General features: G+C 72.6%; 50 protein-coding genes, 2 pseudogenes and 1 riboswitch (1 of these 53 cut by a window edge). Of the genes and pseudogenes, 19 read left to right on the top strand and 33 right to left on the bottom strand.

All coding sequences use genetic code 11. The features are described 5' to 3' along the window. The 3 genes in view from ACI2L3_RS06505 to ACI2L3_RS06495 are tightly spaced (at most 2 nt apart) and all read left to right on the top strand, a layout consistent with a single transcriptional unit that may run on beyond the window. Positions 1 to 1,674, top strand: partial view of a putative baseplate assembly protein gene (locus tag ACI2L3_RS06505; RefSeq protein WP_404751165.1) — the 3' portion only. It extends 288 nt beyond the left edge of the window; only the last 1,674 of its 1,962 coding nucleotides appear in the window; the start codon falls outside the window, past its left edge; its stop codon occupies positions 1,672 to 1,674. Further along, the gene (locus ACI2L3_RS06500) at positions 1,671 to 2,267 is read left to right on the top strand and encodes a phage tail protein (RefSeq protein ID WP_404751164.1); all 597 of its coding nucleotides are present in this window, start codon (positions 1,671 to 1,673) and stop codon (positions 2,265 to 2,267) included. The genes ACI2L3_RS06505 and ACI2L3_RS06500 overlap by 4 nt, the downstream gene beginning before the upstream one ends. Before the next feature lie 2 nt (positions 2,268 to 2,269). Beyond that, complete coding sequence (locus tag ACI2L3_RS06495) at positions 2,270 to 3,475, top strand: NADase-type glycan-binding domain-containing protein (protein ID WP_404751163.1); 1,206 nt, start codon at positions 2,270 to 2,272, stop codon at positions 3,473 to 3,475. A 64-nt stretch (positions 3,476 to 3,539) separates the two neighbouring features. On the opposite strand, the gene ACI2L3_RS06490 is transcribed toward ACI2L3_RS06495, so the two are convergent. The 4 genes and pseudogenes from ACI2L3_RS06490 to ACI2L3_RS06475 form a co-directional block, all read right to left on the bottom strand. Further along, positions 3,540 to 4,418, bottom strand: coding sequence for a geranyl diphosphate 2-C-methyltransferase (locus ACI2L3_RS06490; RefSeq protein ID WP_404751162.1), 879 nt, complete (start codon positions 4,416 to 4,418; stop codon positions 3,540 to 3,542). A 16-nt stretch (positions 4,419 to 4,434) separates the two neighbouring features. Beyond that, positions 4,435 to 5,562: pseudogene (locus ACI2L3_RS06485) on the bottom strand (family 2 encapsulin nanocompartment cargo protein terpene cyclase); the annotation flags it as partial. A gap of 54 nt (positions 5,563 to 5,616) precedes the next feature. Beyond that, entirely contained in the window at positions 5,617 to 7,026 is a 1,410-nt protein-coding gene (locus ACI2L3_RS06480; protein WP_404751161.1) for a family 2B encapsulin nanocompartment shell protein, read from the bottom strand. Between the two features lie 238 nt (positions 7,027 to 7,264). Continuing rightward, positions 7,265 to 8,188 (bottom strand): LLM class F420-dependent oxidoreductase, encoded by a 924-nt coding sequence (locus ACI2L3_RS06475; RefSeq protein ID WP_404751160.1) that lies wholly within the window; start codon positions 8,186 to 8,188, stop codon positions 7,265 to 7,267. 247 nt (positions 8,189 to 8,435) lie between these two features. On the opposite strand from ACI2L3_RS06475, the gene ACI2L3_RS06470 reads away from it, so the two are divergent. Further along, the gene (locus ACI2L3_RS06470) at positions 8,436 to 8,696 is read left to right on the top strand and encodes a hypothetical protein (RefSeq protein WP_404751159.1); all 261 of its coding nucleotides are present in this window, start codon (positions 8,436 to 8,438) and stop codon (positions 8,694 to 8,696) included. Between the two features lie 74 nt (positions 8,697 to 8,770). Here the strand turns inward: ACI2L3_RS06470 and ACI2L3_RS06465 are convergent, their stop codons facing one another. From ACI2L3_RS06465 to ACI2L3_RS06445, 5 genes are all read right to left on the bottom strand, one after another. After that, positions 8,771 to 9,271, bottom strand: a complete 501-nt coding sequence (locus ACI2L3_RS06465; protein WP_404751158.1) for a DUF6099 family protein — start codon at positions 9,269 to 9,271, stop codon at positions 8,771 to 8,773. Between the two features lie 161 nt (positions 9,272 to 9,432). Beyond that, complete coding sequence (locus tag ACI2L3_RS06460; RefSeq protein WP_404751157.1) at positions 9,433 to 9,798, bottom strand: nucleotide pyrophosphohydrolase; 366 nt, start codon at positions 9,796 to 9,798, stop codon at positions 9,433 to 9,435. Positions 9,799 to 9,828: 30 nt separating this feature from the next. Further along, on the bottom strand, positions 9,829 to 10,995 hold the full coding sequence (locus tag ACI2L3_RS06455) for an AAA family ATPase (RefSeq protein ID WP_404751156.1): 1,167 nt from the start codon (positions 10,993 to 10,995) through the stop codon (positions 9,829 to 9,831). A gap of 106 nt (positions 10,996 to 11,101) precedes the next feature. After that, complete coding sequence (locus tag ACI2L3_RS06450; protein ID WP_404751155.1) at positions 11,102 to 11,494, bottom strand: cell division protein SepF; 393 nt, start codon at positions 11,492 to 11,494, stop codon at positions 11,102 to 11,104. Between the two features lie 129 nt (positions 11,495 to 11,623). Further along, on the bottom strand, positions 11,624 to 12,238 hold the full coding sequence (locus ACI2L3_RS06445) for a GNAT family N-acetyltransferase (protein WP_404751154.1): 615 nt from the start codon (positions 12,236 to 12,238) through the stop codon (positions 11,624 to 11,626). A 265-nt stretch (positions 12,239 to 12,503) separates the two neighbouring features. On the opposite strand from ACI2L3_RS06445, the gene cbiE reads away from it, so the two are divergent. Next, entirely contained in the window at positions 12,504 to 13,760 is a 1,257-nt protein-coding gene (gene cbiE, locus ACI2L3_RS06440) for a precorrin-6y C5,15-methyltransferase (decarboxylating) subunit CbiE (RefSeq protein WP_404751153.1), read from the top strand. Continuing rightward, on the top strand, positions 13,757 to 14,506 hold the full coding sequence (gene cobM / locus ACI2L3_RS06435; protein WP_404751152.1) for a precorrin-4 C(11)-methyltransferase: 750 nt from the start codon (positions 13,757 to 13,759) through the stop codon (positions 14,504 to 14,506). Before cbiE ends, cobM begins: the two co-directional genes overlap by 4 nt. Before the next feature lie 28 nt (positions 14,507 to 14,534). On the opposite strand, the gene ACI2L3_RS06430 is transcribed toward cobM, so the two are convergent. Then, positions 14,535 to 15,668, bottom strand: a complete 1,134-nt coding sequence (locus ACI2L3_RS06430) for a cobalt-precorrin-5B (C(1))-methyltransferase (protein ID WP_404751151.1) — start codon at positions 15,666 to 15,668, stop codon at positions 14,535 to 14,537. A gap of 78 nt (positions 15,669 to 15,746) precedes the next feature. Between ACI2L3_RS06430 and ACI2L3_RS06425 the strand changes: the two genes are divergently transcribed. Continuing rightward, positions 15,747 to 16,505, top strand: a complete 759-nt coding sequence (locus ACI2L3_RS06425) for a cobalt-precorrin-6A reductase (protein ID WP_404751150.1) — start codon at positions 15,747 to 15,749, stop codon at positions 16,503 to 16,505. A gap of 121 nt (positions 16,506 to 16,626) precedes the next feature. On the opposite strand, the gene cobJ is transcribed toward ACI2L3_RS06425, so the two are convergent. The 3 genes from cobJ to ACI2L3_RS06410 all read right to left on the bottom strand — a co-directional run bounded on the left by cobJ (position 16,627) and on the right by ACI2L3_RS06410 (position 20,074). Continuing rightward, a complete protein-coding gene (gene cobJ / locus ACI2L3_RS06420; RefSeq protein WP_404751343.1) occupies positions 16,627 to 18,090 on the bottom strand; it encodes a precorrin-3B C(17)-methyltransferase in 1,464 nt (487 codons plus the stop codon). Positions 18,091 to 18,155: 65 nt separating this feature from the next. Continuing rightward, positions 18,156 to 18,797 carry a precorrin-8X methylmutase gene (locus ACI2L3_RS06415; RefSeq protein WP_404751149.1) on the bottom strand — a complete coding sequence of 214 codons (642 nt, stop codon included), beginning with the start codon at positions 18,795 to 18,797 and terminating at the stop codon, positions 18,156 to 18,158. Next, on the bottom strand, positions 18,794 to 20,074 hold the full coding sequence (locus ACI2L3_RS06410) for a cobalamin biosynthesis protein CobG (RefSeq protein ID WP_404751342.1): 1,281 nt from the start codon (positions 20,072 to 20,074) through the stop codon (positions 18,794 to 18,796). The genes ACI2L3_RS06415 and ACI2L3_RS06410 overlap by 4 nt, the downstream gene beginning before the upstream one ends. Positions 20,075 to 20,222: 148 nt before the next feature. Then, a riboswitch (cobalamin riboswitch) is annotated at positions 20,223 to 20,295 on the top strand. Between the two features lie 56 nt (positions 20,296 to 20,351). Here ACI2L3_RS06410 and cobN point away from each other — a divergent pair. Continuing rightward, positions 20,352 to 23,972: a cobaltochelatase subunit CobN gene (cobN, locus tag ACI2L3_RS06405; RefSeq protein ID WP_404751148.1), complete on the top strand. Its 3,621-nt coding sequence runs from the start codon at positions 20,352 to 20,354 to the stop codon at positions 23,970 to 23,972. 36 nt (positions 23,973 to 24,008) lie between these two features. On the opposite strand, the gene ACI2L3_RS06400 is transcribed toward cobN, so the two are convergent. Beyond that, entirely contained in the window at positions 24,009 to 25,274 is a 1,266-nt protein-coding gene (locus tag ACI2L3_RS06400; protein WP_404751147.1) for an amidohydrolase, read from the bottom strand. A gap of 111 nt (positions 25,275 to 25,385) precedes the next feature. Between ACI2L3_RS06400 and ACI2L3_RS06395 the strand changes: the two genes are divergently transcribed. Beyond that, entirely contained in the window at positions 25,386 to 26,027 is a 642-nt protein-coding gene (locus tag ACI2L3_RS06395; RefSeq protein WP_404751146.1) for a histidine phosphatase family protein, read from the top strand. Positions 26,028 to 26,034: 7 nt separating this feature from the next. Here ACI2L3_RS06395 and ACI2L3_RS06390 read toward each other — a convergent pair whose 3' ends face one another. Then, positions 26,035 to 26,229 (bottom strand): hypothetical protein, encoded by a 195-nt coding sequence (locus ACI2L3_RS06390; protein WP_404751145.1) that lies wholly within the window; start codon positions 26,227 to 26,229, stop codon positions 26,035 to 26,037. Positions 26,230 to 26,409: 180 nt separating this feature from the next. Between ACI2L3_RS06390 and ACI2L3_RS06385 the strand changes: the two genes are divergently transcribed. Continuing rightward, the gene (locus ACI2L3_RS06385) at positions 26,410 to 26,610 is read left to right on the top strand and encodes a hypothetical protein (RefSeq protein ID WP_404751341.1); all 201 of its coding nucleotides are present in this window, start codon (positions 26,410 to 26,412) and stop codon (positions 26,608 to 26,610) included. Between the two features lie 80 nt (positions 26,611 to 26,690). Here the strand turns inward: ACI2L3_RS06385 and ACI2L3_RS06380 are convergent, their stop codons facing one another. The 3 genes from ACI2L3_RS06380 to ACI2L3_RS06370 all read right to left on the bottom strand — a co-directional run bounded on the left by ACI2L3_RS06380 (position 26,691) and on the right by ACI2L3_RS06370 (position 28,531). Further along, complete coding sequence (locus ACI2L3_RS06380) at positions 26,691 to 26,888, bottom strand: hypothetical protein (RefSeq protein WP_404751144.1); 198 nt, start codon at positions 26,886 to 26,888, stop codon at positions 26,691 to 26,693. Between the two features lie 133 nt (positions 26,889 to 27,021). Continuing rightward, the gene (locus ACI2L3_RS06375; protein ID WP_404751143.1) at positions 27,022 to 27,480 is read right to left on the bottom strand and encodes a DUF5994 family protein; all 459 of its coding nucleotides are present in this window, start codon (positions 27,478 to 27,480) and stop codon (positions 27,022 to 27,024) included. Between the two features lie 43 nt (positions 27,481 to 27,523). After that, entirely contained in the window at positions 27,524 to 28,531 is a 1,008-nt protein-coding gene (locus tag ACI2L3_RS06370) for an acyl-CoA desaturase (RefSeq protein WP_404751142.1), read from the bottom strand. Positions 28,532 to 28,853: 322 nt separating this feature from the next. Here ACI2L3_RS06370 and ACI2L3_RS06365 point away from each other — a divergent pair, with 322 nt between their 5' ends. Beyond that, the gene (locus tag ACI2L3_RS06365) at positions 28,854 to 29,201 is read left to right on the top strand and encodes a hypothetical protein (protein WP_404751141.1); all 348 of its coding nucleotides are present in this window, start codon (positions 28,854 to 28,856) and stop codon (positions 29,199 to 29,201) included. On the opposite strand, the gene ACI2L3_RS06360 is transcribed toward ACI2L3_RS06365, so the two are convergent. Together ACI2L3_RS06360 and ACI2L3_RS06355 are read right to left on the bottom strand one after the other, a co-directional pair. Further along, a complete protein-coding gene (locus ACI2L3_RS06360; RefSeq protein WP_404751140.1) occupies positions 29,198 to 29,569 on the bottom strand; it encodes an STAS domain-containing protein in 372 nt (123 codons plus the stop codon). The two genes, ACI2L3_RS06365 and ACI2L3_RS06360, sit on opposite strands and share 4 nt — an antisense overlap. A gap of 158 nt (positions 29,570 to 29,727) precedes the next feature. Continuing rightward, positions 29,728 to 30,468 (bottom strand): ANTAR domain-containing protein, encoded by a 741-nt coding sequence (locus ACI2L3_RS06355; protein ID WP_404751139.1) that lies wholly within the window; start codon positions 30,466 to 30,468, stop codon positions 29,728 to 29,730. 290 nt (positions 30,469 to 30,758) lie between these two features. On the opposite strand from ACI2L3_RS06355, the gene ACI2L3_RS06350 reads away from it, so the two are divergent. The 6 genes from ACI2L3_RS06350 (at position 30,759) to ACI2L3_RS06325 (ending at position 35,908) form a co-directional block, all read left to right on the top strand. Then, positions 30,759 to 31,499 (top strand): ANTAR domain-containing protein, encoded by a 741-nt coding sequence (locus tag ACI2L3_RS06350; protein WP_404751138.1) that lies wholly within the window; start codon positions 30,759 to 30,761, stop codon positions 31,497 to 31,499. After that, positions 31,496 to 32,224 (top strand): ANTAR domain-containing protein, encoded by a 729-nt coding sequence (locus ACI2L3_RS06345; protein WP_404751137.1) that lies wholly within the window; start codon positions 31,496 to 31,498, stop codon positions 32,222 to 32,224. Before ACI2L3_RS06350 ends, ACI2L3_RS06345 begins: the two co-directional genes overlap by 4 nt. 61 nt (positions 32,225 to 32,285) lie before the next feature. Continuing rightward, the gene (locus ACI2L3_RS06340; RefSeq protein WP_404751136.1) at positions 32,286 to 32,975 is read left to right on the top strand and encodes a GAF and ANTAR domain-containing protein; all 690 of its coding nucleotides are present in this window, start codon (positions 32,286 to 32,288) and stop codon (positions 32,973 to 32,975) included. 162 nt (positions 32,976 to 33,137) lie between these two features. Continuing rightward, positions 33,138 to 34,982 (top strand): thiamine pyrophosphate-requiring protein, encoded by a 1,845-nt coding sequence (locus ACI2L3_RS06335; RefSeq protein WP_404751135.1) that lies wholly within the window; start codon positions 33,138 to 33,140, stop codon positions 34,980 to 34,982. A gap of 171 nt (positions 34,983 to 35,153) precedes the next feature. Continuing rightward, positions 35,154 to 35,480, top strand: a complete 327-nt coding sequence (locus tag ACI2L3_RS06330; RefSeq protein WP_404751134.1) for a plasmid stabilization protein — start codon at positions 35,154 to 35,156, stop codon at positions 35,478 to 35,480. A gap of 14 nt (positions 35,481 to 35,494) precedes the next feature. Next, positions 35,495 to 35,908 carry an SRPBCC family protein gene (locus ACI2L3_RS06325; protein WP_404751133.1) on the top strand — a complete coding sequence of 138 codons (414 nt, stop codon included), beginning with the start codon at positions 35,495 to 35,497 and terminating at the stop codon, positions 35,906 to 35,908. An 80-nt stretch (positions 35,909 to 35,988) separates the two neighbouring features. Here the strand turns inward: ACI2L3_RS06325 and ACI2L3_RS06320 are convergent, their stop codons facing one another. The 5 genes from ACI2L3_RS06320 to ACI2L3_RS06300 all read right to left on the bottom strand — a co-directional run bounded on the left by ACI2L3_RS06320 (position 35,989) and on the right by ACI2L3_RS06300 (position 41,698). Further along, the gene (locus ACI2L3_RS06320) at positions 35,989 to 36,969 is read right to left on the bottom strand and encodes a TIGR03557 family F420-dependent LLM class oxidoreductase (protein ID WP_404751132.1); all 981 of its coding nucleotides are present in this window, start codon (positions 36,967 to 36,969) and stop codon (positions 35,989 to 35,991) included. A gap of 129 nt (positions 36,970 to 37,098) precedes the next feature. Further along, positions 37,099 to 38,739, bottom strand: a complete 1,641-nt coding sequence (locus ACI2L3_RS06315; protein ID WP_404751131.1) for a class I adenylate-forming enzyme family protein — start codon at positions 38,737 to 38,739, stop codon at positions 37,099 to 37,101. Then, entirely contained in the window at positions 38,736 to 39,341 is a 606-nt protein-coding gene (locus ACI2L3_RS06310; RefSeq protein WP_404751130.1) for a DoxX family protein, read from the bottom strand. Before ACI2L3_RS06310 ends, ACI2L3_RS06315 begins: the two co-directional genes overlap by 4 nt. 114 nt (positions 39,342 to 39,455) lie before the next feature. Beyond that, positions 39,456 to 40,985, bottom strand: coding sequence for a vanadium-dependent haloperoxidase (locus ACI2L3_RS06305; protein WP_404751129.1), 1,530 nt, complete (start codon positions 40,983 to 40,985; stop codon positions 39,456 to 39,458). 80 nt (positions 40,986 to 41,065) lie between these two features. Beyond that, entirely contained in the window at positions 41,066 to 41,698 is a 633-nt protein-coding gene (locus tag ACI2L3_RS06300) for an HD domain-containing protein (RefSeq protein ID WP_404751128.1), read from the bottom strand. A gap of 279 nt (positions 41,699 to 41,977) precedes the next feature. Here ACI2L3_RS06300 and ACI2L3_RS06295 point away from each other — a divergent pair, with 279 nt between their 5' ends. Further along, complete coding sequence (locus tag ACI2L3_RS06295) at positions 41,978 to 42,901, top strand: transaldolase family protein (RefSeq protein ID WP_404751127.1); 924 nt, start codon at positions 41,978 to 41,980, stop codon at positions 42,899 to 42,901. Positions 42,902 to 42,985: 84 nt separating this feature from the next. Here ACI2L3_RS06295 and pabB read toward each other — a convergent pair whose 3' ends face one another. Further along, on the bottom strand, positions 42,986 to 45,334 hold the full coding sequence (gene pabB, locus ACI2L3_RS06290) for an aminodeoxychorismate synthase component I (protein WP_404751126.1): 2,349 nt from the start codon (positions 45,332 to 45,334) through the stop codon (positions 42,986 to 42,988). A gap of 21 nt (positions 45,335 to 45,355) precedes the next feature. Continuing rightward, on the bottom strand, positions 45,356 to 46,165 hold the full coding sequence (locus ACI2L3_RS06285) for a methyltransferase domain-containing protein (RefSeq protein WP_404751125.1): 810 nt from the start codon (positions 46,163 to 46,165) through the stop codon (positions 45,356 to 45,358). A gap of 276 nt (positions 46,166 to 46,441) precedes the next feature. On the opposite strand from ACI2L3_RS06285, the pseudogene ACI2L3_RS06280 reads away from it, so the two are divergent. Further along, a pseudogene (locus ACI2L3_RS06280) lies at positions 46,442 to 48,202 on the top strand (helix-turn-helix domain-containing protein); the annotation flags it as partial. Here the strand turns inward: ACI2L3_RS06280 and ACI2L3_RS06275 are convergent. From ACI2L3_RS06275 to ACI2L3_RS06250, 6 genes are all read right to left on the bottom strand, one after another. After that, positions 48,192 to 49,463 (bottom strand): IS701 family transposase, encoded by a 1,272-nt coding sequence (locus ACI2L3_RS06275; RefSeq protein ID WP_404751124.1) that lies wholly within the window; start codon positions 49,461 to 49,463, stop codon positions 48,192 to 48,194. The pseudogene ACI2L3_RS06280 and the gene ACI2L3_RS06275 overlap by 11 nt on opposite strands. A gap of 331 nt (positions 49,464 to 49,794) precedes the next feature. Continuing rightward, a complete protein-coding gene (locus ACI2L3_RS06270; protein WP_404751123.1) occupies positions 49,795 to 51,486 on the bottom strand; it encodes an AMP-binding protein in 1,692 nt (563 codons plus the stop codon). Beyond that, the gene (locus ACI2L3_RS06265) at positions 51,483 to 53,360 is read right to left on the bottom strand and encodes an FAD/NAD(P)-binding protein (RefSeq protein ID WP_404751122.1); all 1,878 of its coding nucleotides are present in this window, start codon (positions 53,358 to 53,360) and stop codon (positions 51,483 to 51,485) included. The genes ACI2L3_RS06270 and ACI2L3_RS06265 overlap by 4 nt, the downstream gene beginning before the upstream one ends. A 7-nt stretch (positions 53,361 to 53,367) precedes the next feature. Next, positions 53,368 to 54,735, bottom strand: coding sequence for a methylaspartate mutase (locus ACI2L3_RS06260; protein ID WP_404751121.1), 1,368 nt, complete (start codon positions 54,733 to 54,735; stop codon positions 53,368 to 53,370). Next, on the bottom strand, positions 54,732 to 55,247 hold the full coding sequence (locus tag ACI2L3_RS06255; protein WP_404751120.1) for a cobalamin B12-binding domain-containing protein: 516 nt from the start codon (positions 55,245 to 55,247) through the stop codon (positions 54,732 to 54,734). Before ACI2L3_RS06255 ends, ACI2L3_RS06260 begins: the two co-directional genes overlap by 4 nt. Positions 55,248 to 55,311: 64 nt before the next feature. Then, complete coding sequence (locus tag ACI2L3_RS06250; RefSeq protein ID WP_404751119.1) at positions 55,312 to 55,719, bottom strand: cupin domain-containing protein; 408 nt, start codon at positions 55,717 to 55,719, stop codon at positions 55,312 to 55,314. Positions 55,720 to 55,885: the final 166 nt, after the last annotated feature.

Here is a 55,885-nt window from a genome sequence, read left to right as displayed (position 1 = left end):
GAGCCGGTGGTGCTGCCCGCCGGCACGGAGGTGGCGACCGGCCGCACCGAGACCGAGGAGGCGGTGGCCTTCGCGACCGAGGCGGATCTGACCGTGGTGCCCTGCGAACTGTCGGCCGTACTGCGGCAGGAGGACGGCGGCACGCCGCAGGACGTCGGGCAGGACGTCTTCGGCGGCCGTGACGTGGCGGCCTTCGCGGCCGCGCCGCGCCCCGGCGACACGCTGCTCTTCGGGCTGAGCGCCGCGGTGCCGCGCTGCGCGGCCGTGCTCCAGCTGGACAGCCGCGTGGACGGCGTCGGCGTCGACCCGCGCCAGCCCCCGCTGGTGTGGGAGGCGTGGACGGCGGACGGCTGGACGGAGTGTGAGGTGGACGAAGACTCCACCGGCGGCCTCAACAAGCCCGGCGAGGTCGTCCTGCACGTCCCCGCCGGTCACATCGTGTCCCGCGTGGGGCGGCTCGACGCGGGCTGGGTGCGCTGCCGGGTGGTCGAGGCCGCCAAGGGTCAGCCGTTCTACAGCGCGTCTCCGACCGTGCGGTCCGCGTCCGCGTTCACCATCGGCGGCACGACCGTCGTCGCCCACGCGGACGTCGTGCGCGACGAACTCCTCGGCGACTCCACGGGCGTCCCCGGACAGCGCGTCCGGCTCGCCCAGGCGCCGGTGGTCGCCGACCGGCCGCCGCTCGTCCTGGAGATCTCGGACGGCGAGGGCGCGGGCTGGGCCGAGTGGCAGGTCGTGGACGACTTCGCCGCCTCGGGACCGTACGACCCCCACGTCACGCTGGACGCGACGACCGGCGAGGTCGCCTTCGGCCCCGCGGTCCGCGAACCGGACGGCACGCTGCGGCAGTTCGGCGCGGTGCCCGCGAAGGGCGCGGCGATCCGCGCCACCCGCTACCGCACGGGCGGCGGCCGCACCGGCAACGTGGCCCGCGGCGCCATCCAGGTCCTGCGCAGCTCCATTCCGTACGTCGCCCGGGTGGAGAACCGGGAGGCGGCGCGCGGCGGCGTGGACGGCGAGACCGTGCAGGAGGCGAAGGTCCGCGCGCCGATCGCGCTGCGCGCCCAGGAGCGGGCGGTGACGGCGCGCGACTACGAGGAACTCGCGCGGCGGGCCGCCCCCGAGACGGCCCGCATCCACTGCCTGGCCGCGGACTCCGCGGACGTCGGGGAGAACGCCGTCCGGGTCCTCGTCGTCCCCCAGGCCGTGCCCGACCGGGGCGGCCGGCTCCGCTTCGAGCAGCTGGTGCCCGGCGAGGAGCTCCTCTCCCGCGTCACCCACTTCCTCGACGACCGCCGCCCGCTCGGCACCCGCCTCTCCGTCGGTCCGCCCTTCTACCAGGGCGTCACGGTCGTCGCCACGCTGCACTCCTTCCGCGCCGCGCAGGCCGAGCGGGTGCGGACCGAGGCGCTCGACGCGCTGTACGCCTACCTCGACCCGCTGACCGGCGGCGCGCACGGCGAGGGCTGGCCGTTCGGCCGCCCGCTGCGCGCCGGCGAGATCTTCGCCGCGCTCCAGCGGGTGCCGGGTGTGGAGCTGGTCGACGAGGTCCTGCTGCACCCCGCCGACCCCCTCACCGGCCGCCGCGGCGACGCCACGGACCGCATCGACCTGGCGCCCTCCGCGCTCCTCTTCCCCTTCGACCACCGCGTCCGCGTGATCGAGGCCCGATGACGAGCCTGGAGAAGGGCGCCGCGTCGGCGCCGGGCTTCCGGGGCGCGCTGCCGCAGGTGCGGTCCGCGCATCCCATCGGGGAGCAGCTGCCCGCCGTGTTCGCCGACGACGACTTCGCGCTGCGGTTCGTCTCCGGCCTCGACGTCGTGCTCGCGCCCGTCTTCACCGTCCTCGACTCCCTGGAGGCGTACTTCACGCCGTCGCTGGCGCCCGAGGACTTCCTCGGCTGGCTGACGGACTGGGTCGGCACGGAGCTCGACGGCACCGAACCGCTGCGGACGCGCCGGTACGCCGTCGCCTCCGCCGTCGACCTGCACCGCGTCCGCGGCACCAGGCGCGGCCTGTCCGCCGCCGTCGAACTCGCCTTCGGGGTACGCCCCGAGATCGTCGAGAGCGGCGGCGCGACGTGGTCCGCGCGCCCGCTCGGCGCCTTCCCCGGCACCCCGCGCCCCGCCCTGCACGTCACCCTGCGGGTGCACGACGCGGCGTCGGTGGACCCGCACCGGCTGCGGTCCGTCGTCGCGGCGGCCCGCCCCGCCCACCTCCCCTTCACGGCCGAGGTGACCTCCACACCTGCCCCCGAAGGGACCTGAAGATGTCCACCAGCCCCGCACAGCCACCGTCGAACAACCAGCCCGGGACGAACGAGATGCCGAACCCCTCCGCCACTACGCGCCCGTGCCCCGAGTGCGGCACACCGGTCCGCCAGCACGGCCAGTCCTTCTGCGACTCCTGCGGCGCGTTCCTGCGCTGGGACACGCCGGCCGGGGGCGCGGGCAGCGCGTCCGCGGCTCCCGCCGCCGATGCGGCGGACGTGCCGCCGCCGGCCGGATCGGGGACAGGGGCGGGATCGGGAGCCGACGCCGGTGCCACGGACACCACCGTCCCCCTCCCGTCCACGGGACCCACCGGCCCCACGGAACCCGCGCCCTCGTCCCCGCCTCCGTCCTCCTCCGACACCGCCATACGGTCGCTGCTCGTACCGGTGCCTGAGGGGGAGGCCGTCGGGCCGCCGGAGACGCCGGGCAGCGTGCTGCCGGGCAGGCCCGACGCGCCCCGGCCCCGCGTACGACAGGCCGCCGTGGCCGTCGAACCCGAGTCCGGAGCACCCTGCCCGAGCTGCGGGACGCCCAACGCCCCCCGCCGGCACTTCTGCCGCAGCTGCGCGAACCCCCTCAAGGACTCCGCGACCCCGGCCGCCGAGGGCCCGTACGCCGGTCAGCGGCCCCGGCTGCACCGCGACCGCACCCGCTGGATCGCCCGGGCCGTGGGCATCGCGGTGGTCGTCGGCCTGGTGGTGGGCGGGATCTTCGGCGGGCCGCCGGCCGCGCGGGCCGTGCAGGACCACTTCGCCAAGCGGGTCCCCGTCCACCCGACCGACTACAGCGCCTCGCACGCCGCACCGAAGCAGGCGGCGAAGCTCGCCTTCGACGGCTACTCCAACACCTGGTGGGGCACCGGCTACTCGGGCGATTCGGCGGGCCAGTGGCTGCAGGCCGACTTCGGCCAGCCCACCGACCTGCTCAACCTCCTGATCACCCCCGGCACTTCACCGCGCAGCGCGCAGGCCGCCGCGCAGGCGAGGCCGATGGAGTTCGACCTGGTGGTCAGCGACTCAGCGGGCAAGGAACACACGATGCACCGCCGGATCAACGACGGCGGCGTGCAGAAGGTCGACGTCCGCGTGCGGGACGCGGTCAGCGCGCGGCTGGTCCTGCGCTCCGCGTACGGCGCCGGCAAGGGCCGCCAAGTGGCTGTCGCCGAGCTGGAGTTCTTCGGCCGCTCCTCCACCGGTCAGTGACAGCGGGGCCGGGGCCGGTGAACACCACCGGCCCCGGCCCTGTCACTCCGCGCCGCCCGGCCGGTCAGACGCGGTCGGCCGCGATCAGCAGATACTGGAACGAACCGTCCCTGTATGAGTTGATGAACGCCTCCTCGATGCCGGTGACCAGCGACGACGTCGCCCGCAACTCCCAGTAGGGCAGCGTCGCCTCCGTCAGGTCGACGATGGCCGTCGGCACGAGACGGTTGTCGGCCATGGACTTCAGGTACTCCCGGCGGGAGTGGATGTTGCACTCGAAGTGCGCGTTGATCTGGGAGACCCACTTCGAGGGCTGGCCGTACCGCGGGTTCCAGCAGCCGGTGATCGTCACGTAGCGGCCGCCGGGCGCGAGGATGCGGGAGTGCTCGGCGAAGAGGTCGTCCAGGTCGACGTACATGCTCGACTCGTTGTTCCACGACGCCGTGGCCTGGCCGGTGTCGAAGGGCGTGGCGAGCATGTTGCAGACGCGGGCGTGGACGTGGTCCTCGATGCCGAGCTCCCTGGCGCGCCGGTTGGCGAACTCGGCCTGCTTGGCGGAGAGGGTGACGCCCTCGGCCTTGCACCCGAAGCGCTGGTGGGCCATCACCATCGAGCCGCCCCGCCCGCAGCCCGCGTCCACGACGGTGTCGTCACGCCCGACGGGGCCGAGCTGCTCCAGGAGGACTTCGGTCTGCGCCGACTCCAGCCGGTGCAGCTCGGCGATGAGCCTCTTCTCGTACCCGCTGTCGTCGACGTTCCCGAGGGCTTCGTGGTCGACGTCGCCGATGCCGTAGTGGTGGTGGTAGAGCCCGTCGACGTCGCCGAGGCGCAGGTTCACCGGCCGGGCCTCGCCGTCCCAGTAGCGGGCGATGTCGCCCTGATAGGGGGACGCGGGGGCGGGGATGGGGAGGGACGTGGCGTTGGCGAATTCGGTGCTGGTCACAGTGGTGTCGGCTCCTTTACCAGAAGTCGGGCAGGCGGTAGCGGTAGGTGTTGGTGCGGTGCCAGTAGTGGTTGCCGTCGACCCAGACGGCCACGCCCCGGAGGAAACGCAGCACGCTCGGGACGGGGCAGGCGGCCGCCAGGGCGGCGGCCTCGGCTTCGAAGTCGTGCATGAGCTCGTTGTGGACCTCGACCGCCTTCAGATAGGCGTCCCGGTCGGAGACGTCCTCCCGTTCGGCGATCACCACGGGCAGGTTCAGGTGGCGGCCGGGGCTTTCGAGCTCCTTGGTGTAGGAGTACAGGTCGTTCACGATGGTGGTGGCGTTGCCGGCGAGCGCGATGACGCGCTGCATGGCGTGCTGCGCGTGCAGGTCGGCGGGGAGTTCGTAGCCACCGACGGTGTCGGTGATCGTCGGGCAGGGGCGGAAGTTGTTGAACTGGCGCATCGCCAGGTACTCCCACACCTCGGGGACGTGGTCCGTCTCGGCCCACGCGGCCTCGGCGAGGTAGCCGAGGTGCAGCCGCGCCATGTCGTGCCGGTACCGGTCGGCCTGCGAGGCGGTGGCGTGCTGGAGGAAGTACGCCATGGCGGAGCGGTAGGCGCGCCGCGGCCCGTCCGACTGGAGTGACTCCGTCCACCCCGGTTCGTACTCCTTCGTCGTGTGCAGCGGGTCGAGGGCCGTGTGGGCCAGCAGGAGACGGCTGCCGAGTCCGACGGGTGAGCCGCCGTGGTCCTCGCAGTAGCAGTCGTCGACCGCGTTCTCCGCGACCATCAGCCGGGTGGCGATCATCAGGTGGTCGACGGTGGGGGCGTCCGGGTGGCAGGCGACCATGTACTGGCCGACGGAAAAGCCGTCGAACTGGTCCTCCCACTCCGGTGGGAACGCCTGCACCTCCTCCACCGCCCACGCCTTGATCCGACGGCTGACCTCCGCCACTCGCGCCGGGTCGGGCGGCGGCACGGGGTGGTAATAGAGGCCCGGGATGGCCTTGCCCTCGGCCGGATCGTCGAGTTCGACGGCCACTTCGGGTACGACGGGTACCTCGGGTACGTCAGGTACGGGGGGCGACGCCGGTTCCTCGGGCCGGCTCAGGTACAGCCCCGCCGTGCCGAGGCCGCTCGGGCCGCGCAGGATTCTTTGCAGATCGGGCATCCGTGGCTCCTGGGTCACTGGGTGAGTGCCGGGTGGGGCGGCGGGCTAGGGCCTGCGGGCGATCTGCACGTTCTCCAGCACGCCCAGCGCGTCGGGCAGCAGGACGGCGGCCGAGTAGTAGGCGGTGACGAGGTAGGAGATGATCGCCTGCTCGCTCATGCCCATGAAGCGCACGGAGAGGCCCGGTTCGTACTCCTCGGGCAGCCCGGTCTGGTGCAGCCCGATGACGCCCTGGTTCTTCTCGCCGGTACGCATCGCGAGGATGGAGCTGGTGTTCTGCTCGGTGATGGGGATCTTGTTACAGGGCAGGATCGGGACGCCGCGCCAGGCCGGGACCTGCTGTCCGCCCAGGTCGACGTTGTCCGGGTAGAGCCCGCAGGCGGTGAATCCCCGGCCGATGGCCGCGATGGTCCTGGGGTGGGCGAGGAAGAACTTGGTGCCGCGGCGGCGGCAGAGCAGATCGTCGAGGTCGTCCGGGGTGGGCGGGCCCGAGTGGCTCTGGATGCGCTGCTTGAAGGCGGCATTGTGGAGCAGACCGAACTCCCGGTTGTTGATCAGCTCGTGCTCCTGGCGCTCGCGCAGCGCCTCGACGGTGAGCCTGAGCTGTTCCTCGGTCTGGTTCATCGGCCCGTTGTAGAGGTCCGCGACCCTCGTGTGGACCCGCAGAACGGTCTGCGCGACGGAGAGTTCGTACTCCCGCGGGTTCAGTTCGTAGTCGACGAAGGAGCCCGGGAGCGGGGCCTCCCCGGTGTGTCCGGCGGACATCGCGATCTCGGCCTCGCCGTGCCGGGTCTGCCGGGGCACGGACCGCGAGGTGAACTCCCGGACGTGGTCCCGCAGCCCCGGCGCCGACGACAGCACGGCGGCGAAGTCGGCGCGGGACAGGGTGAGCAGGGTGCCTGCCGTCTCGGCGGTGGCGGTGAAGCCCCACCTGGCGTCGGCGTCCAGCAGGGCGTCCTCGCCGAACCGCCCTCCGTCGGCAAGTACGGCGACGTCGACCGCGTCGCCGTACTTGCCGACGGAGGTCTGGCTGATCCGGCCGTGCGCGATCAGATGGATCCGGTCGGCGGAGGCGCCCCGCGTGACAAGCACCTCACCGGCGCGGAAGTCGCGCTGCTCGAACCGGTCGGCCAGCGCGGTCAGCACCTCGTCGTCGTCGAAGCCGCGCAGCAGGGCCAGCTCCCCGAGCTCGCGGGGCACCACCCGGACGTCGGCGCCGTCCTGGAGGAACTCGATGCACCCGTCGCCGACGGTGTAGGTCAGCCGGCGGTTCACCCGGTAGGTGCCGCCCTTGGTCTCCACCCACGGGAGCATCCGCAGCAGCCACCGCGAGGTGATCTCCTGCATCTGAGGGGCGGACTTGGTCGTGGTGGCGAGATTGCGGGCAGCCGCCGTGCTCAGGCTGGACTGCCGGGACGGCTCCAGCCGCTCTTCCGGGCTGGTCTCAACGGTCATCAGGCGAATTCTCCTTTGTGACGTATCCGTCCAGATCCACGGGAAAGCTAACGCCCGCCACGATCAACTCGCCTGAAAACGCTGTGCAGTTAATTCGATGCAGCGATCTTGCCGCGCATCAGGTTTATCCGGATGTCTGGTTTATCCAGCCACGGGGCCGGAAACCGACATCGCGCGAAGTGGCCGCCGGGCACCGGAGGGGCGAGCCCGGCGGCCACGTACAGGGCCGGCCGTCGCGCTACGACAGCTGCGACTGCACCTGCGAGGAGATGAGCTCCAGGTGGTCCAGGTCGGCCAGGTCCAGACACTGGAGGTAGATGCGGCTCGCGCCGATCGCCTCGTACCGCCCGATCTTGTCGACGACCTCGGCGGGCGACCCCGCCAGGCCGTTCGCCTTGAGCTCGTCCACCTCGCGGCCGATGGCCGCCGCGCGCCGGGCCACCTCCGCGTCGTCCTTGCCGACACAGACCACCAGCGCGCTGGAGTACACCAGATCGCTGCCCTTGCGCCCGGCCTGCTCGGCGGCGGCCCTGACCCGCCCGAACTGCCGCTCGCTGTCCTCGATCGAGGCGAAGGGGATGTTGAACTCGTCGGCGTACTGCGCGGCGAGGCGCGGGGTGCGGGTCGCGCCGTGGCCGCCGATCAGGACCGGCACCTTGCCCTGTGCCGGCTTGGGCAGGGCCGGGGAGTCGGTCAGCTGGTAGTGCTTGCCGTCGTGGCTGAAGGTCTTGCCGGGCTCCGTCGCCCAGAGCCCGGTGACGATCTCCAGCTGCTCCTCGAGGCGGGCGAACTTCTCCTTGGGGAAGGGGATGCCGTACGCCTTGTGCTCCTCCTCGAACCAGCCCGCGCCAAGCCCCAGTTCGACCCGGCCGCCCGACATCTGGTCCACCTGCGCCACCTGGATCGCGAGGACCCCCGGCAGCCGGAACGTGCCGGCGGTCATGAGCGTGCCCAGCCTGATCCGCTTGGTCTCACGGGCGAGACCGGCGAGCGTGATCCACGCGTCCGTGGGCCCCGGCAACCCGTCGACCGAACCCATGCGCAGGTAGTGGTCCGAGCGGAAGAAGGCGTCAAAACCGAGGTCCTCGGCGGCCTTGGCGACGGTGAGCAGGGTGTCGTAGGTGGCCCCTTGCTGGGGCTCCGTGAAGATTCGAAGATCCATGGCTCCATCCTGCACGCTCGAACGCCGGTCAACCCCGCTGGTCCCGCCGATCCCCCGGCGCCCCGGTCGGGTGAAATAGCGTCAACGCGGCGGCGGCGCGGGTCCGGCCCAGTGACCGCGTCCGCCGGGTGGTCGTTGGCTCGGGCGGAGCCGGGCCGCCCGGCACCCGCACCGGCGACCGCAGCCGGTGCGCCGCCCGCGTCAGCTGCCTTCCCCGGGTGGGAGGGCGAGGACCGAGGAGGCCGCCATGTCCCAGGAAGCCGTGCCCGACCCCGACCAGCCCTGCCAGTCCGACCAGCCCGGCCGGCTTGACCTGGGGACCGCACACGATGCGACCGCGCCCGCACAGCGGGGCGCGCCCAAGGGCCTGCTGCAGCAGATGGACGAGCTGATGGAAGCGCTCAACGCGGATCTGAGCCGCCTCGGCGCCGACCTGCGGCAGTCCCCGCCTCCCGGAGCCGCGGCGGGCGCGGGCCAGCAGGGCGACGACGAGCCCGGCCACTCCTGACGCCACCGGCGCGACCCCCTTCCCGGGGCCTTCGCGCCCCCGCGCCCCCGTGAGGTCGTCGGCGCGGAGCCGCCTCACGACGGCCCCACAGGGCCCACAGGTCCCGTCGCCGAGTCGGGGTCGGGCAGGCTCTCCTCCCGCGCCGCGAGTCTGCGCAACATCTCGAGCACCCGGTCCCGCGACTCGTCGGCGGCGTCGATCGCTTCCATGCACTGCCAGTACGCCCCCTCCTCCTCCGCGCCCATCGCGACGCCGACGAGCGCGATGCCGACCTCGCCGAGGAGTCTGCCGAGGCCGCGCAGAACCTGGTGGGCGTCGCCGGTCTCCGTCAGCCGGGCCGCCCGTATGTCCTCGGTGCCGAGCCGCGGGGCGTCGAGCACCCCGCAGGCCCGGCCGCCCACTTCGCTCAGGCCCAGCGCCTCGCCCCGTAACTCGGGCGGGCCCGCGACCGCGAGATGGCTGCCGATCGCCTGCGCCAGCGCCTGCGACTGCCAGACCTCCACGACGATGTCCGCGGGATCCTGACTGCGCGCCAGAGCGCGACGGTTCGCCTCGATGAGCCGCATCGCCTTCATGCCCGCCCCCTCCCTGTCCACTACCCAGAGTGATGCCCATCCGGGCGAAAAGCCAGGGGAAGCCGGAATTCTGTGGACAAGTAATCGAGTATGGACAAGCCATTCACTACGGAGAGTGACGAAAATATCGGAAGGATCAGTTCCAGCACTGTCGGAAGGGCTCAGGAACCGTCCGCGGCGGGATCTGCGGCGGGATCCGCGGACGGCACCGGGAAGCGCCGCTCGTTCCGCTCGATCTTCGCGGCAAGCGCCGCCAGCGCGTCGATCCCCAGCACCTCGCAGAACTGCAGCAGATACGCGAGGACGTCGGCCACCTCGTCCGCCACCCGGGGCGCGCGCTCGGAGTCCTCCATGACGCGCGCGGACTCCTCGGGTGTCAGCCACTGGAAGATCTCGACCAGTTCCGACGCCTCCACGCTGAGCGCCGCGGCCAGGTTTTTGGGGGTGTGGTACTGCTCCCAGTCGCGCGCCGCCGCGAACTCGGCCAGCCTGCGCTGCAGTACCGCCACGTCAAGTCGTTCCGTCACGGTCTCAGGTCTATCACCGAGGTCGTCGCGTCACGGCCTCAGGTCCACCACCGAGGCCCCCGCGGCGTCGGCCGCCCAGGACGCGTCCCCCACCGCCCCCACCAGCCGGATGTGCCCGCGCTCGCAGGTGCGCGCCGCCAGTTCGCCGAGGGCCCGGGACTGCCGCGTGTCGAGGCGCCGGTCCAGGCCGTCGGCGAGCACCGTCAGGGTCTGGTACGCCTGCGGCACCTCGGCCACCGGGTCGACGGCGAGCACGCCGGGCCCGGTGAGCAGCACCAGCGCCAGGGCGAGGTACCGCAACTCGCCGTCGCCGAGCCGCCCGAGAGGCGTGCGCACGCCGCCGCCGCGGTCGATGAAGGCGTGCACCGCGCCGTCCTCCACCTCCTCGGCGAAGACGTCGGCGACCGGCCCCGCGCATCCGGAGCGCACCGCGGAGACGAGCATCCCGTGCCGGATCGCGCACTCCGAGCGGGTGCGCCACAGGACTTCGGCGAGGTTGTCGCAGCCGCCCAGGAGGCGGCCCGTGCCGATCAGGCCCGCGGGGACGGGGGCGCGCATGCGGCTGGGCCGCGGGTCGCAGGCGTACGCGGAGCGCAGCGCGACCACGACCTGCTCCGCCGCCGCGAGCACCAGGCGCTGCCCGTCGGTCTTCCCCGCCACGCGCAGCGGCACGAGCGCCGTGCCGAGCCGGTCGTCCGGCATCGGGGCGCGCGTCACGGGCGACGTGCCCGCGGTGTGCCAGGCCGCCTGGACCACGCGCCGGCCGGGGTCGCGCAGTGCCGTCTCGAGGAGGACCAGGCCGTCGCGGGTCAGCCGCTCGCCGACGACCCGCAGTTCGGGTTCGGCCTGCACGGCGAGGTCGAGGCGGACGGTGCCCGCGGGTCCGTCGACCGTGCAGCCGATGCGGAAGCCGCGCCGCCGCTGGCCGTCGGCGCGGGCGCGTTCGGGCACGCACGCCACGGGGTCCGCGAAGACGTCGGGCAGCTCCGCGCCGGCGCAGAGCCTCGCCAACGCCTCGTACGCGCCGAGGGCGCTGGACTTGCCGCTGCCGCTCGGCCCCGTGAGCAGGGTCATCGGGCCGAACGGGAGCACCGCGGCGCGGTGTCCGGCGTAGGCGGACAGCCGCAGCTCGGTGACCTGCGGCCGGCCCTGGCCCGCGGGCGTCTCCGCAGCCGTGATCCGGGAATGCACCGTCATGCCCGGAACGTAGGCGGCGGCGACGCCGGTGAACCGTTACGCCCAACCGACCTTCCTACGATCGGTGGATTCCCCGCGAAGAACCCCCGCGCGAGCCGTCGAGGGGCTACGGCTGCGAGACCGCCTCCACCAGGCCCTGGACCTCCGTGCCGGGCGGCGCGAGGAGGAAGACGTTCTTGTCGACCCGGTGCATGGCGCAGCCGAGGCCGAGGACCACGCCGCTGCTGAAGTCCAGTACGCGCTTGGCGACTTCGGTCTCGGCGCCCGTCAGGTCCAGCAGGACCGGGATCTGCGCCATCACGGTCTCGGCGACCTCGCGGGCGTCCGAGAAGACGTTGACCCGCATCACCACGAAGCGGCGGCGCGTCTCGGTCTCCGCGTCGGGCAGCGCGCGGTGTCCCGGCCACGAGGGCCATTCGTTGCGGCTGCGCAGCGGTACGACCTGGGCGAGCCCTTCCCACTGTTCATCGGTGACGTCGTGGCGCTGACTGCTGCTCACTTGCCCACCCCGTCCTGGCTCGCACTTGTTCTCTGCACCGGCCAATTCTTACGCCAAGTCACCCGTTCAGCCCAACAACGACACGGTCGCCGTCGGCGTCACCGGCCGGGTGCCCCTTCTCCACGGCGTTCAACGCCGTGACGTTCGCCACCTTCCGGCATCGGTTTCGGCGTCGGCGTCGGCGAGGGCCGGGTGCCCCGGTCCGAGGAACACCGCCACGTCCCCACTGTCCGGGGCGGGGTGGGTGATCTGCTGCCAGCCGACGCGCCGGTAGAACCGGACGGCGTCGCCGGCGTGGGACGCGGTCAGGAGCCAGCAGCGGCCGTCGGGCGCGTCCCGCGTCACCGCCGCCAGCAGGGCGCGGCCCGCGCCGAGGCCGTGCGCGGAGGGCCGGACGGCGAGCTCGTCGACCTGGCGCGCGCCACCGAGCCAGGCGTCGGCGCGGGCGCCGAGCGCGGCGGTGACGAGGGGGTACGAGCGGGTGCCGGGGAGCGGGGTGCCGGTCGTCCACGCGACCGTGAACCCGATGACCCTCGGCGGCCCTTCCGCACCGGCCCCGTGTCCCCCGCCGCCGAGGGCGACCGCCGCCACGAACCCGGGCCGCGCGACATCGGCCGCGAGCCGCCGCTCAAGGTACTGATCCGCCTCGTCCGGCCCCTCGTTCCAGGGCGGCTCCCCAAAGGCCTCCGCGTAGACGGAACGTACGCCTTCCGCGTGACGCGCGAGCAGCTCGGCTCCGGTCACCCGACGCACGACGGCCCGCCCCATCACGCCACCCGCCCGAACACCGCACCGACCGGGTTGAGCGACGCGAACTGCAGTAGCGCTTCGTGTCGGCCGGGGCCGGTGGTGACGGCGACGGCACCGATGCCGGACATCCGCAGACCCGCCTCGTAGTAATTGCATGACCAGTTATTGCAAGTGGTTCGCAATAAGGGTACGCCGCCGGGTCGGCAGTAGAGTGCGGAGCTGCGCAGTCTCCCCCGAACCCCGAGGTCAGGTACCCGCAGTGACCCCCGCACCCCCCGCAGGAACCCCGGCCGCCGCCGTCGCCGTCGTCGGGATCGGGGCCGACGGCTGGGACGGGCTGCCTGCCGCGTCGCGCGCCGCGCTCGCGGAGGCCGAGGTGCTCATCGGCGGGCCCCGCCAGCTGGAGCTGCTGCCCGCCGGGCAGTGCCCGGGCGAGCGCGTGCGCTGGCCCTCGCCGCTGCGGCCCGCCGTGCCCGGCCTGCTCGCCGCCCACGCGGGGCGCCGCGTCGCCGTGCTCGCCAGCGGCGACCCCATGTTCTACGGCATCGGACGCGCCTTGGCCGAGGAGTTGGGCGCCGCCGCGCTGCGTGTGCTGCCGCACCCGTCGGCCGTCTCCCTCGCCTGCGCCCGCCTCGGCTGGCCCGTCGAGGACACCGAGGTCGTCACACTCGTCGGCCGCCCGGCCGCCCGCCTCGCCGCCGCGCTGCACGACGGGCGCCGGCTCCTCGTCCTCAGCGCGAACGCGGACACACCCGCCGAGGTCGCCGCCCTGCTGCGCGAGCGCGGCTTCGGCCCGAGCCGGCTGCGCGTCCTCGAACAGCTCGGCGGGGAGCGGGAGTCTGCGTACGAAGGTGTCGCCGACAGCTGGGCACACGGGCCCGGTGACGCGCTGAACGTCGTCGCGGTCGAGTGCCGCCGCTCCCCCGACGCGCTGCGGCTCGGCGTCGTACCGGGGCTGCCGGACGCCGCGTACGACAGCGACGGGCAGCTCACCAAACGGTACGTCCGTGCCGCCACCCTCGCCGCGCTCGCGCCCGCACCCGGTGAACTGCTCTGGGACGTGGGCGGCGGCTCCGGCTCGATCGCCGTGGAGTGGCTGCGGGCGCACCCGTCGTGCCGCGCCGTCACCATCGAGAAGAACCCCGTGCGCGCCGAACGCATCACCCGCAACGCCGAGCGGCTCGGCGTGCCCGGGCTGCGCGTCGTCACCGGCGCCGCGCCCGCCGCGCTCGCCGAACTGCCCACGCCGGACGCCGTGTTCATCGGCGGCGGCCTCACCGCGCCCGGCCTCCTCGACGCCGGCTGGGCCGCGCTGCCGCCCGGCGGCCGGCTCGTCGCCAACACCGTCACGCTGGAGTCCGAGGCGCTGCTCACGGAGTGGTACCGGCGCCACGGCGGCGAGTTGGTGCGGCTCGCGGTCGCGCAGGCCGTCCCCGTGGGCGGCTTCACCGGCTGGCGCCAGGCCATGCCGGTCACCCAATGGTCCGTCACCAAGTCTGGAGAGCAAGAACGATGACCGTGTACTTCATCGGCGCGGGACCCGGCGCCGCCGACCTGATCACGGTCCGCGGCGCGCGGCGGATCGCGAGCTGTCAGGTCTGCCTGTACGCGGGCAGCCTGGTGCCGCGCGAACTGCTCGCCGAATGCCCGGACGGGGCGCAGCTCGTCGACACCGCGCAGCTCAACCTGGATCAGATCACCGAGAAGCTGGTGCACGCGCACGAGCAGGGGCTCGACGTGGCGCGGCTGCACTCCGGCGATCCGTCCGTGTTCAGCGCGGTGGCCGAGCAGATGCGGCGGCTCGACGCGGCCGGGGTGCCGTACGAAGTGGTGCCGGGCGTCCCCGCGTTCGCCGCCGCGGCGGCCGCCCTGAAGCGGGAGCTGACCGTGCCGACCGTCGGCCAGACCGTCATCCTCACCCGCATCGCCCAGCGCGCGACGGCCATGCCCGAGGGCGAGGACCTGGCCACGCTCGGCCGCAGCGGCGCGCTGCTCGTCCTGCACCTGGCCACCGGGTACGTCGACCGCGTGGTCGAGGAACTGCTGCCCCACTACGGCGCCGATTGCCCCGCCGCGGTGGTCGCCCTCGCCAGCCGTCCCGACGAGGTGATCCTGCGGGGCACGCTGGAGTCCATCGCGGGGCAGGTGAAGGAGGCGGGGATCGTGCGGACCGCCGTCATCATGGTGGGGCGGACGCTGGGTGCCTCGCAGTTCCGCGACAGCCACTTGTACTCGGCGGAGCGGGACCGGCACGTCTGCTGACGCGTGGCCCGGCCCGTGGCCCGCGGCGCTACTTGAGCGCGCTGCGGCCCACGACCGTCCCGGCCCGGTCGATGCAGATGACGTCGACCATGACCGGCGCGCCCCGCAGCACCGCGAGCGCCTCGGCACGGGCCGTCTCGGCGACCAGGTCACCGAGCGGCACCCCCGACGCCTCGCACAGCCGCAGCGCTTCGAGACCCGTGTTGGCGGCGGCGACCTGCGCGGCGAGGGCGTCGGGTGCGCCGCCCGCGCGGGCCAGCTCCGCGAGGAAGCCCTTGTCGACCTGGGAGCGGGCCGAGTGCAGGTCGAGGTGGCCCGCCGCGAGCTTCGACAGCTTGGCGAAGCCGCCGCAGATGGTGAGGCGGTCGACGGGGTGGCGGCGTACGTACTTGAGGACCGCGCCCGCGAAGTCGCCCATGTCGAGAAGGGCGTCCTCGGGCAGCCCGTACTCGGCGACGACCGTCTTCTCCGACGTCGATCCTGTGCACCCGGCGACGTGCGTGCGCCCCGCCGCCCGCGCCACGTCCACGCCCCGCCGGATCGAGTCGATCCACGCCGAGCAGGAGTACGGCACGACGATGCCGGTCGTCCCCAGGATGGACAGGCCGCCGAGGATGCCGAGCCGCGGGTTCCAGGTGGAGCGGGCGATCTCCTCGCCGTGGTCCACGGAGACGGTGATCTCGACGTCCGGCGCGGCCCCGGCCCGCTCCGCGACGAGCGCCACGTGGTCGCGCATCAGCTGCCGCGGCACGGGATTGATCGCGGGCTCGCCGACGTCAAGCGGCAGCCCGGGACGGGTGACGGTGCCCACGCCCGGGCCCGCCTTGAAGACGACGCCCGAGCCGGGCGGCAGCCGCCGCACCGTGGACCGCACCAGCGCGCCGTGCGTGACGTCCGGGTCGTCGCCCGCGTCCTTGACGATGCCCGCCATGGCGTACGCGTCCGTCAGCTCCTCGGCGGCGAGCGCGAAGGCGGGCGTCTGGCCCTTGGGCAGCGTGATGGTCACCGGGTCGGGGAAGTCGCCGGTGAGCAGCGCCGTGTACGCGGCCGTCGTGGCGGCGGTCGCGCAGGCACCGGTCGTCCAGCCGGGCCGCAGACCGGTGTGCTTGAGTTGGGCGCTGCGACCGCCCTCGGCCTGGCCCGGCCCGCTCGCCTTACTCATGTGCCTTACTCATGGCCTTACTCATGGCCTTACTCATGGCCTTACTCATGGCCTTACTCATGAATGGAACCGGACTCCGTGCACGTACTGATTCTGGGAGGAACGACCGAAGCGCGCCGCCTGGCTGAGCTCCTCGCGGGCGAGGCGGGACCACGGGGGCTGCGCGTGACCAGCTCCCTCGCGGGGCGGGTCGCGGCGCCGCGCATGCCGCCCGGCGAGGTCCGCGTCGGCGGCTTCGGCGGGGCGGAGGGGCTTGCGGCGTGGCTGGCCGAGCACCACGTGGACGCGCTCATCGACGCCACCCATCCTTTCGCCGGGACGATCTCGTTCAACGCGGCGCGGGCCGCCGCCACGGCCCATGTTCCCCTGCTCGCCCTGCGCCGGCCCGGCTGGGTCGCGGAAGACGCGGACGACTGGCATCCGGTCGACTCCCTGGAGCAGGCGGCGCGGGTGCTGCCCGCCTTGGGCGAGCGCGTCTTCCTCACCACCGGGCGGATGGGCCTCGCCGCGTTCGCCGGAGACCCGGAGCCGGCCGCCCGCTGGTTCCTCGTACGCTCCGTCGACGCGCCCGAGCCGCCGTTCCCTGCCCGCATGGAGGTGCTCCTCGACCGGGGGCCCTTCACCCTCGAAGGGGAGCGGGAGCTGTTCCGTACGCACCGGATCGACGTTCTGGTGACGAAGGACAGTGGGGGCGCGGCGACTGCGCCCAAGCTTGTCGCTGCGCGCGAGGCGGGGGTTCCTGTCGTGGTGGTCCGGCGCCCTGCCCTGCCGGCGGCTGTGCCCGAGGTCGCCACCCCGGAGGAGGCCGTCGACTGGGTGCGTTCCGCTGCGCGGTGAGGTGCGGGTGTGTTGTGGCTGGTCGCGCAGTTCCCCGCGCCCCTGACGGGGCGCAGCCCCGTTTTCAGGGGCGCGGGGAACTGCGCGCTCGGCCACAACGCACCCGCAGAGGACAAGCCGCCTAACCGCCCTCGGGATACCGCCGGGGCGTCCACACGATCTGCTCCCCACCCCCGCGCCGCCGCGACACCCGCGTCTGCGAGGAGCCGACGATCAGCAGCGTCCGCATGTCGACCTCGGCGGGGTCGAGGTCCCCGAGGCGTACGATCCGCACGCTCTCCTCGGGCCCGCCGACGTCCCGCCCGAGGACCACCGGCGTATCCGGCGCCCGGTGTTCGAGCAGCAGCTCGCGCGCCTTGCCGACCTGCCAGGTCCGGCTGCGCGAGCCCGGGTTGTAGAGCGCGAGGACGAGATCCGCCGCGGCCGCCGCGGCAAGGCGCTCCGCGATGACCTCCCAGGGCTTGAGCCGGTCGGAGAGGGAGATCGTCGCGTAGTCGTGGCCGAGCGGCGCGCCCGCCCGGGCCGCCGCCGCGTTCGCGGCGGTCACGCCGGGCAGCACCCGTACCGGAACGTCCGCGTACGCGTCCTGCGAGGCCGCCTCCAGGACAGCCGTGGCCATCGCGAAGACGCCGGGGTCGCCGCCCGACACGACGGCCACCCGCCGCCCGCGCCGCGCCAGCTCCAGGGCGAACTCGGCACGTTCGGACTCGACGCGGTTGTCGGAGCCGTGCCGCAGCTGGCCGGGGCGGTGCGGCACGCGGTCGACGTACGTGGTGTAGCCGACCAGGTCGTCGGCGGCGGCGAGCGCGCCGCGCGTCTCGGGGGTCAGCCACAGCGGCCCCGCGGGACCCGTGCCGACCACCACGACCTCGCCACGCCGCTCTGCGGGCGGTTCCGGCGCGGGGCCGCCCGTCAGGGGCGCCACCCGGCTCGGCAGCACCGCCACGGAGAAGTACGGCACCGACTCGGGGTCCACGTCGGCGAGGCGGCCGGTGCGCTCGCCCTCCATCGTGGCGCGCTCGACGTACCGCGCCTCGTCGAGGCGGCCCGCGCTCTCCAGGGCGCCGCGCACCTTCCCGAACGTACGGCCGAGCTTCATGACGACCGCCGAGTCCGTCGCCGCGAGGCGCGCGGCCAGCTCCTCCTCGGGGAGCGTGCCCGGCAGGATCGTGAGGATCTCCTCGGCCTCCACCAGGGGCTCGCCGAGCCGGGCCGCCGCCGCGCTCACCGAGGTGACGCCGGGGATCACCTCGGTCGGGTAGCGGTGCGCGAGGCGCTTGTGCATGTGCTGGTAGGAGCCGTAGAAGAGCGGGTCGCCCTCGGCGAGGACGGCGACCGTGCGGCCCGCGTCGAGGTGGGCGGCGAGTCGGGCCGCGGCCTCCTCGTAGAAGTCGTCGAGGGCGCCGCGGTAGCCGCCGGGGTGGTCGGTGGTCTCCGTCGTGACGGGGTAGACCAGCGGCTCCTCGATGTGGTCGGCCGTGAGGTGCTTCGCCGCGATGGAGCGGGCGATGGAGCGGCCGTGCCGGGCCGAGTGGTACGCGACCACGTCGGCGGCCGCGATCACCTCGACGGCCCGCACGGTCATCAGGGAGGGGTCGCCGGGGCCGAGCCCGACGCCGTACAGCTTGCCCGGGGCAGTGGTCTCGGTGTTCACTCCGCCTCGCTCGCAATCGCGTTGATCGCCGCCGCCGCCATCGCGCTGCCGCCGCGACGTCCTCGTACGACCAGGTACTCCAGGCCGGAGGAGTGCTCGGCCAGCGCGTCCTTGGACTCGGCGGCGCCGACGAAACCGACCGGGATGCCGAGGACGGCGGCCGGGCGGGGCGCGCCTTCCTCGATCATCTCCAGGAGACGGAAGAGGGCGGTAGGCGCGTTGCCGATGGCGACGACGGAGCCTTCGAGGCGGTCGCGCCAGAGTTCCATGGCGGCGGCGCTGCGGGTGGTGCCCATGCGCTGGGCGAGGTCCGGCACGGACGGGTCGGCGAGGGTGCAGATCACGTCGTTGTCGGCGGGCAGCCGCTTGCGGGTGACGCCGCTCGCGACCATGTTCGCGTCGCAGAGGATCGGCGCGCCGTCGCGCAGCGCCTTGCGGGCGTCGGCGATCACGCGCGGGCTGAAGGCGAGATCCTTCACGAGGTCGACCATCCCGCAGGCGTGGATCATCCGGACCGCGACCTGGCTGACGTCGGCGGGCAGGCCGTGGAGGTCCGCCTCCGCGCGGATGGTGGCAAAGGACTCGCGGTAGATCGCCGCGCCGTCCTTCTCGTAGTCGAACACTGTGCTCTCGCTCATCTCGTGGCCGTCGTTTTCATGGTGTTACGTGCCGTGGTGACCGTCTCGGTCAGGGTCCCGCCGTCCGGCACGGGCACGGTCGAGCCGCCGGTGCGCACCGTCACCTCGTAGCGGCCGTCCCCGGTGGCGAGGACGTCGACCCAGTCGCCGTGCGGGCGCCCGCAGCGCCGCTCGCAGCCGGACCAGTGGACGGGGAGTCCGCCGGTGCCGGGGACGGCGTCGGCGCGGACGTCGGCGAGGGACTTGGCGCAGCCGGGGCGGCCTGTGCAGGCGCCGACGCCGAGCCAGGGCGAGCCGGGTGCGGTGACGTATCCGGCGTCGGCCAGCGCGGCGAGCCTTGCGCGGGCCGCGGTCCCGTCGGCGAAGCCGGGGAGCACGAAGCCGCGCCAGGGCGTGACCCGCAGTTCGTCGGCCGGGAGCGGGAGGAGGGCCCGCCACTGGGCCGCACTCACGCGGCCGAGGGGCGCGTGGACCACCACCGCGCGGCCGACGACGCCCGGGGCGGGCGGCGCGGTGACCGGCGTGCGGGGGACGGCGGCGGGGGTGGCGGCGACACCGGCACGCGCCAGCGCTCCGGCCAGGTCCACGAGCTGTCCGGCGGGCAGTTCGCGCACCCGCCAGGCCCCGTTGCCCGCCTCGCGCGCGGCGGTGCGGAAGGCCCCGGCGGCGGCGAGTGCGGCGCGCGGGGCGTCGGCCCCGGCGATCCGGAGGGCGTGCCCCCCGAGGCGTACGACCGCGCTCCCGCCCGATTCTGCGATCAAGGTCACATCGCCGCCGAGGCCCGCCACATCCCCGCGCCCGTCGTCGAGGGCGAACAGGAAGCGGCCGGAGAGGTCCGGCGTCCACTCCTCGGCACACAGGAGTCCGTCCAGGTCACGGGCCCACAACTGCACGTCGGCGTGGCCGAGTCCGTCGGTTCCGGCGAGCGGGGACGCGACCACGTTGCGGACGCGCTCGTGGCGCGTGGAGGGCAGCAGGCCGGCGTCCGCGAGCAGCCGGGAGAGTTCGTCGCCGCACGCGTCGCCGAGGCCGCGCAGCTCGATGTTGCCGCGGGACGTGATGCTGAGGCTGCCGTCCGCGAGCCGCTCCGCCGCGGCTGCCAGCACGGACGCCTGACTGCCGGTCAGAAGACCGCCGGGCAGCCGGAGTCGGGCGAGGCGACCGTCGTCCGCGAGGTGCAGACGAAGGGCTCCGGGGCAGGCGTCGCCCCGGTCACGTATGAGGGATTCGCCCTGGTCTGGGGATGGTGCTCGGGTGGGCGGCATGGCGGCGAGCATACCCACGCGGATCCGGCCGGTCGCCTCCCGAGACGGACCGTCCTGGCAGGTGGCCGCCCCACCGGCGGCGGGCAGGACTTACTATGCAGGCGGCGGACCGCCAGGTCCGTCGACGCCAGCGACGGCGTGGGTCCACCAGGACCCGAGGGAGGAAGCCCGGTGCGAATCCGGCGCGGTCCCGCCACTGTGAGCCCCGCCCGTGCGGGGTGAGCCAGGAACTCCTGCCGTCCACACGACCACCCGGGGCGCGGACACCCCGAGGAAGGCCTGCGCCCGCATGCTTCTGCTGTTGTCGACCTCCGACACCGACCTGCTCAGCGCCCGCGCGGCGGGAGGCCCGGTCGACTACCGGTTCGCCAACCCGTCCCGCCTCGACCTCGACGGGCTGCCCGCTCTCCTCGACGGCGTCGACCTCGTCGTCGTACGCCTCCTCGGCGGCGTCCGCGCCTGGCAGGACGGCCTCGACCAGCTCATCGCCACCGGCCTCCCGGTCGTCGTGCTCACCGGTGAACAGGCGCCCGACGCCCAGCTGATGGCCTCCTCGACCGTGCCGATCGGCATCGCCGCCGAGGCGCACGCCTACCTCGCGCACGGCGGCCCCGCCAACCTGGAGCAGCTGGCCCGCTTCCTCTCCGACACCGTGCTGCTCACCGGCCACGGCTTCGAGCCGCCCGCGGCCGCCCCCTCCTGGGGCCCGCTGGAGCGCACCGCCCGCGCCGACGTCGAGGGCCCCACGGTCGCCGTGCTCTACTACCGCGCCCACCACATGAGCGGCAACACCGCCTTCGTGGACGCGCTGTGCGGCGCCATCGAGGACGCGGGCGCCCGCGCCATGCCGTTGTACGTGGCTTCGCTGCGCGCCCCCGAGCCCGAGCTGATCGAGGAGCTGCGCGCCGCCGACGCCATCGTGACGACCGTCCTCGCGGCGGGCGGCACCAAGCCCGCCGAGGCCTCCGCGGGCGGCGACGACGAGTCGTGGGACGCGGGCGCGCTGACCGGCCTGGACGTGCCGATCCTCCAGGCGCTGTGCCTGACCGGGTCGCGCTCCGCGTGGGAGGAGAACGACGAGGGCGTCTCGCCGCTGGACGCCGCGAGCCAGATCGCGGTCCCGGAGTTCGACGGGCGGCTGATCACGGTCCCCTTCTCCTTCAAGGAGATCGACGAGGACGGGCTTCCCGCGTACGTCGCGGACGCCGAGCGGGCGGCCCGGGTCGCCGGCATCGCCGTACGGCACGCACGCCTGAAGCACATCCCGGCCGCCGACAAGCGCCTCGCGCTGGTCCTCTCCGCGTACCCCACCAAGCACTCCCGCATCGGCAACGCGGTCGGCCTCGACACCCCCGCGTCCGCCGTGGCGCTCCTGCGCAGGCTCATCGCCGAGGGTTACGACTTCGGGCCCGAGGCCGACATCCCGGGTCTCGTCTCCGGCGACGGCGACGAGCTGATCCGCGCGCTCATCGACGCGGGCGGCCACGACCAGGAGTGGCTCACCGAGGAGCAGCTCGCCGCCAACCCGGTGCGCATCCCGGCCGCCGACTACAAGCGGTGGTACGCGACGCTGCCGCAGGAGCTGCGCGACTCCGTCGAGCAGCACTGGGGGCCGCCGCCCGGCGAGATGTTCCTGGACCGCTCGCGCGTGGGCAACGGCGGCGACCCGGAGGGCGACATTGTGCTGGCCGCCCTGCGCCGCGGGAACCTCCTCATCCTCATCCAGCCGCCGCGCGGCTTCGGCGAGAACCCCATCGCGATCTACCACGACCCGGACCTGCCGCCGTCGCACCACTACCTGGCGGCGTACCGCTGGATCGCGGCGTCCGCGGCGGACGGCGGCTTCGGCGCCGACGCGATGATCCACCTCGGCAAGCACGGCAACCTGGAGTGGCTGCCCGGCAAGAACGCGGGCCTCTCCGCCGCCTGCGGCCCCGACGCCGCGCTCGGCGACCTGCCGCTGATCTACCCGTTCCTGGTCAACGACCCGGGCGAGGGCACCCAGGCCAAGCGCCGCGTGCACGCCACGCTCATCGACCACCTGGTGCCGCCGATGGACCGCGCCGACTCCTACGGCGACATCGCGCGCCTGGAGCAGCTCCTCGACGAATACGCGCAGATCAGCTCGATGGACCCGGCGAAGCTGCCGGCGATCCGCGCGCAGATCTGGACGCTCATCCAGGCCGCGAAGCTCGACCACGACCTGGGCCTGGAGGACCGTCCGGACGACGACGGCTTCGACGACTTCCTGCTGCACGTCGACGGCTGGCTCTGCGAGATCAAGGACATGCAGATCCGCGATGGCCTGCACGTGCTCGGTACCGCCCCGGCGGGCGCCGCCCGCGTCAACCTCGTCCTCGCGATCCTGCGGGCCCGCCAGATCTGGGGCGGCACGTCCGCGCTGCCCGGTCTGCGCGAGGCCCTCGGTCTCGACGAGTCCGCTGCGACGCGCACCACCGCCGACGCGGCCGAGGACAAGGCCCGCGAGCTGGTCCAGGCGATGGACGACGCGGGCTGGGACCTCGCCGCGCTCCCCACCGACCAGGGTGAACAGGTCGCCGCCGTCCTGGAGTTCGCGGCCCGCGAGGTCGTCCCGCGCCTGGCGGCCACCACCGCCGAGCTCGACCACTCCGTGCACGCCCTCAACGGCGGCTTCGTCCCGGCGGGCCCCTCGGGCTCCCCGCTGCGCGGCCTGGTCAACGTCCTGCCGACCGGCCGCAACTTCTACTCGGTCGACCCGAAGGCAGTCCCGTCCCGCCTCGCGTGGGAGACGGGCCAGGCCCTCGCCGACTCCCTCATCGAGCGGTACAAGACGGACAACGGCGAGTACCCCACCTCCGTGGGCCTCTCCCTGTGGGGCACCAGCGCGATGCGCACGGCGGGCGACGACGTCGCCGAGGCCATGGCGCTGCTCGGTGTCCGCCCGGTCTGGGACGACGCGTCGCGCCGCGTCACGGGCCTGGAGGCCATCCCGTACGAGGAGCTGGGCCGCCCCCGCATCGACGTGACGCTGCGCATCTCGGGCTTCTTCCGCGACGCGTTCCCGCACACGATCGGCCTGCTCGACGACGCGGTGCGGCTCGCCGCCTCGCTGGACGAGCCCGCCGACCAGAACTACGTACGGGCGCACGCCCAGGCCGACCTCGCCGAGCACGGCGACGAGCGCCGGGCCACCACCCGCATCTTCGGCTCCCGCCCCGGCACGTACGGCGCGGGCCTGCTCCAGCTCATCGACTCCCGCGACTGGCGCACCGACGCGGACCTCGCCGAGGTCTACACGGTGTGGGGCGGTTACGCCTACGGCCGCGGGCTCGAAGGCCGCCCGGCGCGCGCCGAGATGGAGACCGCGTACAAGCGCATCGCCGTCGCCGCGAAGAACACCGACACCCGCGAGCACGACATCGCGGACTCGGACGACTACTTCCAGTACCACGGCGGCATGGTCGCGACCGTGCGCGCGCTGCGGGGCACGGCCCCCGAGGCGTACATCGGCGACTCGACGCGCCCCGAGACGGTCCGCACCCGCACGCTGGTGGAGGAGACCTCGCGCGTCTTCCGCGCCCGCGTGGTCAACCCCAAGTGGATCGAGGCGATGCGCCGCCACGGCTACAAGGGCGCCTTCGAACTCGCCGCCACCGTGGACTACTTGTTCGGGTACGACGCCACGACGGGCGTCGTCGCCGACTGGATGTACGACAAGCTCACGGAGACGTACGTCCTGGACCCGACGAACCGTCAGTTCCTCCAGGAGGCCAACCCCTGGGCCCTGCACGGCATCGCGGAGCGCCTCCTGGAGGCGGAGTCGCGCGGCATGTGGGCCAAGCCGGACCCGGCGGTGCTCGAAGCTCTGCGGCAGGCCTACCTGGAGACCGAGGGCAACCTGGAGGACGCCGGCGGCGACGAGGGCTGACCCCTCGACGTCCCCGACGCCCCCGGCGGCCGGTCGTCAGTCGGACGACCGGCCCGGACCCTCGTCCAGCCAGGCCAGCGCGGCCGTGGTGAGCGCGGTGACCCCGGTGTCCAGGGTCGGTTCGACGAGCGGCGCGAAGAGCGGCGAGTGGTTGGACGGCACGTCCCGCTCGAAGGTGCCCGCCTTCTGCGCGGCGACGACCGTCGCCGGGTCGGCGCCGCCGAACAGCCAGTAGCAGAGCGGGATGTCGCGCTCCGCGGAGGTCGCGAAGTACCCGACGTCCTCGCTGCCGGTCACCGGGCCGGGGTCGAGGATCCGGTCCGCGCCGATCGTCGCGCCGATCGCGGCCATGGTCCTCTCCACGGCGGCCGCGTCGTTGTCGAGGACCGGGAACGAGTCGATCTCCGTGATCTCGGGCTCCTTCTCCGCGCCCGCGGTCGCCGCCTCCCCCTTGACGATCCGCTCGACGGCGGCGAGGACCCGCGCCCGCACCTCGGGCGTGTACGTCCGGATGTTGATCTTGAGCTCGGCCTCGTCCGGGATGATGTTGTCCTTCGTGCCCGCCTGGAGCGAGCCGACGGTCACCACGGCGGTCTCACCGCCCGCGATCTCCCGGGACACGATGGTCTGCAGCCGCATCACGGTCGAGGCGGCCATCACCACGGGGTCGATCGACGCCTCGGGACGCGAGCCGTGCGCGCCCTTGCCGAACATCCGCACGCGCAGGGCGTCGGTCGCCGCGAAGGCGGGGCCCGGATGCGCGCCGATCATCCCGGCGGGCAGCGGCGCGACGTGCTGCCCGAGCACGACGTCCGGGACGCCGAACCGCTCGTAGAAGCCGTCGTGGACCATCGCCTGCGCGCCCTTCGCCACCTCCTCGGCGGGCTGGAAGACGCCGACGATCCGGCCCGACCAGCCGGCGCGGGCGTCCGCGAGCAGCTTCAGCGCGCCCAGCAGGCAGGTGACGTGCATGTCGTGGCCGCAGGCGTGCATCACCCCGTCGTTGACGGACGCGTACGGAAGTCCGGTGCGCTCCGTCACGGGCAGCGCGTCGAAGTCGGCGCGCAGCAGGACGGTCGGCCCCGCACCGTTCTCCAGGACGGCGACCACACCGGTGCGGCCGACGCCGGTCGTCACCTCGTACCCGTACGAGGCGGCGCGGCGCGCGACCTCGGCGGCGGTGCGGTGCTCCTCGAAGGACAGCTCGGGGTGGGCGTGCAGATCGCGGTAGAGCTCACCGAGCTCCCCCTTGATGGCGTCGAGGCCCCGCAGGGCGGAGGCGTTCCGTTCGGCGGCGGTCATGTCACGCTCCTCGTCTGTCGTACTCCCGCCACCCTACGTACGACGGAACCGGTCCCCCCTGCGGCACGTCACTCCAGTCGTCGATGAAGACCGGAAAGGGACCGCCGCGCCATGACCACTCCCCCGCCCGCCGCATACGCCGCACGGCACCTCTACATCGCCCGGCACGGCGAGGCCACGCCCGACGAGAGCGGGCTGACGGAGGGCGGCGTCCGGCAGGCCGTGCTCCTCGGCGAGCGCCTCCGGGGCGTGCCGCTCTCCGCGATCCACCACGGCCCGCTCCCCCGCGCCGAACGGACGGCCCGCCTGATCGGCGACCGGCTGACCGGCGCCGTACCGCTGCACCGCTCGGCCCCTGCGGGCGACTACCTCCCCTACATCCCCCACAAGGACGAGCTGGCCCCGGAGACGGCCGACGCGACGCTGGCGCGCCTGGCGGAGTTCCCCGAGGCGGAGCGCGAGGACGGCCCCGCACTGGCCCGGGAGGCCCTCGCCCGCTTCACCGGCCCCGTTCCCGGCGACGAGCCGCGCCACGAGCTGCTCGTCACCCACAACTTCCTGATCGGCTGGCTGGTCCGCGCCGCGCTGGAGACCCCACCGGCGCGCTGGCTGGGTCTCAACCACTGCAACGCCGCTCTGACGGCCATCCGTTACACCCCGGGCCGTCCCGCCTCCCTGGTGTTCTACAACGACATGAGCCACCTGCCCGAGGAGCTGCGCTGGACCGGATTCCCCCCGGAGCTCCGTGCCTGAGTAGCCATCAGGGAGCCGTCGGGAGAACGATGTTGTTGATCAGCGGGCCTTCGACCGAGACTCCTTCGTTGATCAGCGTGTCGACGACAGGCAGCGGAATGGGATTCGCCGGGACCGCGGCGGCAGCCGGTGCGGCGACGGCAGCGGCGACGGAGACGAGCAGCCCGGCGGCAAGGGCGCCGACGACGGCGTGACGGGACATGCGACTGCCTTCCTGTATGCGGAGGTCGGTGCGAACCGGGGAGCGGGCGACGACCCGTTCGTATGATCGTCGGTGACTTCCTGCCCGCGCCGGGGTTACACAGGGCGAACGGGCCGCGCTCGACGGCCCGGACGCGCACGTTTCAAGGAGGCCGCGGTGAACGGCAGTTGGGCACGGAAGATGTCCCGTTGGGCGCTGGTCACGGCGATGACGGCCACGCCGGCCGTACTGTGCTCCGGCACGGCGCACGCCGACGAGACACACCACAACTCGCACAACGCGCCCCGGGTCGCGCTGATCGACGTCGGCCAGATCGACGACCCCCTGGAGGACGTGCTGGAACACACCCTGCTCTTCGGCGACGGCTACCGGTGGGGCTGAGAGCCTGACGGCGCCGGCCCGCACTTGCGCGACCCCGCCGGGAAGCACAAGTGCGGTGCGGGTGCGGGCGTTTGCTCAGATCACGGCGCGAGGCACGTCGTGCCCGGGATCTCCGCGGGGACGCCGGGGCTCGCCGGATCGATGAGCGACGTGACGTCACCGGCCGCCGCCGCCAAACAGTCGACGGTGGCCACGGGATCCGGGACCGCACTGGCGGGCGCCGCGAGGACTCCCAGCAGGGCGACGGCACCCAGGATGACGGCAGCGGTACGGCGCATGTGAACTCTCCTTCAAGTCAGCGGAGTTGCCTTCGGCTCGACGATCAACGCGAGCCGCTCCGTGACTCCCCAACCCGAGAACCCGATACGCCCCATATCACCCGTACGTGAAAGAAGTAACGATTCACCTGGCTCAGCTCTGTCCGCCCGCGGCGGCGGCCATGAGCAGGGCCGCCGATTCCGGGGACGCCTCCGGCTCCACGACCACCAGGTCCCAGCGCCCTCGGCCGGGGGCGAGCAGGACGACGGTGTGCGGGAGTGACGACGCGAGGTTCCTGTGCAGTCGTACGGGCTGCCCGGCGACGACCATCCGGCCGGGCGGCTCGGTCCACATCGCCCCGTTGACCGTGACGTTGCCGATGGGCCCCCACTGCGGTGGCAGACCGGCGAGCAGCCCGGGGAGTTCGGCGAGCACGTCGTACGAATACGGCCACCACGCTCCGTCGATGGCCCGTGGCAGAGCACCGTGCGGAGCCAGCCGCAGCCGCAGGAGGGGCTGGGACCGGGCTTGGGAGTAGGGAGGGACCTGGGTTCGGGGCTCGGAGCGGGTCCGGGTCGTGGAGTGGTACGGGAGTTCCGGGGCGATGGCCATGATGTCCCTCTCGATTGCCTTTCCTCGATGGGCTGTTCGACCTTCAGGAACGACGACGGGCGGCGATCCGCGACCGCGTCGGCCAGCGCACGTCGTCCACCCAGCCCAGGCGTTCGAAGAGACGGATGGCGGCGGCCGACGGGTCGACCTGACCGCGGTCGACGCCGTGCCGGGCACTGGTGGGGTCGGCGTGGTGGAGGTTGTGCCAGCTCTCCCCGAAGGAGAGCAGGGCCAGCGGCCACAGGTTGGTGGCCCGGTCATGGCGCCTGGTGCGGAACGGACGCTCACCGATCATGTGACACAGCGAGTTCACGCTCCAGGTCACATGCTGAAGCAGGGCGACGCGCACGATCCCCGCCCACAGCAACGCCGTTACCCCGTACAGCCAGGAACCGCCGATCGCCCAGCCGAGACCGAACGGCAGCGCGAGCGTGAGGACGCACAGCATCGGGAAGGCGCGGGACACGGCACGGATGTCGCGGTCGGCGAGGAGATCGGGGGCGTAACGCTCCGCCGGGGTCTGCTCGTTGCGGAACAGCCAGCCGACATGAGCGTGCAGCAGCCCCCGCAACTGGCCGCGCAGGCGCGTGCCGTAGCGGTACGGCGAGTGCGGGTCGCCGGGCCGGTCGGTGAAGGCGTGGTGCCGCCGGTGCGTGGCGACCCAGCCGATCACGTCACCCTGGAAACTCATGGACCCGGCCACCGCGAGTGCGTAGCGCAGGGGGCGCGCGGCCCGGTAGGAACCGTGGGTCAGCCCGCGGTGGAAGCCGACCGTGACGCCGAGACCGGTGACCACGTAGAAGACGGCGAAGAGCAACACGTCGACGGGGTGGACGAGACGGCCCCACAGCAGCCAGCCGGCCAGGCCGAGCGCCACGAACGGCAGGGCGACGATCAGCGCCGTCACCATGACGTACAGCCGTTCACCGCCGCTTCGCCCGCGCTGCGGCCCGTCGGGCGGGAAGGGCGACGTGCCGTCGTAACTCTCGGGCGGCGGCTGGTCGGTGAGCGGCGGGGACGCCGGTGGGCGTGTGCCTGAAACGAGCGACATGCGGGGGACCTCGGCCTCGGTGCGATGACGCGGCCGGGGTCCTGGGCTGCCTCTGTGGAAGGAGTTGCGCGAGGGCCGAGCCGGTCGGTCAGGACACCGGCACACGAAGTGCCCTCGCCACTTCAACGGTACTCCTCCGACGCCGTATTGCCGTCGGCTCGGCAAGGAAGCGGTCCGGATCGCCCGGGTATCGCGTTGACACGGACCGCCACCGGACGTTGACTGGCTGCACGGCGCAGAGCCATGTCGCTACGGAACGCCGGCCAGGAACGGGCCGCCGAGAAGACCGAAGAACGCCTGAACGCGGACGGAAGCGGCACCGATGATGTACGACCAGAGACGCGCCCAGCAGCCCGCGGACCAGCCACGGGGGCGTACCGAACCCGCCGCGGCGGGGTCCGGGCCGCTGCTGCCCTCGGACGAGCGCGACAAGATCACCCGGCGCCTCGGCCGCGCCATCAACACCTTCGCCGACACCCCGGGCGACGCGCTGGAAGAGGCGGACGCCGCTCTGGACGAGACCGCCGCCCTGCTGATGGAGGCCATCGCGGAACGGAGGCGAGCGCTGCGCGCGGACTGGCAGGGCCAGGACCCCGGCACAGCGGCCGTCGAACTCCGGCTCGCACTGCGCCAGTACCGGGAAATCACCCAACGGCTGCTGCGTCTCTAGGGACAGGCCCTAGGCCACACTGTCCGCGGTGCGGATGGCGGGAGACGGTCCAGGATCTCGAAGTGCAGGCGCAGGCTCGGGTGGCGGAGCAGCCGGAGGGTGATCGACTGCGTGCAGATCAGGCGCAGCCGCCCGCCCTGTCCGGCGCGGGCACGGGTCAGGACCCGTACACCGGCACCGTCCATGAACGTGACATGACGCAGGTCGATCAGCAGGCCGGCGTGGTGCCCGGGCGTCAGCGTGTCGAGGTACGAGGTGATGGCGGGCGCGGTGGAGACGTCGATCTCCCCCCGCAGGCGGACCACGAGGTCCGGGCCGTGCGCGTGCACGGACTCGATGCAGGACGTCGTGGGCGTCGAAGACGACATGACCCTCATTCGGCCGATTACGGTGCGTCCCCCTGGGGACCGGTCGCCAACGGGGTCTGGGCCGGCGCTTCACGGTAATGGCCGGGAAGCGCCTGTCGCGACACTTCAGTCGATCGTCTGCGGCGTCCGCCTTGCACCTGCTAATGGGACCCCCGGGCCTATGGGACGTCCGTGGGGCCGGAGGTGGGCGGGTCGGGGAGGATCAGGTGCTCGTGGACGACGGCGTGGGCGAGCGCCGTCAGGTCGATCTGCCGGGCGTGGGCGTGGGCCCGAAGCAGGGCCAGGGCCTGGCTGCCGGTGAGCGAGTGGCGGTAGCTGATCATGCCGATGGCCTGGTGGACCGTCGCGTCGACGGGCAGCAGCCAGGCGGTGGCGAGGTCGTCCTCGGCCCGCGGGGGCGCCGCGAGGAGCAGGAGGTCGGCGGCGTCGGCGTGGTCCTGGGCGGTGTGCAGATCGGCGTCGGAGATCGGGCCGGGACGGTGCCGGTAGAGGCAGAGGACGAGGCCGGCCTGCCGTGCCGGGTCGCTGCCGTTGAGGATGGGCAGGGCGAAGACCGCGCGGATGTGATGGGCCTTGGCGTCGTGGGCGAAGAACGGCCACTCGCGGGTGGCATCCGGGTCGTCGAGGTCGTCGGCGAGAACCCGGACGCGCCGGCTCAGGGCCTGCACGCACGGCCCCTCTCCGAGGTTGATCTGCAACGCCTCGCCCTGGGCGGCCAGCGGACCGACGGCACACAGCGACACCCGCTGCGCCAGAGCGGCGTCGACCGCCAGCGTCAGGCCCACCGAATAGGCGCCGTGCAGAGCCGAACGGCACGACGCGCCGATGCGGCCCGCCGGGTCGGCGTGGCCCGTGTGACGGGCGGCGAGGACCACGGCTGCCGGCCGTGGGGCGGTCATCGGAATCTCGATGCGGAAACGTGCGGACGAGCCGCCCCGTGGTACGCGGGCATCTTCGTATCCGATCTCCGGCATTCACCGCCGATGCTGCCCCGATCGGAAGCCAATGTCAGGGGGGTGGGCGGCGTTCGCCTGCGGGCAGCTTGCCTCTTCAGCCTACGCCCGGACCCGGCCCGCCACAGGTGTCCGGCGCCCGCCTTCGCCGGAGTGTCCCTAGACTGATACCTGTCGGAGCGCGCCCGCACCACGGGAGTCCTCCTCAAGGCGGCCGCATCCGGAGGTGAACAGCTGTGGGCACCGAAGATCTGGCCGCCGTACTGGAGAGCCTGCGTCCCTCCTACGGTGATGTGGGGCTGATCGGAGCCGATCCGAACCTGTGCGCACAGATCCTGCGGGTGGACGGCATCGCCGTCTCGGCGACGACGGACAGCGGGCTGAGCGAATTGCTGTGGTCCACCGCGGGCGCCAGCGCGCGGCTGGAGGACCTGCAGTTCACCCTGGGCCAGGGGCCGGGAATCGAGGTGGCCGCCTCCGTCGAGCCCGTCCTCGTGCCGGACCTGTCGGCTCTGCCGACGGACCGCTGGCCGGCGCTGTCGCCCGAGGCCGCGGCGCTGGGCATCGGCGCGATCTTCTGCTTCCCGCTGTCCCTCGGCTCCGCCTGCCTGGGCACCATGACCCTGCAGCGCGGGGTGCCCGGGCCGATCCCGGACGCCACCATGGCCGACGTCTCGCTCGTGGCCAACGCCCTCGTCGCCCTCCTCCTCGACGGCGGCGCGCAGCAGACCTCCTTCGCCGACGCCGACGACTCCTCGGACTTCTACCGCGCCGCCGTGCACCAGGCCAGCGGCATGGTCAGTGTGCAGGCCGGGATCTCCTTGGCGCAGGCTCTCCTGCGGCTGCGCGGGTACGCCTACCGGCACGGGCTGCCCGTGGTGGAGGTCGCCGAGGACGTGGTGGCCAGGCGGCTGAGCTTCCAGAATGATGAAAACGGGCCGGACACTCCTGCCGGCGAAGGGACTGAAGGGCCATGACACGTGAAGAACAACTGCTGGCAGCCATGGTCGAGGCCGTAGACACCCTCGTCGACGACTTCGATCTGATCGACTTCCTGCACCAGCTGTGCGACCGGTGCAACGACCTGCTCGACGTCTCCGCCGTGGGCGTCATGCTCGCCGACCCCAGCGGCAGCCTGCAACTGATCGCGGCGTCCGACGAGCACACCCGGCTGCTGGAACTCTTCTCCATCCAGAGCGACCAGGGACCCTGCGTGGAGTGCTCCCGCAGCGGCACCGCCCAGCTCAACATCGCCCTGACATCACCGGTGCAGACGGCCGACTTCCCGCGTTTCGCGGAGCGCGCCCGCCACGCCGGCTTCGTCACCACCCATGCCCTGCCGATGCGCCTGCGGCAGCAGGTCGTCGGCGCGCTGAACCTCTTCGACGTCCGCGACCAGAAGCTCAGCGAACGTGACGCGCGGGTGGCGCAGGCACTGGCCGATGTGGCGACCATCGCCATCCTGCAGCACCGCACCATCGTGCACGGCAACGTCGAGCGGTCCCAGCTGCGGGCCGCTCTGTCGAGCCGCATCGTCATCGAGCAGGCCAAGGGGATACTCGCCGAACGCTGGGGCACCACCCTCGACGAGTCGTTCGACGCCCTGCGCCGCCACGCCCGCAGCCACCAGCAGTCCCTGACCGAGCTGTGCCGTCAGCTCATCGACGGTTCCCTCGACACCTCCGCCATCCGACGCCACTGACCGGACGCTCCGCACCGCTCCTCGCCGCCCGCCCTGCACCTACCCGTCGTAGGGACACCCCGTGAACCAGGACCACCACACCGAGGCCTGGCAGCGCGTCAACGCCGCCGCCCACGGCAGCCCCACACTCGTCACCGGCTGCCGGGCCTGCGCCGACGACCTGGAAGCCGACTTCGCCGGGGTGAGCCTCGTGACCGCCGGCGAGCTGCGCCTGATGGGCGCGGCCACCGACGAGCGCGCCCGGCTGGTGGAGGACGCCCAGCTGGTCACCGGGGAGGGGCCGTGCACCGACGCCTTCACCCGCCGTACCCCCGTCGAAGTGCAGGACCTGCGGCAGGCGGCGGTCCGCTGGCCCGCCTACGCCCCCGTCGCCTGCGAGCAGGGTGCCCGTAGCGTCCTCGCGCTGCCCCTCGCCATCGGCACGCTCGCCATCGGCGCCCTGGACCTCTACCGCTGTGCGCCCACCCGGTTCACCCCCGCGCAGCAGGAGCGGGCCGAGGCCTACGCGCGCGTCCTCGCCGTCCTCGCCCTGTACGAGCACCCCCACCTGCTCACCACCCGGACCCGCCTTGCCCGGCCCGGGCCACAGGGCTTCCCGCCCACCGTCCACATGGCCGCCGGCGTCCTCGCCGCCAAGTACGGGCTCAGCGCCGACGACGCCCTGGCCCGCCTCCGGGCGCACTCCTTCCGGCACAACCAGCCGCTGCTGCGCACCGCCGAGCACGTCCTCGACCACCAGCGTCTCGACTGACCGGCCTCCCCGGCTCCGCCTTCCCGTGCTGGCCCACATGGCGGGCCCGGTGTCATCCGTTCCCCGGTCGGTGCCGTCACGTCGGATTCCCGCATGTCACCCGGTGTTAGGGGTACATGGCGGCCACTACCGCACATAACGACACCACTCCGGAGATTCCTCATGGCCAACACGAAGGTTTCCGACTACATCCTCCAGCGCCTGCGCGAGTGGGACGTGGACCACGTCTTCGCCTACGCCGGGGACGGGATCAACGGCCTGCTCGCCGCGTGGGGGCGGGCCGACAACAAGCCGAAGTTCGTGCAGGCCCGCCACGAGGAGATGGCGGCCTTCCAAGCGGTGGGGTACGCGAAGTTCTCCGGCAAGGTCGGCGTCTGTGCGGCCACTTCGGGCCCGGGCGCGATCCACCTGCTGAACGGCCTGTACGACGCGAAGCTCGACCACGTCCCCGTCGTGGCGCTGGTGGGCCAGACCAACCGCAGCGCCATGGGCGGCTCGTACCAGCAGGAAGTGGACCTCGCGAGCCTGTACAAGGACGTCGCGTCCGACTTCTGCGAGACCGCGACGGTGCCGGAGCAGCTGCCCAACCTCATCGACCGCGCGATGCGCACGGCCTACGCCAAGCGCACGGTCACGGCGATCATCATCCCCGCCGACGTGCAGGAGCTGGAGTACTCCCCGCCGACGCACGAGTTCAAGATGGTGCCGTCGAGCCTGGGCCTCTCGCGTTACGCGCCCGTGCCGGCCGACGAGGACGTCGCGCGCGCCGCCGAGGTGCTGAACTCGGGCGAGAAGGTGGCCGTCCTGATCGGACAGGGGGCGCGTGGCGCCCGCGCCGAGGTCGAGCGGGTGGCGGACGTGCTCGGGGCGGGCGTCGCCAAGGCCCTGCTCGGCAAGGACGCGCTGCCGGACGACCTGCCCTATGTCACCGGTGCGATCGGGCTGCTCGGCACGAGGCCGTCGTACGAGCTGATGCAGGAGTGCGACACCCTGCTGGTGATCGGTTCCAGCTTCCCCTACGCGCAGTTCCTGCCCGAGCTCGACCAGGCGCGGGCCGTGCAGATCGACATCGACCCGCACATGATCGGCCTGCGGTATCCCTTCGAGGTGAACCTCGTGGGCGACGCGCGCGAGACGCTGCAACGGCTCCTGCCGCGGCTGCACCGCAAGGAGAGCAGGGCGTGGCGCGAGAAGGTCGAGAAGAACGTCGCACGGTGGTGGGAGGTCATGCAGCGCCGGGCCGCGGTGGACGCCGATCCCATCAACCCGGAGTACGTCGTGCATGCCCTGGACGGCAAGCTGCCGGGCGATGCCATCCTCTCCGCCGACTCCGGCTCCGCCGCCAACTGGTACGCCCGCCATCTGCGGCTGCGCGACCGGATGCGGGGTTCGCTGTCCGGGACGCTGGCGACGATGGGCCCGGGCGTGCCCTACGCGATCGGCGCCAAGTTCGCGCACCCGGACCGCCCGGCGATCGCCATCGTCGGTGACGGCGCCATGCAGATGAACGGCATGATGGAGATGGTCACCGCCGCGAAGTACTTCCGTGAATGGTCCGACCCGCGCCTGATCGTGGCCGTCCTCAACAACGGCGACCTCAACCAGGTCACCTGGGAGATGCGGGCGATGTCGGGCGCCCCGCAGTTCGAGGAGTCCCAGCACCTGCCCGACCTGCCCTACGCCGACATCGCGCGGTCCATGGGACTCGGCGGCGTGCGGGTGGAGAAGCCCAAGCAGGTCGAGGCGGCCTGGGACCAGGCGCTCGCCGCGGACCGGCCCTTCGTCATCGACTTCCGCACCGACCCGGCCGTCCCGCCGATCCCGCCGCACGCCTCCCTTGACCAGATCGAGGCCGCCGCCTCGGCGATCCTGCACGGCGACAGCGACGCCGGCTCCGTGCTCAAGCAGGGGTTCAAGGCCAAGGTGCAGGAGATGCTGCCGGGCAGCCGGCACCGCGGCGACCGGCCCGGGGCCGGGGAGCACGACAGCGGCGAAGGGAAGAAGTGACCGGTCGTTCCCGGTCGCTTGCTCATCCGTTCGGTCGCGGTCTGCTCGCACACCTCCGGCCCCCCGCATCAGATGGATTCCATCCGATCTGCCCGGATTTCCGGGTGAGAAGGCGACCGTCGGGTACGCGAAGAGTCCAATCGAGTCGTCCGACTCTGGAAGGAGATCACCATGCCGCAGGGTTCCAGCCCCAAGCGAGAGCGTCAGTACGAACACATCAAGGAGGGTGCCGAGAAGCGCGGCACCTCCAAGGGCCGCGCGAAGGAGATCGCCGCGCGCACCGTGAACAAGGAGCGGGCCCGCTCCGGTGAGTCGAAGACCGCGAGCAAGACGTCCACCCAGGACAGGAAGTCCGCCCCGCAGCGCGGCGGCGAGCGCTCGCACAGCGGCTCCCAGGGGCCGACGAAGGACCAGCTGTACGAGGAGGCGAAGAAGCGCGGCATCGACGGCCGTTCGTCCATGAACAAGGACGAGCTCGCCAAAGCCCTCGGCCGCTGACCGCGGCGGACGCGATGAGTGAGTACGAACGTTCGCGCACGATGCCCGCGCTGCCGGAGCACGTTTTCGACCAGGCTGCCGACGTCGAGCAGATGGACGCCTGGCTGCCGCAGGACCTGCACGTGGACGCCGGGGAACCGCCCGCCGTCACCGTGCACGAGGACCGCACCGACCAGGACGTGTCCGCACTCCTGCGGGCCCGGCGCGACCAGATGCGGCTCGAGTGGGGCACCCGCGAGCAGGGCGGCTACACCGGCTGGCTGCAGGTCGCCGGCCTGGACAGCGGCACCAGTGAGGTCACCGTGCACCTCTCGTTCTTCGAGGAGGGGCACGACCCGGGCGAAGAGGCCGTGCACACCGCCCTCGACCGCAGCCTCCAGCGACTGGAGGAACAGGTGCGGCTGCGCGTCGACAACGCGGCCGGCTGACGACGTCGAGAGGCCGGCCGCGTGCTCCACGCGGCCGGCCTCGACGCGGTCGGTGCGGGCCGGATCCAGCCCCTCTTCGATCAACCCTGCCCGTTGCTCGGCCGCAGCTGCCGCATACGGCCGTCGAGTTCCCGCTGGTAGAAGTCGATGAACCCGTCCGGGTCGGGCCCCGCGTTCTGCATGACCAGGCTGTCGAAGCCCGCGTCCACGAACTTCTGCGCCACCTCGACGAACCGTGCCGGGTCCGTGCCGCAGGCGAACTTCTCCAGGATGTCCTCTTCGCGCACGGTCGTCGTCGCGGCGTCGAAGTTGACCGGATTGGGCAGCTCGCTCATGACCTTCCACCCGGTCATAGCCCAGCGTGATGTCTCCAGGGCGGCCTTGGCCCCTTCGTGCTCGTCGGGCGCCCACGCCATCGGCACCTCCGCGTACCGCGGCCCGGAACCGCCGGCCTCCCGGTACTGCCGGACGATCTCGGGCTTGTCCTCCGTGGCGAACAGGCCGTCCCCCAGCTCCGCGGCGAGGGCCGTCGAGGCCTTGCCGCTCGCGGCCACCGCGATCAGCGGAAGCCGCTCGGGAAGGTCGAACACCCGGGCGTCCGCCAGCCGCAGGTGCTTGCCCTCGTACGACTGGTATCCGCCGCGCCACAGCAGCCGGATGATCTCCAGGGCCTCCCTGAGCATCTCGTGCCGGGTGGAGACTGCGTCCGGGAAGCCGACGCCGGTGACGTGCTCGTTGAGCCGTTCGCCCGAGCCGAGGCCGAGGACGAAACGGCCCTCCGACAGCAGGGCGAGGGTGGCGGCCGCCTGAGCGATGATCGCCGGGTGGTAGCGCACCGTCGGGCACGTCACGCCGGTCGCCAGCTCGATCCGTTCGGTCTTCGCCGCGATGCTGCCCAGCACCGTCCAGGCGAACGGCGAATGCCCCTGGTTGTCGAGCCACGGGTGGTAATGATCGCTGATCTCGACGAAGTCGAAGCCCGCCCGCTCCGCCAGAACCGCCTGCCGAACGAGTTCCGACGGACCGAAGGCCTCGGCGGCCAGCTTGTAGCCGATCTTCATGTGCTCTCGTCTCCTTGCGTGTCAGCGCCACTTCTGTCGCATGTCAGCGCCACTTTTGTCCGCATAGAGGTACCCGTCGGCATTCGGGCATAACGCGCACATCCGCCGAGGCCACGCCGACGGCGGCGCCTAGGACGCGCCCACGGCCACCCCGCCGGTCCACGCGGCGCGCAGCGCCTTCTTGTCGACCTTGCCGACCTTGGTCGTCGGCAGCCGGTCCAGCAGGACCGTCTTCCGGGGTGTGTACAGCTCGCCCAGCTCGGCGGTGACCGCCGCGCCGACGGCGTCCGGGTCGACGTCGACGCCCTGCGCGACGGCGAGGAAGACCTGCACGGCCTCCCCGTACTCCTCGTCCGGCACGCCCAGCGCCGCCGCGTTGCGCACTCCGGGCAGCGTGAGCAGGAAGTCCTCGAGGACGCGGGAGTAGACGTTGTCGCTGGTGCTGCCGGTGACGATGATGTCCTTCGCCCGGTCCACGAGATACAGGTGCCCCTCCGCGTCGAGATAGCCCATGTCCCCGGTGCGCAGCCAGCCGTCGCGCAGCGCCTCCGCGGTGCGCTCCGGGTCCTCGTAGTAGCCGAGCATCACGGCCTTGCCGCGGACACACACCTCGCCGACCTGCCGTACGGGCAGCGCCTCCGTGCCGTCCTCGGCCCGGATCTCGATCTCGGTGCCGGATATCGCGCGCCCGCAGCTGCGCCAGAGTTCGGGCCGCCGGGCCGCCTCGGAGGCGAGCTCCTCCGCGCCGAACGTGGCGATTCCGAGCGCCTCCGACTGCCCGTACCCCTGGTAGAGCACCGGCCCGAAGACCTCGACCGTCTGCTGCAGCCGGCTGGGCGAGGAGGCCGCGCCACCGACGACGATCCGCCGCAGCGCGGGCAGCGCTCCCGGCACGCACTCCGGGTGGTCGAGCAGCGCGTACAGCATCGGCGGCACGAACATGGTCGCGGTGATCCGCTCCTCGCGCAGCACGGCCAGCGCGGCGCCCGCCTCGAACTCGGGCAGCACGACGAGGACGGACCCGGTCACCAGCGCCTGCACCGAGGTGAGGTGACCGCTGCCGTGCGTGAGCAGCGTGGCGGCGAGCACGCGGTCGGGGTCCCCCTGGGAGTCCTGGGAGCCCTGGGAGTTTTGTGAGTCCGTCTGCACGTCCTCCGCCAGGTCCACCAGCACGTCGTAGAGCCGGTGGCTGTGCGCGGCGAGCTTGGGGCGGCCGAGGGTGCCGCCGGTGTAGAGCACGGTGATGGCCTCGTCCGCTCCCGGGGCGGGCCCACGGTCCGGCCGCACCTCCGGACACTCGGCCGCCACCGCCAGCAGATCCACGCTCCCGTTCCCGTACTGCTCGCAGGGCCCCAGGCTGAGCAGCACCGGGTCGTGGACGCTGCGCCCGGCGGCATCGGCGGCCCGCTGCGCGAAGAGCGGGTCGGTGACCACGGCGCGCGCCCGCGACTGCTCCACCAGCGCGGCGAGCTCGCCGGGCCCCGGCTCGGGCGGCAGGAACACGACACGGCAGCCGATGAGATGCACGGCGAGCTGCACCAGGACGGAGTCCACCCGATTGGCCAGGAACAGCCCCACGCCGTCACCCGGCGCGAGCCCCTGCCGCCGCAGCGCGTGCCCCAACCGGAACAGCCGCCGCCGAGCCTCCCCCCGAGTAAGCCGCCGCGCCCCCTGGACAAGCGCCTCGGCGCCCTCGTCCTCGTGCCAGTGCTCCAGGATGCGGTCCACATACGTCCGCGGCGCGGACGTTTCCGGTGCATTAACGATCATGAACATATGCAAACATGCGGCGCGGGGGCGGTGATGCCAGAGGGGGCGACTTCGGCCATGCGGGGGCGGAGTACCATGCCCCGGCGCGGTGCCTGCTCGGCGGGGATCGTGCCGGGGCTCGCCGGGCGGCGGGTGGCGATCGTCAGACAGGCCGTGACCAGGACGATGTTCTTCAGGATGTACTGGCCCTCCATCGTCGGGACCAGCGGGGCGTGCAGCCAGACGTCGGACGGCATGAGCAGCAGCGTGGTGAATACGCCTGCCATGTGGGCGAAGAACACGCCCATGGTCAGGCGCGGCAGTCTGCCCGTGAGCAGGCCGATGCCGATCAGTACCTCCATCAGCGCCAGCAAAGGGCCCGATACCGCGGCGGGTACGGTGCCGAGCGTCATGACCGACATGGCGTGGGTGGCGATGTCCTGCGCCGGGCTCATGTCCGGGATGAACTTCAGTGCCCCGAACCACAGGTACAGGAGGCCGACGCTGGCCCGCAGGAGGGTCAGGCTGTGTCGTTGGTATGCGGCCGAGCAGGTGGTCAGCCAGGCCTTCTGACGGGTCGTCCGCCGGTCCCGCGTTCGTATGGTTCGGGTGGTTCGGGTCATGGGCTTCTTCTTCTGGTGGAGTGAAGGGCCGGCTCGGAGCCGGGCGGGGGCGGTGGTCGGTGCGGCCGTCGCGCCTCCCGCCTCCCCCGCCCGGAAACGGCTCAGGGCCGGATATCAGGCGTCCGGGTGGGTGCCGTCGAAGTACTGCTCGGACTCCGCCCAGACGTCACGGGCGAGTTCGCGGGCCTGGGCGTCGGCCTCGGTGTGGTCGAACTCCCAGTGCACGCCGCCCCACAGACGCGACTCGCCCACCTGCTGTGCCGCTTCGGAGAACGTGTTCCACTTGAGCGCGATGTCCTTCGACGGCATGCCGGTCTCGATGCCCGAGCTGCCCGCCTTGATGACGCCCGTCCCGCCGTACTCGTCGGAGCCGGTGAACCGCTCGAGGATCTCCGCCCCGGCGGCGGTGAAGCCGGTGTGCCCCGAGCCGTAGGCCGCGAAGGCCGGCGTCTTCAGGTACGGCTGCCACTTGGCGCCGTCGATCACCTTGGTGCCCTGGCCGGGCCCCGCGTAGCCGCGGATCTTCTTGCCGTCCATCGCGTAGCGGATCATGGTGATCGGACGGCCGTAGTCGAAGTGGACCTTGGTCTTCCAGTCGACGACCGCCTCATCGCCCTCCGCGATGTTCAGGGCGAAGAACAGCTTCACGTCCTCGTCGAGGCCGTGGTGGTCGCGCTTGGACACGAAGGCCGCCCACTCCTGCGGGATGGACGACGACGATGTGTCCCGGTACTGCCAGTACTCGGCCAGCGCCTTCTGGCGCTCCGTCAGACCGGCGTTTGTGCGCATCTGTTGGGCTATCGCGCGCTTCGAGGCGGCACTGCCGTACTTCGGGGGCGCCGACGGCAGATAGCTGTTCACGTCATTGATGACGAACGGCTTCGACGCCGCGAAATGCGGGGTGAGGAAGTTGTGCGTCATGCCGTTCATGGTCAGCGGCGCCCACCGGTTAGGGTCGACGATCTTGCTCTTGTCGAAGTCGTTCACGTCCTGCGCCGGGTTGACCGGCTTGTAGAAGCCCTCCGGCGACGTGTACGGCGGGGTGCCCAGCTGGTTGGAGCCGTCCTGGTGGCGGACCTCCAGCAGCGCGTCGGTCGCCCTGACCGCCACGGCGGCGGGCGTTCCCGCCGCGGCGGTCCCGGCCTCCGCCGCGTCGTAGCCGAGCGCCGAAAGCTTGGCGTCGAACGTCGCCCGCTGCTTGGGGAACAGGTCGCTCAGCGCGCGGTGCGCCGCGAAGCTGACCGCCTTGCGCTTGTTGGCCTCGGTGCGCTCCGCCGCGGGCCTGCGCAGGTCGCCGCCGAGCTGGGTGCCGACGGCCTTCGCGTCGTACGCGGCCCACGCGTCGTACATCGCGTTGTGCACGACCGCGAGCGTCCGCCCGCCGACGGGCGGCGGAGTGGGGTGCATGGAGCCCTGGTTGTTCACCGCCATGGCTTCGCTGATCTGCTTGTTCCACTGCAGGACGACGTTGTCGCCCTCGGCCCGCGCCTCGACGGCGGACGGGGTCGCCCCGGCCCCGCCGGCCGCCGCGGACGCCGGTCCTGTGACCGTGGTGGCGAGGCTCATGGCGGTGAGCGAGCCGAAGACCGCCCAGCGCTTGAGGGCGTTCGTATGGAGACGGTGACGGAGGCGGGTGGGCTTCATGACGGTGTCACGGGCCTTTCTCAGTGAGTGGTGAGTGGGGTGGGGAGGGGGTTGCGGGGGGGGCGTTGGCCGGTCGTGGGTTACTCGGGCCAGCGCGATTCCGTGATGACGTCGACGAAGTTCGGCCGCACGTAGCCCTCGGTGTAGCGCGCCAGGACATCCGCCTTGATGTTGCCGAAGGTGGTGTCGGGGCGGTGCGCGATGCCGTCGTTGAAGGCCTGCAGGATCCGGCGCTTGAAGTCGGGGCGCGGGTGCGCCGCGACGACCGCGGCCCGCTGCTCGTCGTCGATGTCGTCGTAGCCGATGCCCAGGACGTCCAGCTCGACACCGGCCGTGACCAGGGCGATCTCCGGAGCCATGTGGGTGGGGATCTCGGGAGTGGTGTGCAGGGCGATGGCCTCCCACACCACACGCGCCGCGTCCTCCGTGACGCCGCGCGCCAGGAGGAACTCCTTGGCGTCCTCGGCGCCGTCGATCTCGAAACGGCGGGTGGATGTGCGGTGCTTCTCGGCGAGCCCGAGGTCGTGGAACATGGCGCCCACGTAGAGGAGTTCGGCGTCGTAGGACAGGCCTCGCCGGTTTCCCTGCAGTGCGCCGAAGAGGTATACGCGGCGGGAGTGGTGGAAGATCAGTTCGTCGGCCGTGTCCCGGACCAGCTCGGTGGCCTCCTTGGCCAGGACGCTGTCGGGAATCTTGATGTCGGCAATGGTCATGTGTGCTCCTGAGGGCAGGTTCAGCGGAAGCGGAAGCGGGAGGGAAGTCGCGGCGCGCCGTGTGGGCGGCTTCGGAGTGCGGCCCGGGAGGGTGCCCGGCGCATGCTCGGCGGCGACGGGCAAGACAGTAGGTATGCGGCGGGCGGTGGCGCAGGGTGCGGGGCGCGACTTCGTCAACTGGCCCGGTGCGGGGTCGGGTTCGGCTCGCTGTTTCTGCGACCTGACAGAGCATGTGGGGGCCGCTGTTCCGGCGGCTCGGCTCTCTCTAGGATCCGCCGCATGATGAGCCAACGGGCCGTCGGCCTCGTGGAACAACTCGCCGCCGAAGGAGTCCAGTCGTGGCTGGCCGTGGAAGGCGCACACATCGCCGTACCGGACCGGCTCCCGCACACCCTCCGGGCACCGGCCGGTGTGCTGCTCCCCGCTCATGTGCCGCCCGATCCGCAGGCGGTGCGACGCCTGTGCGAGCGGGTGCGGCTGGTGTCGGCTCCGGTCGATCCCACGTACGCCGATGAGGCTTCCTCTCTCGTACGGGCCGCCCGGTCGCTCTGGGCGCGCGTGGGCCGGCCGAACCTGCTGGTCCAGATACCGGCCACCGAGGCGGGCCTGGCGGCGATGAGCGAGTGTCTCGCCCTGGGCATCAGCGTCAACGCCACGCTGATCTGCACCGTCGAGCAGGCCGACCGGGCCTTCGACGCGCTGCTCGACGGCATGGAGCGCGCCCTGGTCGCGGGCACCGATCCGGTGGAGACCCGCGTCTTTCTGACCTGTCCGGTCGGCCTCTTGGACGACGTCGGCGTAGCGGCCGCCGGCGTACCCACCTCCGGAGTACCGACCTCGGGCGTGGCGATGGCCCGGCTCCTGTACGCGCTTCGCGAGCGGCGCCTGAGGAACACCTGGTGGCGGGTGCTGCGCGCGGGCAGTGTCGCTCCCCCGACACTTCTGTGGTCGTCCCTGCGGACACACCACCTGCCCCGGCTGATCGGCTGGAACACCGGGGTGGCTCTCACCGCTCCGGAGCTGGAAGCGGCGGCCTCGGGCGCGGAGTTGACGGGTGACGTCATGCCGGGCCTGCGGGAGGGGGAGGAGGAACTGCTGCTGTGCGGCGCGGGTGGCGGGGCCGGCCGCCGGACAGCCCCGGATCTGCTGGCGGCGGAGCTGACGCGGTACCGGGACGCCTGGCACACCGCCGCCGCCCGCTGACCGGGGCCGACGGGGGCGGAGGCGGGGGTGGTGGCAGTGGCAGTGGCAGTGGCAGGCAAGCCGGTACAGGGCGGGGCGGGCCTCTCAGCCGACCGTCCGACGGCCATCCGTCCGACGTCGGCCATCCGTCCGATGGCCATCCACCCCTAGGCCATCCGCCCGACGGGCATCCGTCCGACGGTCATCCGCCCGACGGCCATCCACCCCTAGACCATCCGCCCGAGGGGCATCCGTCCGTCGGTCATCCGCCCGACGGGCATCCGTCCCTCGGTCATCCGCCCAAAGGGCATCCGTCCGCCGGGCATCCGCCCGTAAACCGCGCGCCCGCGCCGCAAGCTCCGCCCCCGTCAGCGTCCGCAGCGGCGCCCCCTTCACCACCGTCTCCTCGAACTCCTCGTCCGGGTCGGACAGCGTGACGATCGCTCCGCCGACGCCGTAGGTGACGCGGTCGTCGGTGACCACGGCGGTCCGGATGACCACGCTCAGGTCAGCGGCTCCCGACAGCGAGAAGTAGCCCAGCGCACCGGAGTAGACACCGCGCGCGCCGCCTTCGAGCCGGTCGAGTATGCGCATCGTGCGTACCTTCGGGGCGCCGGTCATGGAGCCGGCCGGGAAGGCCGCCCGCACGCAGTCCACGGCGGTGCGGCCGGGGGCGAGCCGGCCCTGCACGGTGCTCACCAGCTGGTGCACCGTGGCGTACGTCTCCACCTCGAACAGTCCGGTGACCCGTACGCTGCCGGGTCGCGCGCAGCGCCCTATGTCGTTGCGGACCAGGTCGACGATCATGAGGTTCTCGGCGCGGTCCTTCTCGCTGCCCAGCAGGTCGGCGACGTGCGCGGCGTCCTGGGCCGGGCTCTCGCCGCGTGGCCTCGTCCCCTTGATGGGCTTCGACTCGATCAGCCCGTCGGCCGAGACCGTCAGGAAGCGCTCGGGCGAGGTGCTCAGGACCGAGAAGCCGTCGAACTGGAGCAGGGCGCCGAACGGCGCGGGGTGGGCGCGGCGCAGCAGCCGGTATCCCTCCCACGGGTCGAACTCCCCGTACATCTGCGCCTGGTTGGTGAGGCACACCTCGTACGTCTCGCCCGCGGCCAGTTCCTCCTGGCAGGCGTCGATCAGGTCCAGGTAGCCGGTGCGGTCGTGGCGGAGCCGGAGGTCGTGCGTGCCGGTGGGCGGGACGGGTGCGGCGAGCGGCGGTCCCGGCGCGCCGCGGAGCAGGTTCTCGGTGGCCGTCAGCCAGTCGGCGGCGGGATCCGCCGGTTCGGCCGGTCCGTCTTCGGTCAGGGCCAGTAGGTGGGTGAGGCCCGTCAGGTGGTCAAGGACCAGGGCGCGGTCGGCGAAGACCATGACGGCGTCGGGCTGCGGGGAACGGTGCACCGCTTCGCCGCCGCACTGGGCCTTGAGTTCGTAGCCGAGATATCCGACCCAGCCGAGGGCGAAGTCGGTGGGGAGGTCGGGGAATTGGACGATCATGCCGCACAGGTCACGGTCGAGCCAGTCGAGGAAGGAGCCGCCGACGACCTCCGTTCCCGCGCGCGAGGTCACGGAGACCGTGCCGCTCGCGACGTCGACGGTGGCCACGCGGGCCAGCGGTCCCGAGGCGTCGCCCATCACGGAGAACCTGCCGCGGGCCGGGTCGAAATGGCTGCTGTCGAGCCAGAAGGCGTGCGGGTTCGGGCGGAAGAGACGGTCGTACGTCTCCTCCGCACCCCAGCGGGTGGGCAGCTGCCGGGTCAGCACCCGGAGCCGGCGGGGGGCCGGCGCGTCGGGCGCCGCGGGCGCCACGGGTCGTAACCCGGCAGCCACGCGGCCGGTCCGCACGGGCACGGGCCGCCCCGGACCGTAGCTTTGCGACAGCGACAGCGACAGCGACAACTCGGCGAAATTGCGCATGAGTTGCAGGCCGTGCTCCGTACAGATGGACTCCGGGTGGAACTGCACTCCCCACATCGGCCGGCTCCGATGGCGCAGACCCATCAGTACGCCGTCCGGGGTCCATGCGGTGGCGGCCAGTTCCGGCGGCAGGTCCGTCACCGCCAGGGAGTGGTAGCGGACCGCCTCCAGCGGCGAGGGCAGCCCCCGGAACAGTTCCTGCCCGTCGTGCAGCACGGGGGAGAGCCGCCCGTGGTGCGGTTCCGGTGCGCGGCCGATCCGTGCGCCGTGGGCCAGTCCGATGCCCTGGTGGCCGAGGCAGATGCCGAGCAGCGGCAGTTCGGTCCGCTCGATGATCTCCCGGCAGATACCGAAGTCGCCGGGGCGGCGAGGGTTTCCGGGGCCGGGCGAGATGATCACGCTGTCGAAGCCGGACAGCATGCCGGGGCGCCAGTGGGGGTCGTCGTTGCGGACCACAACGGGCTCGTTGCCGGTCGCCTCGGAGACGTAGTGGAAGAGATTGTACGTGAAGGAGTCGTAGTTGTCGACGAGCAGAGTGCGCACGGTTGGGGTCTGCTCCAGGAGTCAGCGGACGACGGGGACGACTTCGAGGAGCAGGTGCTCGACACGGTCGCTGCCGTACACGCCCTCGAGCACGTCCACGGCGGCCACCGTGCGCAGTTCCCTGCCGCACTCGCCGGCGATCCGGCGCAGCTCGCCGAGGTCTCCGCGGGTGCTGAAGTGGAGGAGGGCCCTGCCGTGCGGCGTCAGGCGGAGGGGTGCCTCGGCCAGGAAGCGGCGGTGGGCGCGGTAGCCGACGTCGACGTAGGCGCACTCGTGGACGGAGCGGTACTCGTAACCCTCGGGCGCAAGGACGTAGTTGGAGCTCCAGAAGACCGTGTCGAAGCGCTCGTCCGGGGAGAGCCCGTCGAACATGTCGCTGTGCACCGACCGCACGCGGCCGGCCACGCCGTGACGGCGGGCGTTGAGGTCCGCGTTGCGCACGGCCCTGGGGTTGATGTCCAGGGCGACGACCCGCTCGGCGCCGGCCAGCGCGGCCTGGACGGCGATGACGCCCGTGCCGGTCCCCACGTCGAGGAACGACCGCGTCGAGCCCGCCGGGGCGCCTCCGGCGAGTCCGAGGAAGTCCAGGCCGATGCCCGTCGAAGGGGAGTAGACGGGGGCGAACACCTCGTCCAGGAGGTCCCACTCGCGGTCGCAGAGGTGAAAGGTGCGGGGTCTGTCCGTCCTGGTCAGGGACGCGCGACTGCGTTCGAGAGAGCGTTCAAAGTTCTGGACGGTGCGTTCGTGGTTCTGGACGGTGCGTTCGTGGTTCTGGACGGTGCGTTCGTGGTTCTGGACGGTGCGTTCGTGGTTCTGGACGTGCAGCGTCATCGAGCGCCTCCAAAAAGGGGATTTCGGTGACTCTGCGACATAGGCCGAGCACCGGGTGTGGGCATCACCCTGCCGCCCCGCAAGTGCCGCGGGAAGGTGCCTCCGCGACAGGCCGGAGCGCCACCAGCGGTGACCGGGCCACCGAGCCCCAGCTCTGACCTGCGTTTTTCACTTCAACAATCTGTTGACCTCCAGTTGACCCTTCTTTAGGGTTCTGCGGTTGTGGGCGAGGGCCCGGCACGGGCCGGGCCGGAAGGCCACAACGGGGGAGGAACCATGCACCAGGGCGGCGCAACCGATGAAATCGTGGAAATACTCGACCTGTTGGCCGTGGGAGCGCCGCCTGAGCGGCTGAAGCAGGTGGAGCGGGCCAGGGACCTCGCATTGCGCGTGCGGGGGCTCATGTCCGAGCAGCAGAGCCGGCAGACCGGTCTCGCGGCGCTCATCGACACCGCGCGCGAGCTGACCCGCCCCTACGACCTGAGCAGCCTGCTCACCGTCATCGCGCGCCGGGCCCGCTTCCTGCTCGGCCTCGACATGGCCTGGCTGTCGATCCACTCTCCTGCAGGCGGTGAGTCGGTGGTGCACGCGGCCGACGGCCACATCAGCATGGTCAGCGTGGGGATGCGGGTGCCCACCGCGGGCGGACTCGGCAATCTGGTGACCGAGCGGGCCGCCCCCGTGTGGACCGCCGACTACCTGAATGAGGACGAGATCCCGCGCACCGACACCACGCACGGTGCGGTGCGGGCGGAGGGGCTGCGCGCCGTGCTCGGGGTGCCGCTGCGCCGGGACGCCGCCATCCTGGGCGTGCTCTACGTCGGGCACCGGCAGGTGCGGCCGTTCACGCCGGACGAGATCACTCTCATGTCGTCGCTCGGCGACCTGGCGGCGGTCGCGATCGAGAAGGCGCAACGGCTGGGCCGGGCACAGGACGAGGTGAGCGAGCTGCGGCTCGACGCGTCCCGCGCCGAGGACTCGTACGCCTCGGCGCAGCGGCTGAACGTCGTCTACGCCGGACTCATCGACCTGGTGCTGCGCGGCGGCGATCTGCACACCTTGGTGGACGAGGCCGGTGAGTTGCTCGGCGGCACGTTCCTGGTCCGCGACCCGAGCGGCACCGATCTGACGGCCACGCCGGTCCCGGGTCTCGACGAGGCAGAGCTCCGCAAGGTCGCCATGGGGGCGCACCCCGGAGGGCAGCCGGTGATGACGCCCGGCGGCACCTGGGTGTGCCCGGTCCTGGCGGGCGACGAACCGCTCGGCACGCTGATCCTCGCCACGGACGGGCCGCTCGACGAGCAGCAGATCTCCCTCATCTCCCTGACGGCGCGGGTCGCCGCCGTCTCGCTGCTCCTCCAGCAGAGCACGAGCCTCGCCGAACTCCAGGTGCGCAGCGAGGTGTTCCAGGACCTGATCCACGGCGAGCAGCTGTCCGCGCGGCAGTTGGCCGACCGGGCGCGCAGACTCGCCGTCGACCTGAGCGTGCCGCACGTGCTCGTCGTGGCCCGTCCCGAGAACGACCCGCAGGGCAGGGGGGCCTTCTGGGCATCGTCGTACGCGCATCAGCGCTCCGGCCTGAAGAGCGTGGAGTCGGACGGGATCGTGCTGCTGCTGCCGGGTGCCGACGCCGGGGCCACCGGCCGGACCGTGGCCACGGAGTTCGCCGCGGCCCTTGGCCACCCGGTGACGGTGGGCAGCGCGGGGCCCGTGACGTCCGCGGAGGGGCTGTCGGAGGCCTTCCAGGAGGCGCAGCGCTGCCTGGACGCGCTGACCGCGCTCGGTTCGGCGGGTGGCGCCGCCTCGTCGCGCGAACTGGGTTTCCTGGGGCTGCTGTTGTCCGACGAGCCCAACGCGGGAGGTTTCATCGCGGACGCCATCGGCCCGGTCCTCGAGTACGACGCCCAGCAGGGCACCGAGCTCACCCGGACCCTGGAGACCTACTTCTCCCTCGGGGGCAGCGCCACCCGCACGGCCGACGCCCTGCACGTCCATCCCAACACGGTGGCCCGCAGGCTGGAGCGGATCACCGAGCTGCTCGGTGAGCGCTGGCAGGACTCGACGCAGCGTCTCGAGGTGCAGATCGCGCTCCGGCTGAACCGGATCCGGCACACGGTGCGCGCACGGGGCGGCGGCCTGACGGCGCGACGCTGACCCGTCGGCCCAGGACGACGGAGGCGCAGCTCCGGGCCTTGGCGGGCGGCATCTCCGACAGCGCGGCGACGGCGTGCGCGACGGAGGCGAGCGTCATGTGGCGGTGCCAGCCGCCGAAGGAGCGGCCTTCGAAGTCCCGCAGGCCGACGCGTGCGCCGACGTTGTCGACGCCGTGCGCGGTCCAGCCGCTCAGTTTCGTCAGGCGCAGCAGTTCGGGGACCGGGGTGCGGGTCAGGTCGGTGAGCCAGATGTGGGCCGGCGGCAGCAGGGGGTCCTCCCACTCGCCGACGAGGAGGAACGGCCGCCCGCCTTCGAGTCCCGCGCGGGCCGTCCCACGCACGGGGTCGGGCAGGGTCACCGGTATCGCCATGGCCAGCGAGGTGTGGCGGCGCCCGGAGGCGTGGTCGGCCCACTCGACCGCGCGCCGCAGGCCCTTGACCGATTCGAGGATGTGGCGGGCGGTGAGCGGGCCCGATCCGTAGCCGGGCATCGCCGGCGCGGCCACTTCGCAGGCGGTCAGCGAGCCGGCCCTGGCGATCAGCGGTACGGAGACCGCGTCGAACCCGGTGGCCAGGCGGCGCACGTCGGCCCCGGGGACGTCGAAGACCACGGGCCGGGCGGGCAGTTGCCAGCTCCGCAGGGGCTCCAGGGCGGTCGCGGTGGCGCACTCCTCGGGGGTCGTGCCGATGACTTCCGTGGGGATGCCCGCGCGGCGTCTGCGGGTCTGGTCACCGGTCCACCGGTCGGACAGGAAGAGGCGCCAGTTCACCGGGACGCTCAGCTCGTCCGACGCCGACCACAGGCCGTAGGCGTACTGGCCGCTGGAGGGCTCGCCCGCCCGTCTGCCGCCCCGGGTGTCGACGCCCACCGACCACTCCCCCACCTTGGGGATGACGTGCGGCCGGACCACCCAGGCGCTCGGCGGCGCACTCCGCTGCAGATAGTGGGCGAGCGCCTCCCTGGCGGGCCGCCAGTCCCACGTCGAGGCGCTGATGAAGTGGTGCATGCTCTGCTCCGCGGCGCCGCCGCCGAGGAGCGCGGCGATGTTGCGCATGGACTTGCGTCCCTGTGCCGCGAGCAGCCCGCCCACGTACTGCTCGCCCTTGCTGAGCTGGTCCCTGCGGTGCAGGGAGTGCGGCAGCACGTACTCCGTCAGCCGCGAGGCCGAACTCGGTCGCGACGCCGAACTCAGTCGCGACGCCGAAGAGGGCACCCTCCCCTCATGACCTTCTGTCTGCCTCGTGAGTGCGGTGGAAACCACGAGATCCCCCTTCTGGCTGTGTACGGCATCGGGCTGAGCACCACAGTGGCCGCTGGACGACGCGCGGACGATGTGGCACCGGCACCCCGTTGGGGCGGTGACCGGTGGCTGCCGCATCAGGGGGCCCGCCGTCAGGGGGCGGATCGGGTGCCGTACGGGGATCGGGGTGTGGGCCGCCCACCATGGCCGCCGGCCCACACGTCCCGGGGGGGCGTCAGACGAGTTCGGCGCGGACCTCCGGTGCGCCGAGCGTCCCTGCCGCCCGCAGTTCGGCACGCCGCACCTTGCCCGACACCGTCATCGGCAGCCGTACGGCGATCTCGACGACCCTGACGGCCTGCTCCGGCGGCAGTTCGGTGGCCGCGAAGTCGAGCAGCGCTCCGGCGGCCCCGTCCCGGTCGAGCCAGTCGGGGGTGAGGACCACGAAGGCCTTCGGCACCCACAGGCCCACGGGGTCCGGCACGGGGACCACGGCGGCCTGCGCCACCGCGGGGTGCCGCAGCAGCACGCGCTCCAGCTCCAGCGGGGAGATGCGGTGGTCGAACGACTTGAACATGTCGTCGTCCCGGCCCGCGTAGCGCAGCTGCCCGTCGACGCCCAGGGAGACCAGGTCGCCCGTGTGGTAGCGGCCGTCCGCGAAGGCCCGCGCGGTCTTCTCCTCGTCGTCGAGGTATCCGGTCATCAGGCCCATGGGCCGGTTCGTCAGCTCGAGGCACAGCTCACCGGTGGCGCCGGGCGCGGTGGGCAGGCCGGATGCGGGGTCGACGACCACCACGTCGTAACCCGGCAGGACGCCGCCCATCGTGCCGGGCGTGGTGCGGGCTCCGGAGATGTGGCCGAGCTGCGCGGTGGTCTCGGTCTGGCCGTAGCCGTCGCGCACCCGGACGCCCCAGGCCCCCGCGACCCGGTCGACGAGGGAGGCCTCCAGCGGCTCCCCGGCGCAGGTGGCCTCCCGCAGCTCCGGAGGCACCGCGCCGAGGCCTTCGGCGAGCAGGCCGCGCCAGACGGTGGGCGGGGCACAGAAGCTGGTGACGGACCGGGTGCGCAGCGCGTCGAGGATGCCGGCGGCGGCGGGCTGCGGGTCGGTGAGCGCGACCACGGTGGCCTCCGCGTTCCACGGCACGAAGAAGGAGCTCCAGGCGTGCTTGGCCCAGCCCGGCGCGGAGATGTTCAGGTGGGTGTCGCCGGGGCGCACTCCGTTCCAGAACATGCCGGACAGATGACCCACCGGATAGCTGCTGTGGGTGTGCGCCACCATCTTGGGCCGCGAGGTGGTGCCCGAGGTGAAGTAGAGGAACAGCGGGTCACTGGCGCGGGTGAGGACCTCCGGCACGAACCGCTCGCCGGACGCGGTCCACGAGTCGTCGTACGACAGCCAGCCGGGCACCCGCGCGCCCGTGGCGATGCGGGTCCAGTCGCCCGGCGCGCCGGCGAAGCGGGCGGTCAGCGAGGCGTCGGTGAGTACGTGCTTCACCTTGGCCCGGGACAGCCGGTCGGCGAGGTCGTCCGGTGTCGCGGTGGCGTAGGTGGGGACCACGACCGCTCCCAGCTTGATCGCCGCCAGCATGGTCTCCCACAGCGCCCGGCCGTTGTACAGGGCGATCAGGATCCGGTCCCCGCGCCGCACCCCCAAGTCGTGCAGCCAGTGCGCGACTTGGCCGGAGCGGAGGGACAGCTCGTCGTAGGAGATGAGTTCGTCGTCCGCCGGGGCGGCTCCGACGAGGTGCAGGGCCGTCTTCGCGTTGCCCTCGGCGATGACGTCGAACCAGTCGAAGGCCCAGTTGAAGTGGGTGAGGCTGGGCCAGGAGAAGGCCTCGCGCGCGCCGGCGAGGTCGCCGTGGTGGTCGAGCAGTACATCGCGGGCGGCGCGGAAGGCGCGGCTCCCCTCGGGGCTGTGCACGCTCATGCCGCACGTCCCGCGACGAGCGTGGCCTGTTCGGTCCTGGCCGCGTCGCGCGCCGCGCGCAGCATGTCGAGGGCGATGGCGTCGGCGTCCTGCCGGAACAGGGTGTTCAGTCCCGGCTTGCCGCTGCCGACCTGGGTGAACCAGCGGGTGTGCTCGGTCGGGATGCCGAGGGCGTACAGGCCGTAGCGGACCGTTCCGTCGGCGGAGACGACGTGGAAGGGCGCCATGGTCACGTTCAGGCCGCCGGTGGCGCGGGTGCGTCCTGACACCGGTTCCTCGTGGACGAACTCGCTCACCAGGCCCTCGGCCCGCAGGGACCGGGCCAGCGGGGAGACGTCCCGGTGCAGGTTCGGGGTGGGGATACGGGCGTCGATGAGCGTCTCGGCACCGCGGTCGGAGCCGGCCACCTGCGGCGAGCCGATCCGGAAGCGGCCCGCGGTCTCGTCCGCCGTGAACCGCGTGGCGGGCCCGGCCACCTCCACCACGCCGCTCTCGACGAGGGCAAGCAGCTGCTCCACCCGCTCGATGGGCGGTCCGGCCGAGAGCAGCGCGTTGACCGGCACGAAGTCCCGCTGGAACTCCTCCGCGTGCGAATCGGGGTGCAGTCCGCCGAAGTCCACGGCCTCTCTGACCACGTTGCGGATGTCGCGCAGCACGTCGAGCGCCGCCTTGAGCGGACCCGCTACGTTCCCCAGGGCGGCCTGCGCCAGGTCCTCACGCATGACCTCCACGAGCCGGTCGCGGAACGCCGCCGGGGAGTCGAACCGGGCGTCCTTGAAGGGGCGGGCCAGTGCGTGCAGGTCGAGTGGCGGCAGCGGTTCCGTGACTCCCGACGCCCGGTGTGCGGAGCGGTACACATGGTCGAGGTCCTTCAGGAGCAGGGGCAGTACGTCCTCGTTGAAGCGCAGCCTGTCGCTGCCGGTGGCCGAGTACCGGCGCTCCCGGGCCGCGGCGACGGCCTCCTTGGTGAGGAAGCGCGGCCGGAAGGTGTGATCGGGCTCCTTCTGGTTCCTGCCGCGGGCCGGGATCGGCAGGCCGCTGCGCGACCCGGTGACGATCCTGGGCTCCAGGCCGCTGGGCACGTACCGGAGCCCGCCGTCCCCGGCCCGCTCGAAGGTGCCGCCGCGGCCCACCGTCAGGGAGAGCATCACGTCGTAGAACGACAGGCCCATGCCCCGGATGCCGACGGTGCTGCCCGGGGCGATGTCGCGCACGGAGAGCGGCATGTCCGCCGCGGAGTCACCGCACAGGTATGTGATGCCCGCGTGGCGTTCGGCGAAGTCGAGGAGTCCGGCCTCGTGCGGGTCCGGGGCGTTGCGGGGGTGGCCGGTGGCGAGGAGGACCTTGTCGGCTTCGATCAGGTAGGGCGAGCAGTCGAGTTCGAGGGCGTAGCCGCCGCGTGCGGTGGCGACGACCGAGGTCACCGATCCGCGGGTCTCGGTCAGTTCGACGTTGGCCGGGAGGTGGTCGGCGATCGTCCGGTAGACGGAGCGCAGGTACTGGCCGTAGCGGCGCCGCGAGGCGTAGTCGTCGGCGTCCAGCGGGGGTTCGCCGTGGGTGGCGGCGCGCCGCGCGATCCACTGGCCGAGGGACGGCCCCGCGCCGGGCCGGGCCGGACCGCCGTCGGGGACGCCGGAGTACATCGTGACCTGGCCGACGACGGTGTTCATGGTGAACCACTCGTCCTGGTCGGTGCGCCAGACGCGTCCGGCGCCCGGCTCGGTCGCGTCGATGGCGTGGATGCGTACGGTGTGGTCGGCGAGTTCGCCCTCCGCGAGACGGACGGCGAGCCGCTCGAGGACGGAGATGCCGCGCGGGCCGGTGCCGATGACCGCGATGGTGAGGGTGGGGCGTCTGCTGCTTTCTGCGGGCACGTTCGATTCAGTCCTTCAAGAGGGCGGTGGAGAGGAGTGCGGCGGGTCCGGCCGTCGGGAGCTCCTCCAACGCGGCGTCGTCGTAACGGCGTTGGACGAAGCTGAGCATGTCCAGGAAGGCCTCGGCGCGCAGTTGGCGCGCTCCTGCCGGGGCGGTCGCGGTGATCGGCATCGAGCCGACGGACTGCCATTGGAGGGTGCCGTCGCCGGCTATGTAGCTGCGGGAGCGCTGGGCGTTGTCGGCGTGCAGGCAGTAGGGCACGTCCAAGTAGCCCTTGGCGAAGGCCTTGAGGAGGGCCTTCCCGATGTCCGCGTCCAGGTTCAGGACGGCGTCGATGAGGGCGCGCGCCTCGACGTACACCGGGTTGTCGCCCGCCGGGCCCGCGGCGTCGATGCCCAGGGCGTCCAGCGGCAGCCGGGCCGCGGACTCCGCCGCGCGCGCCGCTTCCTGGAGGGCCTGGATGTTGTCGGCCACGGTGGGGATGCGGTGGGCCTCGGCGGGTGTCTTGACGATCATCCGCTCGGTGCCGGTCACCGCGGCGAGCACGGCGCTGTCCCGCAGCAGGGAGAGCGCTCCGGCCGGTGTGCGGGGGAACACGCCCATGTAGGTGTAGAGCACGACGTGCCACTGCAGATCGCCGAGGAGTTCGCCCGCGAGGCGGCGCATGGCCCCGATCGCGTCGACGTCCTGGGCGAAGCCGGTCCCCTGGGCGTAGCTCAACGACACGCTGCGAAGGCCGTGTTGCTTGAAGAACATCCCTTCGAGCACGGAGATGGCCACCAGCAGAGCGGGCGGGCACAGCTGGCCGAGCATGCAGCCGCCGAAGCTCTCCAGATGGGCTCCGTCGACCTGGTCCGCGAGCAGCTCGCAGCTGTCCGCCCAGGCGGTCACGGCTTCGGCGAGCGGGGTGCGGCTGTAGGGCAGGCAGTACGAGACCGGGCCGCCCTCGGTCGCGTCGAGCCCCGCGTCCAGCAGGGCCCGGACGATGCCCAGGGGCAGCGGTGAGCCGTGCCGGACCTGGATGGCGAAGCCCGTGCCGCCGCCCACCCGGGCGATCATGTCGCGGGTGACGTCGGCGCCGTGCGCCACGATCGGGAAGCCGTTGAGGTCGCTCCCCTCGTCGAGGGCCTTGCGCGCCGAGGCGTGGTCGCCGACCCGGGTGTAGCTGTCGAGCGTCACGGTGCCGACGGTGGTGGCGTCGGCCGCCGTCACCGCCCGCAGGCCCGTGAGCATGCCGGCCACGTCGGGGAAGCCCATGCGGGGCTGGACCACGAGCCGGCCGGCCGCCGCGGCGGCGGCCACCGCCGCCCCGAAGGGCGTGGTGGAGCGCCGCCGCACGGCAGCCGGGGCAACGGTCGCGAGCAACGTACTCATACGGTCTCTCCCGAAGCGACGAGAGCGGGCGCGGGGCGCGGGGCACGGTCGAGCCCCGGTCGGCCGGCTTCCGCGAGGTACCTGCGGAACGGGGCGACGCCCGCGGTGTCCTCGAAGACCGCGTCGAAGCCCGCGGCGAGCAACTCCGGGCCGTGGGCGCGGTTCTCCGCGCCGCGGGTGCCGAGCTTGCCGCCGATGACGACGGGCAGCCCGCTCAGCCCGGGCTCGGCGCGCAGCCGGCCGATGAGCCGGCGGCCGTCCAGATGGCCGTGCCCGTTGACGCTGCTGATCACCACCATGTCGGGGGCGGTACGACGGCACTCCGCGATCAGCAGCTCATCGGGGACACAGGAGCCGAGATTGATCACTTCGTGTCCCAGCTCTTCCAGCATGAGCTGCAGGAAGACCAGGTTCCACGTGTGGGAGTCCGAGGAGACGCTGGAGACCAGGACGCGCCGGCCGCTGTCTCGGACATCGGGCGGGGCGTCGCCTGTCGGTGCGGGCGAGTGCATGAACCTCTCTCAATCGACGAGCCGTTGTTGTGGGAGCCGTCCGGAGCCGTCCGGAGCCGGCCGCTCAGACGGAGGCGACCGCGCGGATCGGGCTCTGCGGAACCCGCGCCTCCGCAGGGCGTGTGCGGATGGCGAGGACGGTGCAGCCGTCGGCGCTGGACATCTGGTGCTGGGTGCCGGGGCCCTCGACGACCAGGTCGCCCTTGACGTACGAGGTGCCGTCGCTGTGGTCGAGGCGGCCGTCGAGCACGAGCATCAGCTCGTACCCGAGGTGCTCGTGGAAGTCGCCGTGGGCCGTCGGCGGGAAGCGGAGGAGCAGGCCGACCGAGTCCTCACCGCTCTCGGTGTCCGGCGCCCACAGCACGTGGTGCTCGACGCCGGCCCGGCCGGGCTCCTGCCAGGACGTCCACTCGATGTCGGTCAGCTCGAATCCGCTGCGAAAGACGTTCTTGATGTACTCGATCTCGGACACGTGAATCCCATTTCCTTTTCTGACCTGTTGGGCTTGGTCAAAAACTTATCCGGGGCGACGGGTGACACAACGGGCCACTGTCCGATGGGGGGCAACGGAAGAACCGCACGCCCTGAAGTTGACTAAGTCATCCGGCGCGCGGTGACGCGGAGATCCGCCGGACAGC

It is taken from the genome of Streptomyces sp. NPDC029674 (assembly GCF_044903205.1).
GTDB lineage: Bacteria > Actinomycetota > Actinomycetes > Streptomycetales > Streptomycetaceae > Streptomyces.
Note: the sequence above shows the minus strand (reverse complement) of the source record. Positions and strands in the feature narration are given on the sequence as shown.

Coding starts and splice junctions, on each gene's coding strand:
- cobM (WP_404751152.1), top strand. CDS start 13,757: ATGACCGTGTACTTCATCGGCGCGGGACCCGGCGCCGCCGACCTGATC.
- ACI2L3_RS06390 (WP_404751145.1), bottom strand. CDS start 26,229: ATGTCCCGTCACGCCGTCGTCGGCGCCCTTGCCGCCGGGCTGCTCGTC.
- ACI2L3_RS06380 (WP_404751144.1), bottom strand. CDS start 26,888: ATGCGCCGTACCGCTGCCGTCATCCTGGGTGCCGTCGCCCTGCTGGGA.
- ACI2L3_RS06470 (WP_404751159.1), top strand. CDS start 8,436: ATGTCCCAGGAAGCCGTGCCCGACCCCGACCAGCCCTGCCAGTCCGAC.
- ACI2L3_RS06330 (WP_404751134.1), top strand. CDS start 35,154: ATGCCGCAGGGTTCCAGCCCCAAGCGAGAGCGTCAGTACGAACACATC.
- ACI2L3_RS06465 (WP_404751158.1), bottom strand. CDS start 9,271: ATGAAGGCGATGCGGCTCATCGAGGCGAACCGTCGCGCTCTGGCGCGC.
- ACI2L3_RS06315 (WP_404751131.1), bottom strand. CDS start 38,739: ATGATCGTTAATGCACCGGAAACGTCCGCGCCGCGGACGTATGTGGAC.
- ACI2L3_RS06270 (WP_404751123.1), bottom strand. CDS start 51,486: ATGAGCGTGCACAGCCCCGAGGGGAGCCGCGCCTTCCGCGCCGCCCGC.
- ACI2L3_RS06410 (WP_404751342.1), bottom strand. CDS start 20,074: ATGCTCGCCGCCATGCCGCCCACCCGAGCACCATCCCCAGACCAGGGC.
- ACI2L3_RS06415 (WP_404751149.1), bottom strand. CDS start 18,797: ATGAGCGAGAGCACAGTGTTCGACTACGAGAAGGACGGCGCGGCGATC.
- ACI2L3_RS06430 (WP_404751151.1), bottom strand. CDS start 15,668: ATGAGTAAGGCGAGCGGGCCGGGCCAGGCCGAGGGCGGTCGCAGCGCC.
- ACI2L3_RS06360 (WP_404751140.1), bottom strand. CDS start 29,569: ATGTCGTCTTCGACGCCCACGACGTCCTGCATCGAGTCCGTGCACGCG.
- ACI2L3_RS06300 (WP_404751128.1), bottom strand. CDS start 41,698: ATGACCATTGCCGACATCAAGATTCCCGACAGCGTCCTGGCCAAGGAG.
- ACI2L3_RS06285 (WP_404751125.1), bottom strand. CDS start 46,165: ATGACGCTGCACGTCCAGAACCACGAACGCACCGTCCAGAACCACGAA.
- ACI2L3_RS06365 (WP_404751141.1), top strand. CDS start 28,854: ATGATGTACGACCAGAGACGCGCCCAGCAGCCCGCGGACCAGCCACGG.
- ACI2L3_RS06255 (WP_404751120.1), bottom strand. CDS start 55,247: ATGCACTCGCCCGCACCGACAGGCGACGCCCCGCCCGATGTCCGAGAC.
- ACI2L3_RS06455 (WP_404751156.1), bottom strand. CDS start 10,995: ATGACGGTGCATTCCCGGATCACGGCTGCGGAGACGCCCGCGGGCCAG.
- ACI2L3_RS06375 (WP_404751143.1), bottom strand. CDS start 27,480: ATGGCCATCGCCCCGGAACTCCCGTACCACTCCACGACCCGGACCCGC.
- ACI2L3_RS06400 (WP_404751147.1), bottom strand. CDS start 25,274: ATGACCGCCGCCGAACGGAACGCCTCCGCCCTGCGGGGCCTCGACGCC.
- ACI2L3_RS06370 (WP_404751142.1), bottom strand. CDS start 28,531: ATGTCGCTCGTTTCAGGCACACGCCCACCGGCGTCCCCGCCGCTCACC.
- ACI2L3_RS06305 (WP_404751129.1), bottom strand. CDS start 40,985: ATGAAGCCCACCCGCCTCCGTCACCGTCTCCATACGAACGCCCTCAAG.
- ACI2L3_RS06310 (WP_404751130.1), bottom strand. CDS start 39,341: ATGACCCGAACCACCCGAACCATACGAACGCGGGACCGGCGGACGACC.
- ACI2L3_RS06475 (WP_404751160.1), bottom strand. CDS start 8,188: ATGGATCTTCGAATCTTCACGGAGCCCCAGCAAGGGGCCACCTACGAC.
- cobJ (WP_404751343.1), bottom strand. CDS start 18,090: ATGACCGTGCGGGCCGTCGAGGTGATCGCGGCCGCCGACGTGGTCGCG.
- ACI2L3_RS06480 (WP_404751161.1), bottom strand. CDS start 7,026: ATGACCGTTGAGACCAGCCCGGAAGAGCGGCTGGAGCCGTCCCGGCAG.
- ACI2L3_RS06500 (WP_404751164.1), top strand. CDS start 1,671: ATGACGAGCCTGGAGAAGGGCGCCGCGTCGGCGCCGGGCTTCCGGGGC.
- ACI2L3_RS06260 (WP_404751121.1), bottom strand. CDS start 54,735: ATGAGTACGTTGCTCGCGACCGTTGCCCCGGCTGCCGTGCGGCGGCGC.
- ACI2L3_RS06395 (WP_404751146.1), top strand. CDS start 25,386: ATGACCACTCCCCCGCCCGCCGCATACGCCGCACGGCACCTCTACATC.
- ACI2L3_RS06355 (WP_404751139.1), bottom strand. CDS start 30,468: ATGACCGCCCCACGGCCGGCAGCCGTGGTCCTCGCCGCCCGTCACACG.
- ACI2L3_RS06385 (WP_404751341.1), top strand. CDS start 26,410: ATGTCCCGTTGGGCGCTGGTCACGGCGATGACGGCCACGCCGGCCGTA.
- ACI2L3_RS06325 (WP_404751133.1), top strand. CDS start 35,495: ATGAGTGAGTACGAACGTTCGCGCACGATGCCCGCGCTGCCGGAGCAC.
- cobN (WP_404751148.1), top strand. CDS start 20,352: ATGCTTCTGCTGTTGTCGACCTCCGACACCGACCTGCTCAGCGCCCGC.
- ACI2L3_RS06335 (WP_404751135.1), top strand. CDS start 33,138: ATGGCCAACACGAAGGTTTCCGACTACATCCTCCAGCGCCTGCGCGAG.
- ACI2L3_RS06295 (WP_404751127.1), top strand. CDS start 41,978: ATGATGAGCCAACGGGCCGTCGGCCTCGTGGAACAACTCGCCGCCGAA.
- ACI2L3_RS06320 (WP_404751132.1), bottom strand. CDS start 36,969: ATGAAGATCGGCTACAAGCTGGCCGCCGAGGCCTTCGGTCCGTCGGAA.
- ACI2L3_RS06495 (WP_404751163.1), top strand. CDS start 2,270: ATGTCCACCAGCCCCGCACAGCCACCGTCGAACAACCAGCCCGGGACG.
- ACI2L3_RS06345 (WP_404751137.1), top strand. CDS start 31,496: ATGACACGTGAAGAACAACTGCTGGCAGCCATGGTCGAGGCCGTAGAC.